We start from the raw sequence: 55,459 nt of genomic DNA on the forward strand, positions 1-55,459 counted from the left end.
GACATTCTCGTGGACAGCATAGTGGGGGAAGGTACTACCTTCCGACTCTTCCTACCTCGCTGCGCTGCTCCGTTAGAGCAGGACGTTACGGATGTCGAGAAACAACACGGCCTAAATACTTCGCCATCCGGCAGAATCCTAGTTGTTGAAGACAATGAGGACGTCGGTCGGTTCGTCACAGCCGCCCTGACAGAGCTTGGTTACGCCCCCACTTACGTTCGGGGCTCCGATCAAGCCCTTGAGGTTCTGGAGTCCGAAGGCGGCGCCTTCAATATGTTGTTATCAGATGTGCTAATGCCGGGAATGAGCGGTATAGAGCTCGCTCACATCGTCCGTAAGAGATTTCCCGAAATTCCCATTCTCCTGGCTAGCGGATATAGCGAAGTTCTGGCTGCGGATGGGCTGCAAAGTTACGCATTTATTCAAAAGCCATACTCATTGGACAAACTCACCGAAATCCTGTCTGAAAATATAAAGAAAATAGCTATTTGATATATTGGGTATATCGAATGAGTGCGGGCACAGCGGGTACCATTAACCCGCATTTCAGGCCGCAAGATAATCCCCGATATGAGCTGTCCGGCCGGATCAATCGTCATCTCATGCGGAGGTCATCACGGAATCGATCCAGCCATCGGGTCAGGCGCCCGAACGTCTCTGAACCTCGGCCCAAAAACTGTGCGAGGTCGCTTTCTGCATGTTCGCGCCTCGCGGACCTGGCCTCCGGTAGCGGCGGGAGGACGTGCGCGAAATATGTCTTGTCGAGCAGGCGGTGCAGGAGCCGCTCGCCCGGAAATGGCTCGCTGTTGTTCAGCGCGCGTGCGGCTTTCAGCAGCGTGCTGATATCATACTGCGTCGGACTGATGTCGGCCACCTGCTTGCGCAGGCCGAGGAGGGGATACACCGCCACGCGCGCCGTACGGATCGAACTTTCCATGGTGAAAATGATGTCGTTGCTGGTCTCGACAAACTGGCCGAGCAGGCCGAGGTTGGTACAGCCTTCGGGAACGACGTGCGGTCGATCGCCTGCCGCGCGCGGCATGAACTGTGCGGTGATGTAGGGCATCAGCGCCAGGCGCACTTTCGTGTTCGCTGCCACGGCCTCCAGTTGCCCGACGATCCCCAGATGATAGCAGAGTTCCGCCAGTATTTCCCTGCCGGTGCAGGCTGGCATCGGCTTCTTCACATGATTGCCTTCCCTGTCCATCAGGAGCGCATAGGCCCAGATCACCAGCACGTCCTCGGGCTGGGTCGGAAAATGCGGCTGGCGGTTGCAGGTGAAGCTCAGCACCCAGTTCGAGTCGGTGAAGGTAATGACGCCGCCCGTCACCGTCCGGCCGGAATAGGGATCGTTGACCGAAAGCGCCTTGAGCTTCTCAACCAGGGGGGAGGGCCTGCAGGTCAGCGTAACCGATTCCCACATCGAGCCATCGACGTTGCCGTAGAATTTTTCCGGTTTGCCGAAGATCGGGGATTTCCGCGCCAGATTGCGCCACAGCGTCCAGTCGCTCTCTTCGCCTGGCTCGTGACGGCCACGCCTGAGCACCGGGGCGGTATCGAGATCGCCGTAAGCGGTGCCTTCCGTCATCGAGCCTGTCAGAGCGAAAACCACATCGTCGGGACCGAGCGCGACGACTGTCTCCTTGCCATCGACGCTGGCACGCATGGCTGTGACGGTCCGTGCCCCGGCATCCGTCGCCATGTCCAGATCGTGGACCCGGGTGTTGAACTGCAACCTGACGCCCTTGTCGCGGAGCAGACGCATCAGCGGTACGACGAAACTGTCGAACTGGTTGTATTTCGGAAAGACCAGCGCCGACATGTCGGCCAGCCCGTCGATGGCATCGAGAAAACGATGCATGTAGAGCTTCATCTCGAGCAGGCTCTGCCAGTTCTCGAAGGCGAACATCGATCGCCAGAGATACCAGAAATTGGTCTCGAAAAAGCTTTTGCTGAAATATTCCTCGATGGTGACGTCGTCGAGGTCCTCCTTGCGCTTGAGCAGCAGTCGGATCAGCTCCCATTGGTGCGATTTCCGCAGACCGAGTGTCGAGAAGTCGCGGATCTGGCCCTGCTTGTGCAGGAGCCTGGATTTCGAAAAATTGGGATCGTTGTCGTTGATCAGCCGGTATTCGTCGAGAACGCTGTAGCCTGCCGGCAGTTCGAGGGCCGGCACGTCCTGAAACAGGTCCCAGAAGTTGTCGTAGTTCCAGTTCATCTCCCGACCGCCGCGGATGATATACCCCTCGTCCGCATCTCCAGCGCCGTCGAGGGAGCCGCCCTCGAGGTCCAGCGCATCGAGCATGGTGATGTCTTCGCCCTTTATGCCGCCATCGCGGATCATGTAGAAGGCGGCCGCGAGCCCGGCGATACCACTGCGACGATCCACGCCTTGCGACCAGCGACCGGCTGGACGGGCACGGGGCGGTTACGCATATAGGGGCCGGTCATGTCCGGCGGTGGGAGCGTGTCACCCGCGCCTTTGTGCCAATAGGCGGCCGTGGCGTCAGCCTCGACCTTAAAGCTTGTTCGCGCAGTCTTCGGGTCGCGAGGTACGGTGTCGTTCATGACGATCTATCCTGCTGCAGAGCCGATCCACAGCCCTTTATCTATACCTGCCGTGATATCCAAGAAGCCCGGCATACGTGATGGCCGTGAACACCGCCTGCTGTGGACCCGCCGGCAATGCACGCGCCGCACGCGGATATACGGTTAGCCATCGCCGACCTCCGTAGCGTTCGGATGCGTACCTGCTTCTATCGGGGTGCCCGCATCGGAGCCTGAACGGCCGGCCGCATCCTGGATGTCGGTGAATCAAACTTGTCGGTTCGAGAATCCGGTTGTAATGCACGCTATCACGAAGCCGCTTGCTCGGAGTCGCTTTCAGTCTGAGCCCAAGCGAGCGGATATTCGATCGGGTATGCGGTCCATAGAGGCCCGCCGGCTCGAAACCGGAGCGGCTTAGTGTGGATCGGCACCGAAAGCGGGCTTTGTCTCCGAACGATGAACTACTCACGAAACTTTCGAAAGGGCGGGTTGTGACGGCGTCTCGATCGGCGCCGATTAAACCCGTATCAGCTTCGGCGCAGATTCAAAGGCTTGGCAGGAATCTGCCGTAACCGGGGCAGATTTCCGGGCGTCAGCCAGCGGCTTGTGCGATGAGACCCGCGAGGCTGGGAACGGGTAGGACGCCCGGGACATGGAAGCGGTTACCGAGGAAGCGGTAATAAGAGACGCCGAGCTTGGCGCATGTTTTCATGAGGTCGAGCATGGTGTCGCGGGCAATCTTTCCCGCTTCGCCGACGGTGCCGCCGGAAATTTTTCGCTTAGTGACAAGTGCGCGGATGTCATTCTGCGAGCCGTTCGTATGGAGGGGGTCTCGGGCCTTTCGAGGACGCTTAACGGTGTGGATTTCCGGTGGCGGAGCCGCCTGAGCAGGCGGTCGAGCATCGATAGCCGGTCGACCTGGTGAAAATCCTGTCGAAGCGAGCATGCAACGCTCTTGCGCGTTTGGGATCGGGTTCTCGTTGGTAAGCCTTGAGATCGGCGTAGAGCCACCAGATCAGGCTTCGCTTGAGATCGACCGCACGGCGATCCCGCTGGCGCCTCGACCTTGAGTTTCACCTCCGAGGTGACAGCCAGCTTCTCCTTGACCGAACCGCGTCGCTCCTTGCCGGCTTTCGCGCGCTTCAACCGAGACGTCGCCTTCTCCATACCTGACGGCTTGGTCTTGAACTCCGGACGCGGCGGATGCCCCTTCAGCCGCGCAATCTCGTCCTCCAGATCCTGATTTTCGGCTCTCAATTCCGCATTCTCAGCGGTCAGACGATCAACCGTTCCTCGAGCCGATCGCACCGCTCAAACCAGCGCCTAAACAACACGACGCAGATCTAATCCGATGGATCGTCCGGTTCATGAACGCCAAGAGTCATCCATAGGATGAATCGCGTCGCCCCGCGTTTGAAAACCCCTCCGCCCGGAAATCTGCTTCGGTTACGAATCTGCTGGGTTCCGTTTTCGAGGCCGACTCAGCGTGAGATGCCAATACCGATTCGGCCCGACGCCTCGCGCGCGCGTCCTATTGTATCAGGCAAGACGGTGATTTCTTGGGACTGACGCGGTAGGTGAGCGCCGAGACTGCCCAACTCAGAACGAACAGCGTGACAATCGCCAACCCCATCGTGCCAATCCGTTGGGAAACGCCATCGATCCAGTTCCGGCCTTCTCCGGAAAAACCAAAGCGATCTGCAAGAAGCCCCGCTGCCTCGGTCCCGCCGACCACGATTGCGATCACCACCGAAAGGAAGGTCATCGTCAGGTTGTAATAGAGCTTGCGGACCGGCTTGACGAAAGCCCAGCCATAGGCACCCACCATAAGGACGCTGTCGGTGGCGTCGACAAGCGACATCCCTGCGGTGAATAGCGCTGGAAAAATCAGGATCGTCCAGAAGGGCGCCCCGTGGGAGGCCTGGGCAGCGGAAATGCCGAGCAGACCGATTTCAGACGCGGTGTCGAAGCCCAGTCCGAACAGGAAGCCGAGAGGGTACATGTGCCAGCTCGCGCCGATCAGCCGGTAGAGCGGATTGAGGACCCGCGACAGCAACCCCCGGCCTGACAGGAGGGCGTCCAGACTGTCATCCAGATGCTCCTCGCCCGCGCGAACGCGTTGGATGGTGCGCCAGATCGCGACGAGGATCGTAAGGTTGATCGCGGCGACGGCGAGCAGGAATGTCGCTGAAATCGCGGTGCCGAAGGTTGCCCCGATTGCTTGCAGCCCGGCGAGCCGATGATGAAGCAGGTTCCCGACCATTGCCAGTCCCACGCAGGCGAGAACCACGACCGTCGAGTGGCCGAGGGAGAAGAAGAGGCCCGTACTCAGCGCGCTCTTGCGCTCCTGCATGAGCTTGCGGGTGACGTTGTCGATGGCGGCGATATGGTCCGCATCGACCGCATGCCGAAGGCCCAAGCTGTACGCCAGCGTGGCGGTACCGATAAGTACCGGCTGATGCCGGAACGTCGCCAGCGCCCAAATCCAGACCAGCAGATTGGCAGCGATCAGGCCACAATACATTGCCACGATGCGGGGGAAGAGAGAGCTTTTCCGATTACCGGAATCCGCATTCTCCCGGGTAGCGTCGCCCTTGTTCGCCATCGCCGTCACCTGAACTCCTTGCTCCCGCAACCCGCAGAACCAGAACAGGGCGTCAAGGCGATATGCCGGTCTGCCTGGCGGTGCTGTCTGTCGATATGCGCCTGATGCAATGGCCGACCCGTTTGTCCTATCCGGGATTCCCCTAAGAGACGCGAGACATCGGATGTGGGATCGCCCGGGCTCATGGCTCGCGCTTTTGACCATTCCCGCCCGAAGCGGACCTGCGTTCTGGGCGTGGGCTGTCCTTGCGGCGGGTGTGGAACGTCGATCGCGGGGCAGTGCACGTTAGGGTATTCTGCGTGACCAATATGTCGGCGCTTGCATGGCTGGGCCTGATTCTGGTGATCGCAGGCGAGAGCCTGGCGTTGCTGACTTGCCGCGACATCAGGAGGATGCTGGCTTTCTCGACGGTATCCGAGTTCGGTTACGTCCTGATGGGATGGGGTACGGGCACCGCCATCGGCGAGAGCGGGGCGATCATGCACCTGTTCTATCAACTGGTCATGCGAGGGCTGGTGTTTCTCAGCGCGGCGCGGCTGGTGCGGCGCGCCGGCTCGTCGCGGACGGCGGACTTGATCGGGAGCTATCAGGCGGCGCCGCTCACATCCTTGCTGTTTGCGTTCGGCATGTTCTCGGTCATGGGCCTTTCGCCCTTCAAAGGCTCCTTCTCCAAGTTCGTCGTGCTTTATGCCGGTATCGAGAGCGGCAGCTGGATCATCGCGGTGGCTGGGACCATCGGCAGCATCATCGCCGCAATCTATTTCCTGTTCGCCGTGCAGACCGTGTGCCTAGCGCGGCCGAAAGCCGGCGATGCCGTTTCGGCCGCGCCGCTGCGTTTTGGTATCGATGGCGTAGCGATGGTCGCGCTGGCGGCCGTCACGATCGTCATGAGCCTCGATCCGGCGCCGTTCCTGGCCGTTTCGGCGCATCTCGCCGGGGTTGCCGACATTTCCCGTTTCCCGGAGTTCGAGTCGGCGTGGAGCCGCGTCATCATCCTGCCGAGCGCGGGGGCCTTCATCGTCTTCGCTGCCGGACGGCTCTCAGCGCGATTGCAGGAGGGCGCAGCGGTGCTTCTGGCGGTGGCGACCCTCGCGCTTGTCGCGATCGGATACCATGCTGGCGATCTCGGTGACTTTTTCGCCCTGCTGTTCGCGGTTGGCGGGCTGGCCGTCGTCGTTTATTCGACGGCTGCGATGCGCGGCTCGGCCGCTCCCGGGCGCTATTATTTCTTCGTGTTCCAGATGCTGGGTGCGCTGATCGGCGTCGCCACTTCGCACCATCTCGGCAATTTCTATCTGTTCTGGGAGCTGATGACCTGGGCGTCCTATCTGCTGGTGGTCCAGGACCAGACCGAGGACGCGCTGAAGGCGGGCGCGCGCTACTTCCTCATCTGTACGTCGGGCGCCTATGTGATGCATTTTGGCATCCTGCTGCTGCACGCCTACGCCGGCACTTTCGATATGGGCCGGATTGCCGCGATGGCCGGGAGCCTCCCGCCGGCCGCCCTGCTGCTAATTGTCATGACCTTCATGGTCGCATTCATCGCCAAGACCGGCCTGTTCCCGCTCCATTTCTGGGTGCCACCGGCCGAGCGCGAGGCGCCATCGGCCATTTCCGCGCCGATGTCTGCGCTGTTGGCTGCGGCCGGCCTATTCGGCGTCATGCGGGTTCTGTTTACGCTTTTCGGCGGCGTGTTGCCGCCGGCCGGCTGGGGGCTGGCCGGTCTCGGAATGCCCGAGTTGACGCTGGTCGTCCTGGGCGGCGTCACCCTGCTGGTCGGCGAAATCGGTGCTTACCGGCAGAGCGATATCAAGCGGATGCTGGCCTATTCGACGATCGCGCAGATGGGCGAGGTCGCAATGATGCTAGGCATCGGCACCTCGCTGGCGCTGGCGGGCGCACTGATGCATGTCGTCAACCACGCGCTGATGAAGTCGGTGCTGTTCTTTTGCGTCGGCGCTCTTGCGCTCCGCACCTGCGCCCGGACGCTCGACGATCTGCGCGGCCTCGGTAAGGCGATGCCGCTGACGGCCTTCCCGATGGCGATCGCGATCCTCGCGATCATGGCCCTGCCGCCCTTTGGCGGCTTCGTCGGCAAGTTCCTGATGATCTATGCGGCCGTGCAGGCGGGCCAGATCCTCGTCGCCGTGGTGATGCTCACCGGCGGCGTGATTGCCGCGATGTATTATGCGCGTATCCTGCGCACCCTCTTTTTCGAGCGCTACCAAGGCCCTCCCGTCGCCGAGGCTCCCGCGGCCATGCAGGCGGTGAGCGCTATCCTTGCCCTGCTGGTGACGATGAACGGTCTCTATCCGGCAGGCGTGCTCGGATTCGTGTCCCCCGTCGCCGACGCCTTGGCAGCTCAGCGCGGCCTCGCGCTGATCGCTCTGCCTCCGCTCGCGATGCACTGGTCGCTGGCGGCGCTGATCGCAGCGATGGGGTCGATCGCGGTGTTCGCGATCGGCCGGCGCTCGGCGATGCGGGCCGGAATGACTGCGGTGGTGACTATGGCGCTCGCGCTGGCCGGCGTGCTATTCGAGGCCGGGCGCTATGATCTCCTATCCTTCTGGTTCGCCGCGCTGATCGCGGGCGTCGGCTTGCTTAATATGGCCTATTCCTCTGGCTATATGGCGCATGAGCATGCGCCGAACCGCTACTTTTTCTTCTTCACGATGATGATCGGCGGGCTGCTCGGCCTAACCGCCGCACGCAATCTGTTCGATTTCTTTGCCTTCTGGGAACTGATGAGCAGCTGGACCCTGTATCTCGTCACAATCCACGAAGAGAGCGACGAGGCGCTGCGCGAAGGCTATAAATATTTTATCTTCAATTTCGTTGGCGCGAGCTTCCTGTTCCTGGGGCTGACGCTGCTGGCGGCGGAGGCGCACAGCTTCGCGCTGGCCGATCTGGCCCATGCCGCCGCATCGATCCCGGCGGCGGCCCTGTGGTCGACGTTGGCGCTGATCTTTCTAGGCCTCCTGATGAAGGCGGCGCAGCTACCGATCCGCATCGACGTCCAGATGCATCCCGTGCCCGCGCCGACCCCGGTGAGCGGCTACATCTCCGCCGTGCTGCTCAAGGCGGGCCCGTGGGGCGTGCTCAAGGTCTTCGTCCTGCTCGGCGCGGCGGCCACCTTCGCGCGGCTGCGCCACGATCTGCCATGGGCGCCGGACCTGATGCGCGTCACATCGATCGTCGCCGCGATCACGATCCTCTACGCCGGCGCCAAGGCGATGGTGGAGACGGGCGTCAAGCGGCTGCTGATATACAGCACGGTCAGCCAGCTCGGCTATGTCCTGCTCGGCCTCTCGCTCGGGACGCCGCTCGGCATCGCGGGCGGCCTGATGCATGCCGTCAACCACATGCTGCTGAAGAACACGCTTTTCCTGGTGGCGGGCAGCATCCTTTGTCAGGCGCCTGTCCGCACGCTGGACGAACTGGGCGGTCTTGGCAGGCGCATGCCGATCACGTTCGGCATCTTCTTCTTCGCCGGCCTGTCCGTATCCGGCATTCCTCCGTTCAACGGCTTTTCGTCGAAGTGGATGATCTATCAGGCCTGCTTCGAGAGCGGCCATTATCTGCTGGGGCTTGCCGCGATGCTCTCCAGCCTGTTTACGCTCGCGGCCATCCTGAAGTTCGCGCACAGTGCCTTCATGGGGCCGCCGACCACGGCGGCGCTGAGGATCGACGAGCCGCCGAAGGTGATGCTCGTCCCAATGTTGCTTCTCGTCGGCGCCAGCGCCGCGATCAGTGCTTTTCCCGGTATCCTGCTCGTGCCCGTATCGCAGGTGCAGGCCGCGCTGGGGCTGGAGGCGGTGCCGGCGACCTGGCTCGGCGGCGTGCCCGGACCGCTGCCATGGCATCCCCTGGCGCTGGCTTTGGCGCTCGGCGGCTCGACGCTGATCGGTTGGGGCTATCGTCGGCTCTCCTCGCCCCGGCGCTCGATCAGCCCGATCTACACGGGCGGCGTGATCGCGCGACCCGGCGAGCGCATGGAGGTGCCGGCCTCCTCGCTCTACGAGACGCCCGCACGCCTGATCCGCGCCGCCCTCCCGGGGCCGAGGCTGGAAGAGGTCCGCGCCGATGACTGAGATTGTCCTGCGCATCCTGTCTGCTGTGCTGATCTTTCCCGGCGGGGTGTTCGCCATCGCGCTCGGGCTTCTGCTCAAGGGTGTGGAGAGACGCCTGGTCGCGCGTCTCCAGCGCCGAATCGGGCCGCCGCTGCTCCAGCCCTTCTACGATCTTGCCAAGCTCATGCAGAAGGAAACGTTCGTTCCGGATCTGGCCGATGCGGGCCTGTTTCTCCTGACCCCGATGATCGGCGTCGCGAGCATGAGCGTGGCGATGGCCCTGCTGCCGATGGCGGGCGTCTACACCCCGTCGGCGGCGCTGGGCGACCTGATCATCCTCTTCTATCTCATCTCGCTTCCGGCGCTGGCGCTGATGCTGTCCGGCTCCGCATCCGGATCGCCGTTCGGCGCGCTGGGCTTCTCGCGCGAGATGGCGATGATGCTCGCCTATGAAGGCCCGATCCTGCTCGTGATCGTTAGCGTGGCGCTGTATGTCGGCCAGGCGACCGGCGGCGGAGTTACCTTCGATCTGGTCACGATCGTCCGCTACCAGATCAATCATGGCCCGCTCCTGCTCGAATGGCGGCTGGCGCCGGCGCTGCTCGCCTATCTGGCCTTCATCCCCGCGAACCTTGGTATGCCGCCGTTCGACATCCCCGAGGCGGAGACCGAACTCGCCGAGGGGCCTCTGCTTGAATATAGCGGTTCGTCGCTTGGCCTGCTCAAGCTCGGCGCCGCGATCAAGGCGGTGGTCGTGACCGCGCTCGGCATCACGCTGTTCTGGCCGAACGGCCCCGCGGGGGTGGCAGGCGTGCTTGTCTTTATCGCCAAACATATGCTGGTTGTCGGCGGATTGGCGCTGCTCAAGGCCGGGGTCGGGCGCATGCGTATCGATCAGGCCGTGCTTTTCTACCTGAAATGGCCGATGCTGCTTGGCGGTGTCGCGCTTGTCGCAGTTCGTGCATAGGAGAACGGCGATGCGTTTTCTCGCCAAGGCCGCGCGGAAGTCGCCGTGGATCTACCGGATCAATGCCGGCTCCTGTAACGGATGCGACGTCGAACTTGCCACCACGGCTTGCATTCCGCGCTACGATATCGAACGACTCGGCTGCCAATATTGCGGCAGCCCCAAACACGCCGACATCATCCTCATCACCGGCCCGGTCACGGTGGGCGTCAAGGACAAGCTGCTGCGCGTCTATGCGCAAGTTCCGGAGCCGAAGGTCACGGTCGCGGTCGGCATCTGCCCGATTTCGGGGGGCGTTTTTCGGGAAAGCTATTCCATCGCCGGGCCGCTCGATCAGTTCGTTCCCGTCGACGTCAACGTTCCCGGCTGCCCGCCGCGCCCGCAAGCGATCATCGAGGGCCTCGCGCTCGCGATTGAGATCTGGGGCGAGCGAGCAGAGGCCGCGGCATGAACGCGCTCAAGCTTCTAATCCAGAACCTGATGAAGGGGCCGGCGACCGATCCCTATCCATTCGGCGAACCGACGACGCCGCCGAGGTTGCGCGGGCGGGTCGCCATTGATGGCGAAGCGTGCGTCGCCTGCAAGATGTGCGAGCATGTTTGTGCGGGCGGCGCGATCAAGTTCGTCGAGGACGAGGAAAACGTCCACTTCGTCGTCTGGCACAATAGCTGCGTCACGTGTGGGCTCTGTGCTTTTTATTGCCCGACCAAGGCGATCACCGTTACCGACAATTGGCACGGCGCCCACCGTCAGGAAGACAAGTACAAGCAGGTCGATCATGCGACGATACCCTATTCCCATTGCACGTCGTGCGGCGCGCGTTTCCTCAAGGCTCGGGATTCATTGATGCAGCTCGCCTACAAGAGTGTCGGCGCACGCGAGGAACAATTGCGCGATCTCTGCCCCGATTGTCGCCGGGCCGAGAGCGTGCGGAAGGCGATTCCATGAGCACGTCATCATCCATCGGCGACGAGGCGGCGTTTCTGCCCAGACTGCGAAGCCTTCTGGGCGAGGTCACGACGACGCCCAGCCGCAACGGCCGGATGGTGGCCTGGGTCAGCCTGGCCGATCCGAAGGCGCTGGTACCGGCGGCCAGCGCGCTCAAGCAGATCGGCGCGCGGCTGAGCGTGATCACCGCCTTCGCACGCGACCCCGCAGGCGCCAGCCCGCTTGCCTACACGTTCGACGTGGCGGGCGACACCGTCACGCTCAGGCTTCGCGTGGAGGCGGATGCGGGCGTTGAGACTATTGTGCCGATCTTCCGCAATGCCGACTGGCTCGAGCGCGAGGTGATGGAATTGTTCGATGTTCGCATCACCGGCCGGCCACACAACCGCCGCTTGTTCCTCGACGAGAGCGTGGATGGGCAGGCGCTGGAACGGCTGCTCCCGCTCTCGATCGTCTCCAATGCGGCGAGCACGGAACTGCTGTTCGACCGCATTGCCGAAGCGGCCAAAGCCGGGCGCGACGATGGAGGCGAGGCATGAGCGAGAGCTTCGACATCCCGATCGGGCCGCTGCACGTCGCACTCGAGGAGCCGATGTATTTCCAGGTGAGCGTTCAAGGTGAGACGCTGACCGGCATGGAGCTGTACGCCGGCCACGTCCATCGCGGGATCGAGTATCTCACGGCGAAGCGCAACATCTACCAGAATCTCGTGCTGCTGGAGCATGTCTGCTCATTGTGCTCGAACAGCCATCCCGAGACGTTCAGCATGACTTTGGAGACGATAGCCGGGATCGAGGTGCCGCCCCGCGCGCACTATCTCCGGATGATCGCCGACGAGATCAAGCGCACCGCATCGCATCTCTTCAACGTCGCGATCATGTCGCACGTCATCGGCTTTGATTCGATGTTCATGCACGTCATGCAGGCGCGCGAGATCATGCAGGACGTCAAGGAGACGATCTTCGGCAACCGCATGAGTATGGCCGCTAACATCATCGGCGGGGTACGCTACGATCTGACTGGGGAACTCACCGCCTTCCTTCTTGCCCAGCTCGACAAGCTGGAGCCGATCCTGCGCGACGAGATTATCCCGGCCTATGCGACCAACCGCACCATCCTCTCGCGAACGAGGGGCATCGGTGTGATCACCCGTGAGGAATGCGTGGATCATGGTCTGGTCGGTCCGGTCGCGCGCGGATCGGGCATCGCCTTCGATGTGCGCGAGGCCGCGCCTTACGCGGCTTATGCCGAACTTGACTTCGCCACACAGACGATGACGGACGGCGATGTCTGGTCGCGGGCGATGGTGCGGCTGCACGAGGCGCTCGTCTCGATAGGCTTGCTGCGCCAGTGCGTAGCCCGGCTGCCGTCCGGGCCGACCAATGCCGGACCGCTGCCGCATATTCCCGCGGGCGAAGCGATCGCAAGGACCGAGGCACCGCGCGGCGAACTGCTCTATTACGTGAAGACCGTCGGCACCGATGTTCCCGAGCGGGTGCGATGCAGGGTCCCAAGCTACATGAACTGGGAAGCGCTCAAGGTGATGATGCGACATGGGCGCGTTGCCGACATTCCCTTGATCATCAACAGTATCGACCCGTGCGTCTCCTGCACCGAGCGTTGACCGGCGGCCTGCGGGGGCCGTCCTGCCATGCATGAACTGTCGATCGCGTCCGCCCTGTTCGATATCGTGAGCGAGCAAGCGAAGCGCTTTCCCGGCGAGCGCGTGATCGGCGTAACCATGAGTATTGGCGGCGTACAGGCATTGGAGCCCGATGCGGTGAGGACATGCTTCACGTTGCTGTCGGAAGGATCGGCCATTGCCGGAGCGGAACTGACGATTGAGCGGCGACCCATCGTCGTCTTCTGTCGGCGCTGCGAGGCGGAACGGGAGGCCGATACCAATTTTGCCTGCGTGACGTGTGGAAACTACGGAGTTCGACTCGTGGGTTCGCAGGCTATGTCGGTCGAGAAGATGACATTGCGTAGCAGGGAAAACACGATGGACGAGAGCCATGGCCGCTGAATCCCAGGCAAGGCGTGAGAATGTCATCATCTATGCCGATCCCGATCGGTGCATGGGGTGTCATTCCTGTGAGATCGCCTGTGCGGTGTCGCACGCGGAAGGGCATGACCTGTTCAGTGCCGTTGCGGCCAGGCTGCCGCTCCAGCCGCGCAACCACGTCGTCAGCGTCGACGGCGTGACCATGCCGTTGCAGTGCCGCCAGTGCGAGGATGCGCCTTGCACGGCGGTCTGTCCTACGGGCGCCTGCCGCCAGACGGACGGGATGGTCGAGATCATCGGTCAGCACTGCATTGGCTGCAAGCTCTGCGCGATGGTCTGCCCGTTTGGTGTCATCACGGTGAAGGCAGAGGTTGCGGCCGATGGAACGGCGCTGACCAACCATGGCATCGCGAAGAAGTGCGATCTTTGCACTGACTGGCGCGCAGAGACCGGGGCCGAGGAGACGGCCTGCGTGCAGTCCTGCCCGACCAAGGCGATCCAACTGGTCGATCTCGATGAGTATCGAAAGGCGCTGCGTGAGGCGCGCGCCCGCGAGCTCGTCGAAGCAACCCGCCACATCCGTCTTTAGAAAACGCGTCCGGAGCATCGATCATGGCCTGCAACAACTGTTCTGATCCGTCCGCAGATGCCTGTGCGAACCACATGCTCGGCGTGACGAAGGCCGCCGGCATCGCGACCGCTTGGGACCGTTATAAGGCGCAGCAGCCGCAATGTGGGTTCGGTAGCACCGGTCTGTGCTGCCGTATCTGTCTTCAGGGCCCATGCCGGATCGATCCGTTCGGCAATGGCCCGCAATATGGTGTCTGCGGTGCCGATCGCGACACGATCGTGGCGCGGCACCTGGTGCGGATGATGGCCGCGGGTACGGCCGCGCACTCGGAGCATGGGCGCCACATCGCACTCGCGCTCTTGCATGTCGGAGAGCACAAGCTGCACGACTATGCGGTCCATGACGACGAGAAGCTGCATGCGGTAGCGGCGCGACTTGGCGTCGCGACCGAGGGGCGCGAGCAGTCTGATATCATCCACGAGCTGGCCGAGGTGACCCTGGGCGACTACCAGAACCAGGATTACGACAAGCCCTGCCACTGGATATCCTCCTCGCTGCCGGCGCCGCGCCTGAAGAAGTTAAGCGACCTCGGTCTGTTGCCACACAATATCGATGCCATGGTTGCCCAGTCCATGTCGCGCACGCACATGGGATGTGACGCGGAACCGGAGAATCTGATCCTTGGCGGACTGCGCGTGGCGCTGGCCGACCTCAACGGCGAAATGCTCGCGACCGAGTTGTCCGACGTGCTGTTCGGTACGCCCAAGCCGGTCGCAAGCGTCGCCAATCTCGGCGTACTCAAACGCAACGCTGTGAACGTCGCGGTCAATGGGCATAATCCGCTGCTCAGCGAGATCATCTGCAACGTCGCGGCCGATCTGCATGACGAGGCAGTGGCGGCGGGCGCGCCCGAAGGCATCAACATCGTCGGCGTCTGCTGCACCGGCAACGAATTGATGATGCGCCACGGCGTACCGCTGGCCACGAATTATCTGTCCCAGGAACTTCCGATCGCGACGGGCGCGCTCGAGGCGATGATCGTGGACGTTCAGTGTGTCATGCCATCGCTGCCGCGGATTGCCGCCTGCTTTCATACCAAGATCATCACCACCGACAATCAGAACAAGATCACCGGCGCGACGCATATCGAGTTCGAGGAGGAGAGAGCGAGCGAGATCGCGCGTCAGATTCTCCGCGTCGCAATCGACAACTTCAAGCGCCGCGATCCCAAGCGCATCGACATCCCGGACGAAAAGCAGGAGGCGATCGTCGGCTTCAGCACGGAAGGGATCGTCGCCGCGCTGGCAACGGTGGATGCCGCGGACCCGCTGAAGCCGATGGTCGACAATATTGTCAGCGGCGCGATCCAGGGCGTCGTGCTCTTCGCGGGCTGCAACAACGCCAAGATCCAGCAGGATCATAATTATCTGACGATGGCGAAATCGTTAGCTAAGCGGAACGTTCTCGTGGTCGCCACCGGCTGCGCATCGGGCGCCTTCGCCAAGGGCGGCATGATGACGAGCGCGGCGACAGACCAATATTGCGGCGAGGGTCTGCGTGGCGTGTTGACGGCGATCGGAGAGGCGGCGGGGCTGGGCGGCCCACTGCCGCCGGTGCTGCACATGGGGGCCTGTGTCGACAACAGCCGTGCCGTCGCGCTGGTAACGGCGCTCGCCAACAAGCTTGGCGTCGACATCTCGGACCTACCGGTTGTCGCCAGCGCGCCCGAAGCGATGTCCGAAAAGGCGATGGCGATCGGCACCTGGTCGGTAGCGATCGGCCTGCCGACCCATCTTGGCACGGTGCCGCCCGTCGTCGGCTCCGACGTGGTGACCGGCCTCATCACCGATGCGGCCAAGGCGCAGCTCGGTGGCTATTTCATCGTCGAGCCCGATCCGGAAAAAGCGGCGGACAGTCTGTTCGATGCCATTCAGGAACGGCGCGCGGGCCTTGGGCTCTCGACTGCGCCGCGCCGCCCGGCATTGTCGCCGACGTACCGCTTCGCCCCGTCGCGGCCCGCACCCGCCCTGCTGCCGTCATGAAGGTCGCGGTCTCCGGCAAGGGTGGAGTGGGCAAGTCGACGATCGTCGGCATGCTGGCCCGCGCCCTGAACGACGATGGCTGGAAGGTGATGGCCATCGATGCGGATCCGGACGCGAACCTGGCCTCGGCGATCGGCATACCCGCTGATCGGATGACGGAGCTGAAGCCGATCTCGGCGATGACGGAACTCGCGCTGGAGCGTACGGGCGCGACGCCCGGTTCGGGCAGTTTCTTCATTCTCAATCCAAAGGTGGATGACATTCCCGATCGCTTCTCGGTCGAGCACGAAGGCATCAAGCTGCTGGCGATGGGAACGGTCGATCATGCCGGAGCGGGCTGTGTGTGTCCGGAGCATGCCCTGGTCCGGACGCTGATGCGGCACATCCTCACCCGTCGCCGCGAGGCTGTACTGCTCGACATGGAAGCCGGTATCGAGCATTTCGGGCGCGGCACGGTCGAGGCCGTTGATCTTCTCGTCATCGTCGTGGAGCCCGGTATGCGCAGTTTCCAGACCGGCGCGCAGATCGAGCGCCTGGCCGCGGAACTGGGCATCAAGCGGGTCTGCTACGTTGCCAACAAGGTGGCGTCTGCCGAAGACGAGGCGTTCGTTCGCACACAGGCGGGCGACAAGGATCTACTGCTGGTGGCGCCATTCGATCAGGACATCCAGGCTGCGGATCAAGCAGGCGAGTCCTGCTACGATCGAAGCGAGGCTTTCCGCGTGCGTGCGCACGGCTTTGCCAAGGAAGTGGTGCGCAGGGTTGTTGGACAAAAGGAAGTGAACGATGTGCTTGGGTAAAATCGTGCTGACGGGCGCAGGAACGGATCGCCAGGAAATCGGTGATGTCGTCGACATCCGCATGGACGACAACGGCGTCAGCGTATCGACGCTGTTCGGCGAGGAGCATCGCTTCGAGGACGTCGCGATCGAGCATATCGCGATGCGGTCCGGGGTGACCGTGTCGCTCGTCGCGCGGGTGGCGGCATGACGATTGGCGAGGACGAACGCGCACTACAGCGCTTCACGGTGATGGTAGAGCATCTGCTCGATCACACCAGGAGCCACGCAATGGAGCTGGAGGGCGGACGGGCGCTATTCGGCCCTGACTCGCCGGCACTGCCCTTGCTCGACAAGGCCCTTGCCGAACTCGGCACCGCTCACGCCTCGCTGGAGGCGCTACTGGGTCATGTCGATGGCGGCCGGACAGCAGGCGATGGTCACCGACTCGCGCATGGCCATGCACATGATCATAGTCACGAACATGGCAATGGCCATACGCACCCGCATTCCTGACGGCTCACCGGAGTCGGTCCCTGTGAGGATTTGCGGTGCCGGTCTCGGCCATGATGCGGCGGTCGCACTGATTGAAGACGGGCGGCTGGTCTTCAGTGTCGAATTGGAGAAGCTTGGCAATCGGGAGCGCTTCGCACGGGCTGTCGATGAGCCGGGCTTCATCGCGGGCATACTGACCGATTTTGGCTATTGCCCCGAGGATATCGACATTCTCTCCGTCGATGGCAGCGATGCCGGGTTGGCCGAAGCATGGGGGCCATATCCCATGCCGGCGATCATCGAACGGCCCGGGCACACCCTAGCCAACATCGCCGCGGCCTGGTCTGCCAGTCCGTTCGCGCAGCGGCGCGAGGCGGCTCATATCCTGGTTTGGGATGGATCGGGCCTGCCCGAACTGCATCATCTCGATCCGGCTACCCAAACGATCCGGCATCTCGGTGCGATCGGCAGGCTTCCCGGGCGAGCCTATGCCGCCGCCGGGCAATATTTCGCAGCCTTCGAAATGGCGGCAGCGGGATCGCAAGAGAGGCTGGACGTCGCCGGGAAGCTGATGGCCTTCGTCGGGCTTGGCACGGCCGATCCCCATCTTGTCGATATGATCGAGCAATGCTGCATCGACGCCTTCCATAGGCCTTCGCCGCATGCGTCGGATGCAGACCGCCTCGAGGGCATGTTCGAAAGCATCGCGATGCGATCGGCCGGAGTGTCCGGAGAAGATATTCTCGCCGCCTTTCACCTGTTCGTGGAGCATAGCCTCACCAGAGGTCTGCGCCGGCTGCTTGGGCCATCTTCGAGACGCAACCTTTGCATAGCTGGCGGCTGCGGTCTCAACATCAAGTGGAACAGCGCCATCCGCGCCTCGGGCCTCTTCCAGCATGTCTGGGTGCCGCCCTTTCCGAACAACAGCGGCGCCGCGATCGGCGCTGCCGCTGCGGCGTTCCTTGAGCATGTGGGCTTCCGCGCCATCGACTGGTCGGTCTATAGCGGACCGTCCTTGCCGGACGCGCAAGGGGCGCTGATGCCGGGTTGGCGATCCCGGCCTTGCGAGGCGCCGGAACTGGCAAGGCTGCTGGCCGAGGGCGCGATCGTCGCGCTTCTGGACGGACGTGCCGAAATCGGGCCACGCGCGCTGGGGCATCGCAGCATCGTCGCGGCGCCTTTTCCCCTGTCGATGCGGGACAGGCTGAACGGCATCAAGCGCCGCGAGCCCTATCGCCCGATTGCGCCCGTCTGCATCCTCGATCGCGCAGCGGAGGTTTTCGATCCGGGAATGGAAGATTCCTACATGTTGTTCGAGCAGCGTGTGCGGCCGGAATGGCGCGGACGCATTCCCGCGGTCGTGCATATCGATGGCACGGCCCGCGTGCAGACGGTAGAACGCACCGCGCCGTCGATGATCGCGCGGCTTCTTATCGCCTATGAGGAACAGACCGGCATTCCCATATTGTGCAACACCAGCGCCAATCGCCCGGGCCGCGGGTTCTTTCCTGACCTCCAGTCTGTGCTGGACTGGGGAGAGGTGGACCATGTCTGGTATGATGGTAGGCTTTTCGAGCGCGACCGTACGCCGGGCGGGCTGGATTCGCATGCGCTCGCCGCCGTCGCCTGATCGCCGGCGCCGAAAGGAGATCAACGATGTGTAGCGTTTGCGGATGCGGACAGGAGCGAATTGCGGGCGAGCCTCACAGCCACCCCCATCTTTCCACGCATGCCGATCATGATCATGCGGTGATCGACGACGACCATGCCGCGCTCCACGCCGCAGGCGTTCCGCATGTCCACTCGCACGATCATGTCGAGATCAAAGCGGGTGTTCTCGATTATGGCGCGGGCCATGCCGGTGTGGCCGTACCCGGCCTGCCGCAGGAGCGGGTGGTGGCGATCGAGCAGGCCGTGCTGGGGCATAATGACGCGCTTGCGGAGCGCAACCGGCAGGCGTTCGCAGCCGACGATCTGCTGGTTCTGAACCTTCTGTCCAGCCCCGGATCGGGCAAGACGACCCTGTTGTGCGAAACCGTTCGCGCGATGCGGGGGCGGGCGCCGGTCGCGGTCATCGAGGGCGATCAGCAGACCAGCTTCGATGCCGATCGCATCCGTGCGGCGGGCGCACCCTCCGTCCAGATCAACACCGGCAAGGGATGCCATCTCGATGCGGCCATGGTGGCGCGCGCGGTCGAGACGCTGGCGCCCGCGCGGGGCAGCATCCTGTTCGTGGAGAATGTCGGCAACCTCGTCTGCCCGGCGGCCTTCGATCTGGGCGAGGCGGCCAAGGTGGTCATCCTCTCCGTCACCGAAGGCGAGGACAAGCCGCTCAAATATCCGGACATGTTCGCGGCCGCCGATCTCCTGCTGCTCAACAAGATCGATCTTTCCCCTCATGTCGATTTCGATGAAGAGCGCTGCCTCGAACTGGCGCATCGGGTCAATCCGTCGCTTCCCGTTCTCCGGCTTTCCGCGCGGACCGGCGATGGCATGGACGCCTGGCTCGATTGGATCGGCGCGCGCCAGCGGGAACGGGCCACGGCATGATCGCGGCTTTGCCTCGGGCCGCTCGTATCGAGGGGGACGCGCAGCCGCTGGTGCTGCCGCTTCCCAAACGGTTTCCCGTCGTGCTCGGCCTTGGTGCCTTCCTGAAAAATACGACCACACTCATCGATGGCGATCAGGCCTATGTCAGCCGGGATGCCGGCCATACCGACAGCGTGGGCAGCATCGTCGCCATGGGGGATCGCATGGAGCGTTTTCTTGAGCAGGCTTCCGGCCCGCCGGCGGCGATCGCGCACGATCTGCATCCTGATTTTCCGTCTACCCGGCTGGCGCTCCGGCTGGCATCGGAAAGGGGTATCCCGGCGTTGCCAGTGCAGCATCATCACGCCCATGTCGCGGCCGTTGCCGCCGAGCATGGGGTGACGGGTGCGCTGCTGGGCCTGGCGTTCGATGGGTTCGGGCTGGGGCCTGCGCGGGAGGCATGGGGCGGCGAACTGCTGCTGTGCGGACGTGGGGACTGCCGGCGGCTGGGCGCGCTGGTGCCGCTGTCCCAGCCGGGCGGGGATATCGCCGCGCGCGAGCCATGGCGCATGGGGGCTGCCGCCCTGCAAGCGGTCGGTCGATCCGGCGACATCGCCTCACGCTGGCCCGATCGTCCCGCTGCGAAGCATTTGTCCGCGATCATGCGCCGGGAGCTCAATAGTCCGCCGACATCATCAGCCGGTCGCCTGTTCGATGCCGCGTGCGGCCTGCTCGACGTCCATCCCGTCGCGGCGTTTGAAGGGCAGGCGCCGATGGCGCTGGAGGCGCTCGTCGCGGCTCCCGAAGTGCTGCCGGGTGGCTGGCGGATCACCGACGGACAACTCGACTTTCGCCCGTTACTCGCCGTTCTGGCGGATCTGGGCGATCCCGCGCGTGGCGCGGACCTGTTCCACGGCACGCTGGCGGCGGGCGTGGCCGACTGGGTGGTGCGGCATGTCGACGAGATGGTCCTCCCGCCGCTCGAAATCGCCTTTTCGGGCGGCTGCTTCTACAATCGGGTGTTTTCGGCGGATCTCGCCGACCGGCTGGGCGAGGCGGGGCTTCGCGTCTTGCGCCCCGAACGGCTGGGCCCGGGTGACGCTGCGATCAGTCTCGGTCAGGCCTATGTTGCGGCGCTTTCGCTGTGATGCGACGCGCGGCGAAAGGAGAATAAGACGATGTGTCTCGCCGTCCCGGCCGAGGTGATGGAGCTTATGCCAGGGGGCATGGCCCGCGTCAGCGTGGGCGGCGCCGAGCAGACGGCGAGCCTGGTCCTCGTGCAGGGAGTGGGGGTGGGAGATTACGTCCTCTTGCACGTTGGTTTCGCGATTAGCCGGATCGACATCGCCGAAGCCCATGCAACCATGGACCGGCTTGCCGAACTGGCTGGCCAATGAATCTCATCGAACAGTTTCGTGATGGCGGGCTGGCCCACGCATTGTGCGACGCGATCGCCGCCGCCTGCCGGCCGGATCGTGATTACAGGTTGATGGAGGTTTGCGGCGGGCACACCCATGTCATCGCGCGCTATAGTCTGGAAGATTTGCTGCCACCGCAGGTCCGGCTGGTGCATGGTCCCGGCTGCCCGGTCTGTGTCCTGCCTGCCGGAAGGATCGACCTCGCCATTGGCCTCGCCCTCGATCGGGGTGTCATCCTGTGTACCTATGGCGACATGATGCGCGTGCCCGGATCCCACCGGGCCACGCTGACCCGCGCGCGGGCGGCGGGCGCGGATATCCGCATGGTTCTCTCGACACTCGATGCGCTCCGGATCGCGCACGAAAATCCGGCGCGGGAGGTGGTGTTCCTCGGCATCGGTTTCGAGACGACCGCGCCCGCGACGGCGGTGGCCCTGAAGGTGGCAAGGAGCGAAGCGCTGGCGAACTTCAGCGTGCTCAACAACCATCTGCTGACGGCACCCGCTTTGCGGGCGGTGCTGGGTGAGGGCGATGAGACGACGCTCGACGGGTTGATCGCGCCAGGTCATGTCTCGACGATTATCGGAACCCGGCTCTACGACGAGTTCGCCGAACGCGGGCAGGGTGTATATGTCGCGGGTTTCGAGCCGCTCGATCTGCTGGAGGCGGTGCTGCTGCTGATACGGCAGATCAACGATCGGGCGCCTCGGGTAGACAATGGCTATTCGCGCGCCTTGACGGCCGAAGGCAACCCGCGCGCACTCGCCGCTATGGCGGAGACGATGCCTGAGCGCCGGGGGTTCGAATGGCGTGGTCTGGGTATATTGGCGGACAGCGCCACGCAGATCGGCGAGGATTTTGCCGCCTTCGACGCCGAGCGCCGCTTCGATCTTTGCTACGAACCGGTGCCCGATCCGAAATCCTGCATCTGCGCCGACATTGTGCGCGGGGCGCGGCGGCCCGAAGCCTGTAAATTGTTCGGCACCGTTTGCACGCCGGATGATCCGATCGGCCCCTGCATGGTCTCCAGCGAAGGCGCTTGCGCGGCGCAGTGGCGATTTGGCCGTCATCGTCTGGCCCCGACCGCGGGCGCTGTCGCCGCATGAGCGAGCCGATCACCAGCAAGCGGGGCAACTTCGCAGCCCGATCGCTCGATCTGGAAGCGGGGCGGGTCGATATGAACCACGGCGGTGGCGGGCGCGCCATGGCCCAACTCGTCGCCGAACTGTTCCAGGCCGAATTTAACAACCCTTTCCTTGCGCAGGGCAACGACGCCGCCCTGCTGCCGTCAGCCGCGGGTCAATTGGTGATGACGACAGATGCCTATGTGGTGTCGCCTCTCTTCTTCCCCGGCGGCGATATTGGCTCGCTCGCAGTGCATGGCACGATCAACGACATCGCGATGGTCGGCGCACGGCCGCTTTATCTCTCCGCAGCTTTTGTCATCGAGGAAGGTCTGCCGCTGGCCGATCTTGCCCGCATCGTCGCGAGCATGGCCAGGGCCAGCCGCGAAGCGGGCGTGCCCGTGGTGACCGGAGACACGAAAGTCGTCGAACGGGGCAAGGCCGATGGGCTTTTCATCACGACGACCGGGGTCGGAACCGTGCCCGAAGGCATAATATTTTCCGGCGACCGCATCCGCTCCGGCGATGCGATTCTTCTTTCGGGTTCGATCGGAGATCATGGCGTCGCGATCATGTCGGCGCGGGAGGGGCTTTCGTTCAATGCTCCGATCGAGAGCGACAGCGCCGCGCTGCACGACCTCGTCACCGCCATGATCGCAGCGGTGCCGGAGATCCGCTGCCTGCGCGATCCCACGAGGGGCGGCCTCGCGGCGACGCTCAACGAACTGGCGACCCAATCGGAATTGGGGTTCGTGATCGAGGAGACGGCGATCCCGATCAATCCCGTCGTGCGCGGAGCATGCGAAATCCTCGGCCTTGACCCCCTCGGCATCGCCAACGAAGGCAAGCTGATCGCATTCTGTCCACCAGAACATGCGGCGATGCTGCTTTCCGTCATGCAGGCACACCCGCTGGGACGGGATGCGGCGATCATCGGTACGGCCGGTCAAGATCCTAGAAACTTCGTGCGGCTGCGCACGTCACTTGGAACGGAGAGGGTCGTCGATTGGCTGTTTGGGAGCCAGCTTCCGCGCATCTGCTGAGCGGTTTCCGGTCTCCGGGAACATGCCGGTGGCATCCAGCTGCATTCAGCGTCGAACTATCTTCACGCGACCATTTCGCCGGAATTCGCGGGTCAATTATGCGCAAAGATACGAAGTTCCATTCGCGACAAGCTGGCGATCGTGAGCATGTGACAATCTAAGCCGGCATCTGGTCCTGATGGCCTGTCAAATCGTAACCCGATCCGCGTGAAGGAGTGTGCATTGGACGATCATCACGCCCATCGAACCGGGTGGTGCTCGAACGCGCGAAATGCCGTGGCGGAAGCACAGGATCCCGTGTGCGGGATGCGCGTCGATCCCGATACGGCGAAGCATCAAGCCGACTATCGCGGCATCGACTATCATTTCTGCAGTGCCGGCTGCCGGACGAAGTTCATGGCCGATCCGGAACGGTACCTGCGCCCGCCCGAGGCGGGGGCGCCGACCTCGCCGCAGACAGGTCCGGTGTCGGAATGGACATGCCCGATGCACCCCGAGATCCGACGGGCGGGACCGGGCACCTGCCCGCTGTGCGGGATGGCGCTGGAGCCGGCGGAGCCGGGCGCGGAAGAGGGGCCGAACCCCGAGCTCACCGACTTCACCCGCCGCCTGTGGATCAGCGGCTTGCTGGCCGTGTCGCTGCTGGTGATATCGATGGGTGGGGAAATGATGGGCTTGCGTCTCGTTTCCCCGGCCTGGTCCGCCTGGGTGCAGCTCGCGCTCACCGCACCGATCGTGCTCTGGGCGGCGCGCCCCTTTTTCGAACGCGGATGGGCGTCGCTGCGGTCGCGCCACTACAACATGTTCACGCTGGTCTCGATCGGCGTCGGTGCCGCATTCCTCTACAGTCTTTTGGCGACGGTGGCGCCCGGCCTCTTCCCGTCGACCTTCCGCGATCATGGCGGCATGGTGCCCGTCTATTACGAGGCGGCAGGCGTCGTCGTGGCCCTGGTGCTTCTCGGACAGGTGCTCGAGCTGCGCGCCCGGGCAGCGACGGGGCGCGCTATCCGGGCGCTGCTCGATCTTGCACCGAAGTTGGCGCGGCGGATCGGCGCCGATGGTGTGGAACAGGAATTGCCGGTGGCCGCTATCGCGCGGGGGGACAGGCTGCGCGTGCGCCCGGGCGAGGCAATTCCGGTCGATGGCGAGGTCGTCGACGGTCGCTCACAGGTCGATGAAGCGATGCTGACCGGCGAGCCTGTGCCTGTGCTCAAGAGACCCGGTGACGCGGTAACCGGCGGCACGGTGAACGGCACGGGAAGCCTGGTCATGGAGGCGCGCGCGGTCGGATCGGAGACCATGCTCGCGCGCATCGTTGCGATGGTCGCGCAGGCGCAGCGCAGCCGCGCGCCGATCCAGGCCGTGGCGGATCGTATTTCCGGGTGGTTCGTGCCGCTCGTGGTCCTGGTGGCTCTTGCTACCTTCATCATCTGGGCCCTCGCGGGACCGGAGCCGCGCTTCGGCCATGCCCTTTTGAACGGTATCGCCGTGCTCATCATTGCCTGTCCCTGCGCACTGGGGCTGGCGACGCCGATGTCGATCATGGTCGGAACGGGGCGTGGTGCCCAGGCGGGCGTGCTGGTCAAGAATGCCGAGGCCCTCCAGACGCTCGACGCTGTCGATACGCTCGTCATCGACAAGACCGGCACGTTGACTGAGGGCAAGCCCAGGCTGATCGCGGTGGAACCCGCGGGCGCATTCGATGCGGACACGTTGCTCGCGCTGGCTGCGGCACTCGAGACGCGGTCAGAGCATCCGCTCGGGTTGGCCATCGTCGCGGGCGCACACGAGCGTGGTCTCTCGCTCGATACGGTCGAGAATTTCGAATCGCATACGGGCATGGGGATCAGTGGCAGGGTTGGCGACCATTTGGTCGCGATCGGGAATGCCGCGCAGATGCGCCATGCAGGTGCGGATATGGTGGCGCTCGAAGGAGCCGCGGGGCGGCGTCAGGCCGCCGGCGCGGGCGTGGTTCTCGTCGCTATCGACGGCAGCGCTGCCGGGCTGCTCGCGGTCGCCGATCCGATCAAGGCCTCGGCCCATGATGCCGTTCAGGCGCTTCATGCCGAGGGTTTGCGCATCGTCATGCTGACCGGCGACAGCCAGGCCACGGCGGATGTGGTCGCCAGCACGATCGGGGGAATCGGCGAGGTTCATGCTGACCTCAAACCTGAGGACAAAGCGCGCATCGTCGGCGACCTCAAGACGGCCGGCGCGCGGGTCGCGATGGCCGGAGATGGCGTCAACGACGCGCCCGCGCTCGCCGCGGCCGATGTCGGCATCGCGATGGGGACGGGCGCCGACGTTGCGATCGAAAGCGCCGGGCTGACCCTGACCAGCGGAGATCTCGCGGCGATGGTCCGCGCCCGCCGGCTCGCCCGTTCGACCATGGCCAACATCCGTCAGAACCTGTTCTTCTCCCTCCTGTTCAACGGCATCGGCGTACCGATTGCAGCGGGCGTCCTTTATCCGGTCGCCGGCATCCTGCTTTCGCCGATGTTCGCCGGTGCCGCCATGGCCCTGTCTTCCGTCACCGTGGTCGGCAACGCATTGCGGTTGAACGGGGTGCGGCTTGACAGGGCACGCCGCGACCATCGGTCCGGACGTGCTGGATGGTAGTGGGTCGATCCCGCGTCAGTCCGATGAACCCTCTCCTTTGATCTGTGGGAGGTCGTAAAAATGTCGCGGGTATAGCCTTCGTGTTCCTCTGGCAGTCATCGAGTGACCGCAGAACTGCTGGGCTAATACGCTCACAAGCCCGGAGGGCATAAAGAAACGGATGGCCGACGTACGGCTTCAGCTTTGGCCATTAATGCCCGGGCGATCGACCAAAGGCCAGTCGGATCGCTACCATCATCAGCGCCACATTGAGACGGCACGATGCGGGCCTGATCGATAACAACATACCGCGGCGGTATGTTTCTAAACGAAGACAATGTTGGCGGCGAAAGTTCCAGAAGCGCATCTGCGCGGTGCCGGCACTGGTTCGGCACAACAGGACGCAAGCCATGTTCACGCTGAAGACCGCCTCTCTTTCCCTCGTCGCCACGGTGAGCCTACTGGCCGCGCCGGCTTCCGCCGAAACGGGCGGCATCCCGAACTTCCGATCGATCGAGTTCGGTCCCGACCCCGCCGGGATGGTGGACGACGTGCGCGCCAACCTGGCCGCCCGGCTTCCGGCAGGTAGCTCAATTGCCGATGCACGTGCACTTCTGCGCGGCGCGGGTGCGCATTGCCGGGCGCCGAAGGCGAGCGGCGGAATGCGCTGTCGCTACAGCGACATCCAAATCCAGGACGATATCATGCAGGATGTCAGCTGGACGGTGAACGTCGGGACGGTGGACGACAAGGTCCTCTCCTTCACTGTCACGCGCGACCCGGCCTCCGACTAATCGCACGATCATTCTCCCATGGGCGCCGCGGAACCCCGCTCCCTGATTTCGTGGCCGTTCCCCGTGGCGAGCCGCAGGCCGTTCCCTGACAAGGGAACGGCCTGCTGTGACGGACTTGTCGATGCCTTCTTCTCGCTGAAGACGCTCGCGGCCGCTTTTCTGGCGTATTACATCTCGCTCCGGATTGGACTGGCGCGGCCTTACTGGTCGGTGATCACCTGCTACATCGTCGCCCAGCCGCTGGCCGGCGCGCTGCTTTCAAAGGGCCTGTTCCGCCTGATCGGAACCGTCGTCGGTGCCGGCATGGCGATCGTCCTGGTGCCAAACCTCGTCAACACGCCCGAACTGCTGACCCTGGCGCTCGCGCTCTGGCTCGGTGCCTGCACTTATGTCGCAGCGCTGGACCGGACTCCGCGCTCCTACATCTCGCTGCTGGCCGGCTACAGCGCGGTGATCGTCGGCTTTCCGTCCGTCGACACGCCCGGCGCGATCTTCATCGTCGCCCTGTCTCGCGTGCAGGAGATCGGTATCGGGATCGTCTGCGTCTCCCTGGTGCATGCGCTGCTGTTTCCCCGCCCCGTCTGGAGACAGGTGCGCGAACGCCTGGACCTGATCCTCGCGGATGCCGAAGCCTGGTCGCTCGACGCGCTGGCCATGCCGGTTGAGCCGGATGCAGTACTTCGGCAGGACCGACGTCGGCTGGCGAATGATCTTCACGATCTTCATTTGTTGTCGGTCCATCTCCCCTACGACATGGCCAGCACCGTCATAGAGCCTGCCAGCTTGCGCAGCGTCGAGATGCAGCTCGGCAGGCTTCTGCCGCTCGCCGGCGCGGTCGAGGATCGTATCGAGGCGCTGCGGCAACGGGATGCCTATACCTCGCCGCTTACCGATCTGGTGGAGGACGTGCGCGACTGGATCGTGCGCGAGGCGCCGGGGGACGGGCACCCGCTGATCGAGCGGGCCCGTGCACTGGAACCTGCGCTGAAGGCGCCGGAAGACTGGGTGCAACTGGTGCGTCTCAGCCTGCTGGACAGACTGGCCGATCTGATCGAGACCCATGCCACCGCACGTCGGCTGCGCAACCGGCTTGTCCGTGGCGCTTCTTCGGAGGGTTCGGATGCATCCATCCGCCCCGGCGACACGGGGCGGCGGGTCCTCCATCGCGATCATAGGATGGCCTTGCGCGCCGCATCGGCGACGACGCTGACCGTCCTCGCCGGCTGTGCCTTCTGGATCGTCACCGCTTGGCCCGATGGCGCCACCGCAGTCGTGAGTTCTGCAATCATCTGCGCACTGTTCAGTCATCTGGACGCACCGCTGGGTGTCGCACGGCGCGTCTTTTACGGAACGATCGGAGCGGCCATCGCCGCAGGCTTCTGTGCCTTCGTCCTGATGCCGCGCGCCACCGATTTCGTGACGCTTTGCCTGGTTCTGTCGCCCTTCCTCTTCCTGCTCGGCTGGCTGCTCGCCCGGCCTGACAGGGCACCATACGGGATCGGCGCCGTGCTGGCCTTTCCGGGATTGGCAGGCCTGAACGCGGACTATGGCGGCATGTTCGGCACATTCGCGAACCAGGCGATCGCGCAGGTCCTCGGCTCGCTTGCGGCCTGCCTGATGCTGGGCGCGGTGCGCGCTACCGACGCAAAAGGAACTGCACAAAGGCTGGCACGGGCGGGCTGGCGAGAACTCGTCCGCAAGACGGAGATGCGATCGGAACCCGATACGCCGGCTTGGATCAGCCGTACGCTGGATCGCATGGTACTGCTCAGCCCGCACCTTCCTGATCTGGTCGAAGGCATGTCGGAGGAACGGAACCGGCTGCGCGACCTGCGGATCGGTATGGCGCTTGACGATCTCCAGCGTGCCGGGGCGAACATCGGCGAGCGGCAGGCACGCTACATCGACCTGTTGAAAAGTCGGTTGCGTGACTGCTTCGTGTCCGCGCAATGGATCGGTGTGCTGAAGGCCGATCCTGCTTTGCAGCGTACGCTCAACCAAACGCTTGCAAACGCTAATCTCCTGCCACCGACGCCTGGCAAGCGTAGCCTGCTGCTGGCGCTCGTAGGTCTTTCGCGTAACCTGTCGCCTTCGGATTAATCTTCGTTATACCGATGGGGATCTATGACAATTGATATCCGGCAACTGCGATACTTTCTGGCCGTTGCGGTAGAGCGCAGCTTCACGCAGGGGGCCCGGCTCCTGAATATGGCGCAGGCGCCGCTCAGCAAGCGTATCCAAGAACTGGAAGACGAATTGTCCGCTCAGCTGTTCGATCGCGACAGCCGTCCCATTGCGCTGACGCCCGCCGGCAGGCTGCTGCAGGAGGAAGCGCTTCGCGTCGTGCGGGGGCTGGATCAACTCCAGGCGACGATGCGACGTTTCATCGCCGCCGAGCGTCCGCGCTTTGTCATCGGGCTCGTGCCCTCCACCCTCTATGGCCGCCTGCCCGAGATCATCGCGCGGCTTCGCGAGGAGACCAGCGGGATCGACATCGTCCTTGCCGAAATGGACAGCCTCGATCAGGTGGCAGCCTTGAAGGACGGGCGCATCGACGTCGGCTTCGACCGGATCATCGTGGAGGATCCGCTCGTCGTCCACATGGTCCTGCGCGAGGAGCCGCTGGTCGCCGCGCTGCCCCACGGGCACGAATTCCTCCTGCGGGGCGGCAGCGTGGGGCTGGCCGAAATCGCAACCCTGCCGCTGATCGTCTATCCCGGAACACCGCGCCCCAGTTATGCCGACCTGACCTTGTCTTTCTTTCAGAACCGCGACCTGATGCCGACGGGCATCATCGAGGTGAGGGAATTGCAGACGGCGCTGGTGATGGTGGCGTCGGGCGCCGGCGCCTGCCTCATTCCGGAATCGGTCCAGCGCCTCGCGAGATCCGATATCGGTTATGTCACGATCGACGAACCGGTGACGGCTCCCTTCCTCCTCCGCCGCCGAATAGGGGAAATCCCGGATACCCTCCAGAAACTGGTTCGCCTCTACGATTGAGGTGTCGGTACGGGCAGTTCACGCCTTTCCTTCTGCAACATACCTCTCCGGTATGATGTCAGAGGAAGACGATGTTGGCCTGCGTGCCGGCGGCGGCGCATTGCCGGCCGTAAGCCGGCCGTAAGCCGGCCGATGCCGGACCACATTTGGGCTAGTCCAGGAGGAGGATGACATCATGATCTTCGCGAGTACCAACCCCTATACCGGCGAGGTCGTGAAGACATTCCCGGTTGCCACCGACGAGGACATCACATCGGCGGTCAGCAGGGCCGATGCGACTTTTCAGGCGTGGCGCGGGACCAGCTTCGTCGAGCGCGCCAGGGTGATGCAGGCGGCCGCCGACATTCTGCGCCGCGACATCGATAGCTATGCGCCTATCCTGACCCTTGAGATGGGCAAGCTCATCGCGGAGGCGAAGGCGGAGGTCGAACTGTCGGCCGCGATCTTCGAATATTATGCGAAGAACGCCGAGACCCTGCTCAGGCCGGAAAAGCTTCCGGTCGCCACGCCGGCGGAGGGCGAGGCGATCCTCGTTTGCGAACCGCTGGGCGTGCTGCTCGCGATCGAGCCGTGGAATTTCCCTTATTACCAGATCGCCCGCATCATTGCCCCGCAGCTGTCGGCCGGCAACACGATGCTGCTCAAGCACGCCGCGAACGTACCCCAGAGCGCGCAGGCGTTCGAGAAGCTCATGGCGGAGGCGGGGTTGCCCGACGGAGCCTTCATCAATCTGTTCGCGGACCATGAGAAGGTCGAATTGATCCTGAGCGATCGTCGCGTCCACGGCGTAGCGCTCACGGGATCCGAAGCTGCCGGCGCCGCTGTCGCCGCGACCGCGGGCAAGGCGCTCAAGAAATCGACCATGGAACTGGGCGGATCGGATGCGTTCGTCGTGCTGAAAGACGCCGACCTCGAGAAGACCGTCAAATGGGCGGTGTTCGGCCGGCACTGGAATGGCGGTCAGGTCTGCGTCTCGTCGAAGCGGATGATCGTCGCCGACGAAATCTATGACGACTTCCTCAAGCGCTATACGGAGGGTGTCGCCGGGCTGCGGATGGGCGACCCGTTCGATCCGGACACGACGCTTGCCCCGCTCTCATCGCAGAAGGCGGCGGACGATATCAAGGCCATGGTGCGCAAGGCCGTCGAGCATGGCGCGACCGCGACCGAGGTGGGGTCGCAGGCACCGAACCAGGGGGCGTTCGTCCGGCCGACGATCCTGACCGATGTCGGTGAAGACAATCCCGCCCGTTACTGGGAGTTCTTCGGACCAGTTTCGATGATCTTCCGCGCCAGGGATGAAAATGACGCCGTGCGCATCGCCAATGACTCGCCTTATGGGCTCGGTGGCTCGGTGTTCACGTCCGACACGGCGCACGGCGTGGAGGTTGCGAGAAAAATCTCCACCGGCATGGTGTTCGTGAACCACCCAACAATGGTCAAGGCCGACCTGCCGTTCGGTGGCGTCCGCAATTCGGGCTACGGTCGCGAACTGCTCGGGCTCGGGATCAAGGAGTTCGTCAATCACAAGCTGATCAATGTGGTCGACATTGACGCCGCCTTCTGACGGCCAGCACAAGGATCCTATCATGCAGAAGACCATGAAGGCGGCCGTCGTCCGTGAGTTCGGCAAGCCGCTCGTCATCGAGGAGGTCGCGATCCGAATGCCCGGCCCCGGACAGATTCTCGTCAAGATCGCAGCAACCGGCGTATGTCATACCGATCTTCATGCGGTCGATGGCGACTGGCCCGTCAAGCCCAATCCGCCCTTCATTCCCGGGCATGAAGGCGTCGGCCACGTCGTCGCGGTCGGCTCCGGCGTCACCCATGTCAAGGAGGGCGATCGCGTCGGCGTGCCGTGGCTATACACCGCGTGCGGGCATTGCGTGCACTGCCTTGGCGGCTGGGAAACGCTCTGCGAAAGTCAGGAGAATACAGGCTATTCGGTGAACGGCAGCTTCGCCGAATATGTGATCGCCGACCCCAACTATGTCGGCCACATTCCCGATGGCGTCGGCTTCGTCGAGATTGCGCCGATCCTGTGCGCCGGCGTCACCGTCTACAAGGGGTTGAAGGTCACGGACACTAAGCCCGGCGACTGGGTCGCCATATCCGGCATCGGTGGCCTGGGTCATATGGCCGTGCAATATGCCAGGGCCATGGGCCGCAACGTCGTCGCGGTCGATATCGATGACGCCAAGCTGGCCCTGGCGCAGGAACTGGGCGCGACCCTGACGGTTAATGCGCTGCACAATGATCCGGCGGCGTTCATCAAGAAGGAAATCGGCGGCGCGCAGGGCGTGCTGGTCACTGCGGTATCACCCAAGGCTTTCCAGCAGGCGCTCGGCATGGTGCGGCGCGGCGGCACCGTCTCGCTCAATGGCCTGCCCCCCGGCGATTTCCCCCTGTCGATCTTCGACACGGTGTTGAACGGGATCACGGTGCGCGGCTCGATCGTTGGGACGCGGCTCGACCTCCAGGAATCGCTCGATTTCGCAGCGCATGGCAAGGTCAGGGCGACCGTGTCGACGGATACGCTCGACAACATCAACGACGTTTTCGGCAGGATGCATCGCGGGGAGATCGAGGGGCGGATCGTCCTTGATTTCGAAGGCAGCGCGTCCGTCCGTCAGCCTCAGGAGGCGCGAGAGATGGCACGCGCATAGTGCGCGCGGCCGCAGCATAGTGCAGACCGGGGTAATATCCGGCGTAGCGCTGCGTCATTTCGTCCTTCCCAATCACAAACGGGCTTGCCTCGGCCGCCACGATCCTCTGCAAGGGCAGACATGGATCGTGACGGTACAGGCAGCGCGCCGGAAGGCGAAGTGGGCATAGTGTCCGGCGCTCGGCTCGGAGGTCTGAGCCAGTATCTTGCCCGCTGGCGCAAGGGACTGGCCAAGGAACGTCCGATCGAGGGCGATGTCGGCTTTCAGGCGCAGGTGCTGGCGGCGGAGCTGAGCCTGCTCATCGACAGCGCCGCCAACTACGCCATCTACATGCTCGATGCCGATGGCAACGTCGTCATCTGGAACAAGGGTGCGGAGCGAATCAAGGGCTGGACCGAGGAAGAGGTGATCGGTCGGCACTGCTCGATCTTCTATCCCGAGGAGGAGGCGTCAGCCGGGAAATGCGCAGACGATCTGGCCCGCGCGGCCGCCGTCGGTCGAATCGAGGAAGAAGGCTGGCGCGTCCGCAAGGACGGGTCCGAATTTCTCGCCAGCGTGACGATCACGGCCTTCCGCGACGAAGAGGGGGCGGTGATCGGCTTCGGCAAGGTCCTGCGCGACATCACCGACGAGCGGGCTGCCGAGCGCTCGACCGAGGCGCGCGAGGCGCAGCTGAGCTCGATTCTGGCGACGGTGCCCGACGCGATGGTCGTCATCGACGATCGCGGCATCGTGCAATCGTTCAGCAGCGCGGCCGAGCGCATGTTCGGCTATGCGGAACGCGAGGTGCTCGGGCAGAACGTCCGCATGCTGATGCCGTCACCCGATCTCGAACGGCATGACGATTATCTCAGGCGCTATCTCGCGACCGGCGAGAAAAAGATCATCGGCAAGGCCCGGCGCGTCATCGGGCTGCGCAAGGACGGCTCGACCTTCCCGCACGAGCTCGCGATCGGCGAGGCAAGCGGGGGCGGCAGGCGCCTATTCACCGGCTTCATCCGCGATCTCACCGAGCGCGAATTCACGCAGTCACAGCTTAGCGACCTTCAGGCGGAGCTGATCCACGTCTCTCGCGTCAGCGCGATGGGGGCCATGGCCTCGACGCTCGCACACGAGCTGAACCAGCCGATCACCGCGGTCGCCAATTATGTCGAGGCAAGCCGCGACCTGCTTGTCGATGCGGACCCTGAAGCGATTGCGATGGTGCGCGAGGCGCTCGGCGATGCCGCGGCCGAGGCGATGCGGGCCGGGCAGATCGTCCGGCGACTGCGCGACTTCGTTGCCCGCGGCGAGGTCGAGAAACGGATCGAGGACTTGCCGAGCCTGATCGAGGAGGCTTGCACGCTCGGCTTGGTGGGTGCCGCCGAGAAGGGGGTCACGGTTGCCCTGGAGATCGACCCTGCGGCCTCGCCGGTGTTGGTCGACCGCGTGCAGATCCAGCAGGTGCTGATCAATCTGCTGCGCAACGCAGTCGAGGCGATGGTCGACAGCCCGGTGCGACAGCTTCGGATCTCGTCCGGGCTCAAATCCGCGCAGATGGTGCGGGTCACCGTCACCGATACCGGTCCCGGCCTTGCCCCCGAAATCGCAAACGAACTCTTCCGCGCGTTCCAGAGCACCAAGCAGGAAGGGATGGGGCTCGGCCTCTCGATCTGCCGAACCATTGTCGAGGCGCATGGCGGCCGCATCTGGGCGGACTCGCAGGCGGCGGCGGGGACGACGTTCCATTTCACCCTCATGCTTGCCGGAGGAGAAGACACCCTTGACGGATAGACGCACGATCCACCTGGTCGACGACGAGGAGGCAATCCGCAAATCGACTGGTTTCATGCTGCGCACCTCCGGCTTTGCGGTCGAGACCTACGCGTCGGGAGTCGCCTTCCTTAAAGTTATGCAAGGGGCCGAGCCTGGCTGCATCCTGCTCGACGTTCGCATGCCCGAGATGGACGGGCTGGAGGTGCAGGACGTGCTGCGCGAACGCGGCGTCACATGGCCGGTGATCGTTCTAACTGGGCACGGCGACGTCTCGATCGCCATCCGCGCGATGAAGGGGGGCGCCGTCGATTTCATCGAGAAGCCGTTCGAAAAGCTGGCTCTGCTAGCCGCCATCTCCAACGCCATGGCGCGGCTCGACAAGGCCGACAAGCGGCTTGATCAGGCCGCCGAAGCCGAGCTGCGCATCGCCGCACTCACCGATCGCGAGCGTGACGTGCTCCAGGAGCTCGCACGGGGACATCCCAACAAGACGATCGCCTATGATCTCGATATCAGCCCGCGCACCGTCGAAGTGCATCGTGCCAACCTCATGAGCAAGCTTGGCGTGCGCAGCTTCGCGGATGTACTTCGGCTCGCTTTCGCGGCCGGGCTGCCGCGCGATCCGTAGCTCTACGTAAAGACGCTCCGCCTGCAATCCGACAAGGTGTTGCAAATCCTTCGCTTTCGAGGGACGGTATAGAGCGGGGAACATGATCGATAAGACCGACGCGGTCAGCGCGGTACGCACCAAGCTCCTTCTGGTGGAGGACGATGCTGGCGTGCGGCGCTCGCTGCAGTTGCTGTTGCGGGGCCGCGGTTATGACGTGCGGGCCTATGCCACCGGCAGGCAGATGCTCGCGGATCCGCGGTCGATCGAAGCCGCCTGCCTGATCACCGATTATCGCATGGATGAGATGGACGGCCTCGACGTGTTGCGCGGCCTGCGCGACCAGGGCTGGCACCAGCCGGCAATCCTGATAACCGCGCATCACGCAGCCGATCTCGTTCGCGCGGCACGTGAGGCCGGGTTCGATACAATACTGGAAAAGCCGCTCCAGGATCATGTTCTGGTTGAGAACGTCGCGCGCACGACACGCCCAAGTTGAGGGCGAACTTTACCCGGACACAAGAGGCGTTCAGAGCGGAAACGGGTCAGCATGCGCCCGGCGGATGGCCTCGGTCGGTCCTTCCCAACAGATTAAGTGCGCGAAGCGGAACCGCGTCGCCAATCATCAGAAAGTCGAATGAGCATAGAGCGCTGCGCTCTGAATGAGCGTGACCAGTGCAAGGCCGAGGGTACCGATCAGGACACGGGGATTGACGCCGCGTGGCTGACGATCGGATCGACCGGATGCTGCAAAATTCATAGCGATGATCTCCCTTCCGGCTCACATCTCGCCGGTTGGAGCGTTGCTTGAAATACGGGTCTATACGGATGGCCGGGTGGTTCGCATTCCACCGAGGCTGTGTGGAAACGTGCTGATGTGGTAGTGTTTTCGACGTCATCGGGAGGCGTCGTATGGGTCGTTTCATCGAGGGGTGTGACCGCCGGGAGCAGGTTTTTCTGCCGGCCTGCATCGACGATTACGTGGCCGAGGATAATCCGGTCCGGGTGGTCGATCTGTTCGTCGACGAGCTGGATATGACATCGCTGGGCTTTGCCGACGCGGCCTCCACGGGGCGGCCGGGCTACCATCCGGCGACGATGCTCAAGCTCTACATCTACGGCTATCTCAACCAGGTGCAGTCGAGCCGGCGCCTGGAACGCGAGGCCGGGCGCAACGTCGAGCTGATGTGGCTGACGGGCAAGCTGGCACCCGACTTCAAGACTATCGCCGACTTCCGCCATGATCACGGCGTCGCCATCCAGGCCGCGTGCCGTCGCTTCGTCCTGCTCTGCCGCAATCTCGGGCTCATCGCGGGCGGCACGGTGGCGGTGGATGGCAGCCGCATGCGCGCCGTGAACGCCCGTGACCGCAACTTCACGCCGGTCACGATCCGGCGCCGGATGGAGCAGGTCGACGCCAGCATCGCTCGCTATTTGGGCATGCTCGACACCGCCGATCGGCAGGAAGGCGACGCCGCCGCGTTGCGGACGGCGCGGTTGACGACGAGGCTTGACGAACTGCGCCGCCAGATGCGCGACCTCGAGGCGATGGAACGGGCGGTCGCGGCGTCGCCCGACCGGCAGATCTCGCTCACCGATCCGGATGCTCGCGCCATGGCGTCGGCCGGCACCGGTACGGGCATGGTCGGCTACAATCTCCAGGCGGCAGTCGATGCCGGCAGTCACATCATCGTCGCGCATGAGATCATCAACCTTAGCCACGACCGTACCTCGTTGGCGAAGATGGGGCGACAGGCTCGCGCAGCGACCGGCACCGACACGCTTACCGTGCTGGCCGACCGCGGCTATTTCTCGGGGCCGGAGGTGCTCGCCTGCGAGGAAAGCGGGATTGTGCCGATCCTACCCAAGCCGCTCACCTCGGGCGCCAAGGCGGACGGGCGCTGGGGCAAGCAGGACTTCGTCTATCAGCCCGAAACCGACACTTATCGCTGCCCGGCCGGCGAAACGATGACGCGACGCTTCTCGAACATCGAGCACGGGATGACGCTTCACGCCTATGCGACGCCGGCCTGCCGCTCGCGCTGCGCGGTGAAGGCCAACTGCACCGCCAGCCTCGAACGCCGTATCAAGCGCTGGGAACATGAAGAGGTCATCGAAGCGATGCAGGCCCGGCTCGACCGCATGCCCGGCGCCATGCGGGTCCGGCGACGAACCGTCGAACATGTCTTCGGCACGCTCAAGGACTGGATGGGCCGAAGTCATTTCAAGACGCGAAGGCTCGAAAATGTCGGGACCGAGATCGGCCTCCACATCCTCGCCTACAACATCAAACGAGCCATCGCGCTCCTCGGTGTGCCGAACCTCATGGCAGCGATGCAGGGCTGAACCACCGCGCCGCCAAACCGCGCTGCCTCGATCTCCAACAAGCAGTTTTCACACAGCCTCCACCATTGACTGCCGGTGGCACTTTGGTGCTGTCGAATTGAGGGATGATGAGACCGGAACGATTAAAGATCCGGTGGCCACACGCCCCGGAATTGTCTGCGTCCCCGCTGCTGAGCAAAGTCCGAGGCGTTTCCCGGCGAGCCGAAGCGCTCGCTCATCAGCCGATCACTAAGCGGTTGGCGGAGGCAGGAACAACGCGACCGATAGGACAAGCTGAAAGGCGGAGTGAGGAATGGCGCATTACCATGTCATGCAACTCGACGCGGTCGGAACACCACTCCGTTGCGTGATCCGAGCGGTTCCGGAGCCTGGACCCGGCGAGGTGCTGATCCGTGTCGCCGCATGCGGGGTCTGCCGTACCGATCTTCACGTGGTCGACGGTGAGGTGGCCGCGACGCTGCCGATCGTACCCGGCCATGAAATCGTCGGCCGCATCGAGGCGCTTGGCACCGGCGTTGCGGAGCTCGCGATCGGCGACCGCGTCGGCGTGCCGTGGCTCGGCGGAACCTGTGGCACCTGCCGTTATTGTCGCGCCGGTCAAGAGAATCTCTGCGACTACCCGGTGTTCACCGGCGCTACGCGCGACGGCGGCTACGCCACACACGTGATCGCGGATGCGCGTTTCTGCCTGGCGATCCCCGCAATGTTCGGCGATGTTGAAGCGGCGCCCTTGCTGTGCGCCGGACTGATCGGTCACCGCTCGCTCGTCATGGCCGGTGAGGGCCGGCGCATCGGCCTCTACGGCTTCGGGGCGTCGGCGCATATCGTGGCGCAGGTCGCACGTTGGCAGGGGCGCGAGACGTTCGCCTTCACTCGCCCCGGCGACACGGCCGCGCAGGACTTCGCGCGCTCGCTCGGATGCGCCTGGGCGGGCGGATCCGATGAAGCCGCGCCCGTGCCACTGGATGCGGCAATAATCTTCGCGGCGGTCGGCGCGCTGGTGCCGGCCGCCCTCAAGGCGGTGCACAAGGGTGGCCGCGTCGTGTGCGCCGGGATCCACATGAGCGACATCCCGTCTTTCCCTTACGATGATTTGTGGGGAGAACGGTCGATCCTGTCGGTCGCGAACCTCACCCGGGCCGACGGCCGCGCCTTCCTCGATCTCGCCGCGCGAGCCGGCGTAAGAACGACGACGACGACCTTCCCCCTCGATGAGGCGAACGAGGCACTGGCGCGGCTGCGCGCCGGCCAGCTCGAGGGAGCGGCCGTGCTCGTTCCGTCCTACGCCGCCTAGTTCGGGCATTGGATGACGAGCAAGGATCGAATCGGTTGCGGTCGGCTGTGCAGCAAAGTTATGAACGCGGAGCCGTCTCGCAGACATCATTGCGATCCAATTTGTTGATCTGCTGAGCCTGCGACAGCGCCTTCACCGACCCGCCCGAGGTGCTGAGCGTTGAGGAAGTTGGGCGGCTGCCCGTAGCGCTGCCAGCATCAAATACCTGTCGGCGCGAGGTGTCGCTTATGACGCGGGCTGCGTGTGTTTTGGTGGTCTCGCAGCTTAAGGATGATGATATCGCCATTCGTCTGATCGCACCTCGGCGGTCTTTACGAGTCGCGCGCATGCCCTGCGAGCAACCGACCAAGGATATTCCGAAGCAACTATCACGATCCGTTAAACCGCCGTTGACCATCTCGTACCAGACCGGCCCGGGCGTTAGGGGGGGGCGCCCGCAGGACGTCAGGACGTTTCCGGGGAGGGGGCGGATTCGTCCATTCCAACGCTTATCCGACCCGCTCTAGGTGGTGTGGACACTTACCGCAGCCACAGGGCGATGGCAGCGAGTGTGATGACGGCGCGGTAGTTTCGGGCCGTTTTCTCAAAGCGGGTGGCGACGCGCCTGAACTGCTTGAGCTTGGAAAAGCAGCATTCGACGAGATGGCGTTGAGCGTAGAGATGTTTGTCGAGCGGATGCTTGAACGTGCGGGAGGGGTTGTTCGGGATGACGGCCGTAGCGCCCTTGTCGGCGATGGTCTGGCGTAGGGCGTCGCTGTCGTAGGCGGTGTCGGCCATGACGATTTTGGCTGGCAGTCCGTCGACGAGGCCGGCCGCTTGCGGCGCATCTCCCTTTTGTCCTGCGGTCAGCGTGAACCGCACGGGACAGCCAAGTCCCCGGACGGCCATGTGGATCTTGGTGCTCAGGCCGCCGCGTGAACGGCCAATGGCCTGATCTTCAGACCCCCTTTTTTCGCCCCGGCAGCGTGCTGATGGGCGCGAACGACGGTGCTGTCGATGATCAGATATTCGAAGTCCGGGTCATCCGACATGGCCTCGAAGATCCGCCACCATACACCCTTCGCACTCCACCGGCTGAAGCGGCGAAACGCGCTGTTCCAGTCGCCGAACACCTCGGGGAGATCGCGCCAGGGCGACCCCGTCCGCACAATCCACAACACCGCCTCGACGAACATCCGGTTGTCGCGACCGGTCGACCCCTTCTGATCAGGCCGCCCGATGATCAGCGGAGCCATCCGCTCCCAGGCGCTGTCGCTCAACACCAGCCGATCCATCACACCCAATGCCGCCTCCTAAAAGCAGCCTTGAATCATGCTTCAACGCAAATGGGAATCCTTAGAGTCCACACCACCTAAGGGGGCTTATGCCGCAGCTGGCATCGCTTCCGGCTGCGACTGAACAGTCGGAGACGGGCCATGGACAATCGCGACGATGACACCGTCGCGCGTGCACAGCGCGCGCGAGAAGGCAGTCCCTTTCTGAGCAACGCTGAAGCCGCCCATTATATCGGGCTGCACTGGCGGACACTCGAAACCATGCGGGGGAATGGGCGCGGGCCGCGCTTCCGGCGGCATGGTCGTTTCATCCGCTATCATATCGATGACCTCGATAGCTGGTCGCGTGACAGCGGCGGGGCACGAGCTCCCAAGGGCGGGTCTGATGTGTAAAGATCCGCTGTTGCCGCTGCCTCGCTGGCAGCCACGGTTGGCGCGTGAGCGCCGCGCCGACCGCCTTCGACGCCGTCCGATGCTCGCATGGGTTGGCTTCGGTCTCGCGACGCTCGGCCTGTCCGCCGCGCAGGATCGGCTCGCTGGGCCAACACCCTGGCTGGTGTGGAATGTGTCCAGCAGTGCGATGCTCGGCCTTTGGCGGATCCATCCCGGTATGGGGGTCGCGGTCGGCGACATGGCGCTGGTGCGGACGCCAGACGGCGTGCGCCAGTTCGCGGCCAACCGTCATTATGTTCCTGCGGGCGTGCCGCTGCTCAAGCGTGTGGCGGCCACCGATGGTGCCCTACGAGCTTCCGGCAGCACCCGAGCAGAGCCGGTCGTTCCAGGCGCCCACCACCTACGACCGCTCCTGGCGAAACTGGCCATTTGTTTCAGAAAAGTTGGCGATGGAAAGCTATTCCAAAAATAGCCGTTCAACCGACGGCTCCGCACGGCCAATGCTATACAGGCCTGGAAGAGTCCATCTGCGCGGCTCGCGCCAACGCCTGCGTGTCGACATATTCCCGGATGCGGGTCAGCTTGCCGTCTCGAACCGTGATAGAGAAGATCCAGTCATCTTCGAACGGCTTGCCGGTGGCTTTGACCTTGCCCTCGGCATAGCCGACCACCAGCACCCGGTCTGCCTGCGCGATGAACTCCCGGGGTTCCGAGAGCGACATCTCCATGGTTTGTGATTCTGTGTTCAACAGGTCCGTCAGCCCGGCACGCCCACGGTGCGTTCCGGCCAGTGGCCAATCCTCGCCAGGGATGATCCACTCGATGTCATCGGCGACCAGCGCCAGCATCGCCTCCCTGTCACCGCCGAAGGCAGCGGCAAAGAAGGCCTTCACGATCTGGACGTTTTGTTCGGTGCTCATGGCAATATCTCCATTCCGTGCGTCGTATTCCCGCCGGCGGCAACGGCGCGGCGTCAGTCGATCTTGGCCAGATCCTTGAAGATCAGCCGGCCCCAGCTGTTGCCCCGCGCCTGGACGAGCAGTCCGCCCTCGGACAGCCCGCCAAGCTAAATCGGCGCGAAGCCGAGCTGTTCGGCGAGCGCACCGATCTGCGTCGCGGCGTCTTCGTTGTCGCTCGCCAGGAACACGACCCTCCGCCCGCCGTTCAAGGCCGGATCCTGGGCGAGTTTCGCGGCGCCCAGATGGTTGAAGCCCTTGACCAGCTTCGCCCCGGAGAAAGCCTGCGCGATGAACGCCGAGGAAGGTTTTCCTCCCAGATCCTCGGGGGGCACGCCATAGGCATTGGTCACGTCGATGATCGTCTTGCCCTGCCAATTGGAGAGCGCCTTCGCGACGCTTGGATGCGCCTCGAAACGGACGGCCAGGAAGATGACATCCGCCTTGACCGCTTCCGCCAGCGTCGTGGGAACGATCCCGGATCCGATCGCCGCCGCCTCGGATGCAAAGCTTTCCGGATCGCGCGTGGTCGCTACTGATACTGCAATGCCCTTTCGGGCGAACGCGTCGGCAAGCGCCTTGCCGATGCTGCCGAAGCCGATAATTGCGTAGTTCATATCTTGTCCTTTGATATCGCCATCCCACGGGCGCTCCAATGGCGGAGCGCTCGTGGGCATGTTGACGTCAGATTTGGGCCAAGCCGCCGTCGACGGCGAGCTCGCTACCGGTCATGAAGCTGCTGTCGTCCGACGCAAGGAAGGCAGCCGCCGATCCGAGCTCTGCCGGATCGCCCATGCGCTGGAAGCCGGTCATCGCGCCGTAGACCTTCAGGCCCTCCTCACCGAGCGCTTCCGTCGCGAGTTCGGTCGCTATCGCCCCGGGCGACAAGACGTTTACGCGGATGTCGGTGCCCTTCAGGTCCTCGACCCAAGTGCGGGCAAGGTTGCGGACCGCCGCCTTGCTGGAGCTGTAGGTGGTCATCGCTGGAGCGCCCGTGGTGCCGGCGCTCGATCCGGTCAGAATGATCGAACCGCCCTTGCCCATAAGCGGCAGCGCCTTCTGAACCGAGAAGATTGTACCTTTCACATTTACGTCGAAGGTTTCGTCGATGTGCGCGGCGGTGATCTCGCCAAGCTTGACCATGCTTCCCGTTCCGGCGTTGGCGAACACGATGTCGAGCGTTCCGCGCTCCGCCTTCACCGCTGCGTACAGCCGGTCGAGGTCGGCCTCGATTGCGATCGAACCCTGCACGGCGCGGGCATTGGGCCCGAGCTCGGCCACAGCGGCGTCGAGCGCCTCCTGCCGACGGCCGAAGATGAAGACGAAGGCGCCTTCCTCAACGAAACGCTTTGCCGCGGCGAGGCCGATGCCGGTTGCGCCGCCGGTGATCACCGCGGTCTTTCCATTCAGTCTTGTCATGTGTGCGTCTTTCGATCGAGTTGCGCGGAGGCTGGAGAACTCCCGGCCCCAGGGCGCTCAACATGGGTCTGCGCGAGGCGAGCGTTGAGAGGGGGAATGCGCACATCGGTGGTGCAAAATTCGTCCTGCTTTTCGTTTGCGAGGCGTACCTCACGGTGCAAGATGCGCCATGATCGACTGGGATGACGTTCGCTACTTTCTGGCCGTCGCGCGCGCAGGCTCCCTGCGGGCGGGTGCCGAAGGCCTCGGAGTCTACCATTCGACCGTGTTGCGGCGGATCGCCCAGCTTGAGGATCGCCTCGGGGCGGAGATGTTCGAAAAGCTGCCCTCGGGCTACCGCCTGACGGCCGCGGGCGAGGAGGTGCTCGAGCTCGCGAATCAAATGGAGGCATCGTCGCACCAGCTGGAGACGCGCGTCTTCGGCCGCGATCAGAGCGTGCGCGGGCTGCTGCGCGTGACGTTGGCGCCGACCCTCGCAACCCATCTGCTCATGCCCGACTTCACCGATTTCGCGCGTCAGCACCCGGATATCGAGATGGACATCCTGTCGTCCGGCGAACTGGCAAACCTGACCAACCGGGAGGCCGACGTGGCGATCCGCGTGGTCTATGATCGCAAAAACCTGCCGCTCAATCTCCATGCCCTCAAAGGGCCTGAGGTGTTCGGCGGCGTCTACATGGCCCGCGATCACCTGGCTGCATGGCGTGCGGGTGCGGCCGATCCTGTCCGGTGGATCGTCATCAGCACGCATGGCATTCCGGATTGGGCCGGTCCCGGTGAGATTCGCACGACGGAAATCCCGTTCAGGACGACGGACGCCGAGGCGCAGATCGTTGCTGTCCGGCAGGGACTTGGGATCACGACATTGCCATGCTTCGCCGGAGATGCCGATCCCATGTTGGTGAGGGTGCCGGGCACCGACCTACACCTCTACGGAGCGCTCTGGCTTCTCACCCATGGAGAGACCCGCAAGACGAAGCGCGTGCGGCTGTTCACGGAGTTCGTATCGCGCAGGCTTGCCGCCTACGCGCCGCTTCTCGCGGGGCTGTCGCTGTCGCAAGACTGATGCGCGGCGAATCCGGTGGCGATGTCGTCATCGGGACGCGAAGGCCGCTATGGGAATGTCGCTGCCTTCTCGGAGGCCCGCGCCAGGGCTTGCGTGTCGACATACTCCCGGATGTTCGCCACTTTGCCGTCTCGAACGGTGATGGCGAAGACGAAATTGTCCTCGAACGCCCTGTTCGTGGCTTTGATCTTGCCCGTGGCGAAGCCGATCATGAGAACCCGGTCGCGCTGCGCGACGAATTCGGGCGGGGACGGGAAGGACGTTTCCACTTCCTCGGCCGCTTTCTGCAGAAATTCGTCAAGCCCCGCATGCCCGCGATGCACGCCTGCCAGCGGCCAGCCCTCGCCCGGAATAATCCATTCGATATCCTCGGCCGCCAACGCCAGCAGATCCTGCCGGTTGCCGCCCATTGCCGCGAAGAAGGCCCTCACGACCCCAACATTATCTTCGGGGCTCATCGAAAAACTCTCCTTTTCTCTTTATGTCGGATAACGTGCAGCCGACGTCTCAGCCGATCTCGACGTTCAAGGCGATGTCCCAGGAGCCCGCGCCGTTCTTCGCCAGGCCGATCATCATCAGCCCGAGCGCCTCGAGCGTCTGGGCCATGTGCAAGCCCCCCACGTCGAGGGGACGCAGCCCGAGACTTTCGAGGAACGTAGAGACGCGCGCTTTCGCCTCCGCATCGTCGGCCGCGATGAACGCGTCGAGACGTCCACCCTTGGCAAGCGCGTGACCGAAGATCGTGTTGAACGCCTTCACGACATGTGCGCCGGCGGGGAGGCCCTTGGCGGTCTCCTGCGCACCGGAACTGCCGTAGGGCGTGACGAGGCCCGAAAGGTCGGGGGCGACCGGATTGGTGATGTCGATGATCACCTTGCCATCGAGCGCTTCCCCAAAGTCGGCCACCACGGCCGCCGCACTGCCGTACGGCACGGCGAGGACGACGATGTCACCTGCTGGCGCGGCGCCGTACGTCCCTGTGGCCGCTCCGGACGCGAGCTGATCGGCCAGCTTCTTCGCGTTGGCGGTGTCGCGACCGACCACCTCGACCGTGTGTCCAGCGTTGGCGACACGGCCGGCGATCGCTGCGGCCATGGTTCCCGAGCCGATGATGCTGATAGTGCTCATATCCTGTTTCCTCGTGAGTTGGGCATTGCGGTAGTTTCTGAGCGGGGACTCCCGCCTGGTTGATTCCCGTGCGTGCCGATTGCTACCCCGCCGCCTGACCCCTCGCAGCCTCGACCGACGCCACGACGGTGGGATAATTGTCCCGGAGGAATTCGACCGTTGTCATCGGCTTGCGGCCGATCAGACGCTCCAGGTCGCCAGTGAGTTCGCCCCACTCGCCGAGGTTGGCGCCATGGACCCATTCGAGGGCGAACCGAGCGACCGGTTCGGGCAGACCCTCCGCGACGTAATTGGCAATATATTCCTCGTCGGTCACGGGGATGAGAGGCACCGGAGTGCCGCGGGTGTCGGAAAGGATTTGGGCGACGTCCGCGTAGGAGACCGCCGGATCGCCGGTCAGCGAATAGATCCTGTTGTCGTGGCCCTCTTCCGTGAGCACCACCGCCTGAGCCTCGCCGATATCTTCACGCGACGCCGGCGCCTGCTTGCCGTCACCGGCCGGAACGCGAAGACCTTTCTCGTAGACGTTGTCGCCAAATTGAAACTGGAAGGTTTCGAGGAACGCTGGCTGTCGAACGATCGTGTAGATGAGGCCGGACGCCATCAAGGTATGTTCGGCGAAGATATCGGGACCCGTGGTCTGGGACAGGTTGAAGTCCGATCCCTCGCGGCGGATGATCGCCGTGTAGGCGATGTGTCTGACGCCGGCCTGCCGGGCCGCGGTGATCACATTGTAATGCTGCGTGTTGCGGTCGGTAAAAGGCGCGCAGGAGATGAGCATGACCTTCTCGACGCCTGCGAAGGCGTTCAACAGCGAGTCATAGTCAGAATAGTCGCCCTTGCGTATCTCGATGCCTTGAGCGGCAAGGTCGGCGGCCTTTTCCGGGTCGCGGGCCAATCCTACGAGATCGCTGGCAGGCTGCCGCTTCAGGAGGTGCTGCAGCGTTTTGCGACCTAGGTGACCGCTGGCGGCGGTGACAAGTATCTTACCCATGATGGTCCTCTTCGCTTGATCGTTTCGTGGTGGCGTTCAGCCCGGAAGGCTGAGGCCGATCGAGAAGTCGGTGTGCTTGACCGAGTGGGCCATGAGGCCCAGCGACAGCAGGCAGGCATGCTCCAACGTCCGCGCCATGAGCAGCGGCCCGGTATCCAACGGGCGCAGTCCGAGGCTCTCGATAAACGCCGAGATGCGGGCCTTCGCCTGCGCGTCGTCTCCGGCGAGGAACACGTCCAACTGTTGGCCCTCGACCGAACCGGCAGCCAGGATGTGGGAGAACAAAGTGTTGAACGCCTTGACGACCTGCGCATCGGCAGGGGCGACCTTGGCGATTTCCTGCGCGCCGAAACTGTCCTCGGCGGTCACAAAGCTCGTGTAATCGGCGGCGACCGGGTTGGTGATGTCGACGAGAATCTTGCCTGCCAGCGCGTCGCCGTATTGCTTCACCACGTCGAGGACTGCCGAATAGGGAACCGCAAGGATGACCATGTCCCCGGCCGGGGCGCCGCCGAACGTTCCTGTCCTCGCGTCGGCTCCGAACTGCTCGGCTAGCCCCTGTGCCTTCGCGGCGTCGCGACTGATCACCTCGACGGTGTGTCCGGCTTTGGCGGCAAGGCCCCCGATAGCCGCGGCCATGCCGCCTGTGCCGACGATGCTGATAGCGCTCATGTTCGTGTTCTTTGCCGCCTGCCGGACAGCACTGCCGTTGCCATTCGAACGAAAGCGCTATATCTAACTGGATCAGTGACCCGAATATCTGGGCCACCGATCCATTTGTCAAGGCAACCTATGCGCGCCGACGCGAGAAAAAATTATAGCCACATATTGTCGGTCGCGCGTGACGTGGTCACCGAGCACGGCATCGATGCGTCCATGCGCGATATCGCCCGTCGGGCCGACGTCGGGCTGGCCACGCTGCTTCGTCATTTCCCGACGCGGGAAGCCTTGTTCGAGGCGTTGCTGTGTACGAACCTGGACTCGCTTACGCAGAAGGCAGACGAACTCGAAACGTCGAATTCGCCGGGCGAAGCGCTCGTGGCCTGGTTCCGGGAATGGGTGACATTCGCTCAAAGCTACAGGGGAGTCGTCACACTGATGGCGGCCGCTCATACGAACCCTGCCTCCGCTCTCTATGTTTCATGCGCAGCGGTGCATTCAGCGAGCGCGCGTCTACTGGTTCGTGCTCAGTCCGAAGGAACAGCGCGCGCCGATATGAACGGGGATGATTTGTTCGCCCTGATGACGGCGCTCGGATGGGCGATCGACCAACCCTCGTTCGCGCCGCGCGCCGATCGCCTCTTTCACATTATCGCGGGCGCCATCCTAATAAACCAGTCGAGCAACGAGGATGCTGCTCCTGCCGGAAGCTGACATTCGCCGCAGTTCTCGGGAACGGCCGTTATGTCCGTGCGCCGTGTCAAGGCGGCGCTTTCCAGTGGGTGAGAATCCCACCCGGCAATATGCTCCAACCGGAAGCAACCGGGGCAGGCATGGAGGTGACGAAGTGTCTGAAGCCCCCGGATGACGGTCACGTAGGTGACCGTGCGAGTGTGCAGGCCGCAACGTGAGTGAACGCTGAGCAATCCTCGAAAAGGTCGTTGTGTGGGCCGACCCAGCCGGACTTCTGGGGAAGGCTGATACGGATGGGGGAGTTTGAGCGCGAGCCGATCGAGCTTCCAGATCACCAGTGTATCGCCCTTCCGCGCCATTCCCAGCGCCTCCGTCAGCCCCGGTCGGTTGATGCTGGCCCCGCTCCCTTGTCGGTTGCGATATTCGCTTCCATACCCTCTCGCTATCGCGCAGCACTCTCGCATGATGCCGTCGCCGTAGGCCGTGACCGTCTCCGGCGAGAACGGCGAGGAGGCGTCAGCGTGTGTGACCAGTAGCAGACACAGCAAAATCGCGATGAGCCGCACGACTTTAATCCCGTTCTGGAGCCGAAACATAGCCTAATCAGGGGTCCGGTGAGAGAATGGTCGGAATCGTACGCTAAGCCCAGCGAGGGCCGATCCCGGCGGGGGAAACGGCAGTGAGTGGTGGATTAGAGACAGGCCGGTGTCGGGCGTTTTAGATGCCTATGCAGACGTCAAAGCAGACGTTGAACCTTCGCCAGCACCCAGTCCAAATCGACAGGGGGCCGCGTATCGACCTCAACGACCGGACCTAAGCCCATCGGTCGGTCATATTCGTCGAGCATCTCAGGCGGCATCTCTTTCAGAGGATGCGCGGCATGGCGACCGCTGGTGGCTGCACGTTCACGAAACCGCTTGGCTGTTTCGGCCCGGCCGCAATCGCAGTGGACCTCAACGATCAACGCGCCAAGACCAGTCAGTTTAGCCCGCTCATAGTCGCTGTGCGGCCGAAAGTTGGCTTCCAGTACCGCTTGCGGAGCGTGGCTTGCCAAGGACCAGATCAGTTCCATCGACGCCCCACCGATCCGCCGAGATGCTGCAAGATCGCCGCCACCATCCCCGAAAACGTCAGTCAGCGTTTCCTTGATAAAATCCTTCGAGAAGATCGGGAATCCGAGCCGCTGCGCCAAGGGTACTGCAAGGGTCGTCTTACCTGCGCCCGGCGCACCGGAAACGATCACAATCTTACGCTGAATGTCCGACATGCAGGGGTCATATCAAAGGCCGGGAATGACCGCCATTGGGGCGCTAGCGGTAGGATGAGACTTCAATCAGATTCCCATCGGGATCGCGGACGTAGACAGATTCGATTGGACTGCGCGCACCGGCCTTGGTGACCGGCCCAGTGATGATCTCGACGTCGTGGGTCTTGAAGTGATGGGCTACTGCGGCGGGATCAGCCATCGTAAGAAAACAAAGATCTTCGCTCCCGACCTCCGGCGAACGAGCCGTGAACCAGCTATCCTGCGATGCCCCGATCGGCCGTAAATTGATCTTGTTTGCACCGAACATCATGCTGGTGCGAATTTCTCCCGAAGCTGCGCGCTGGTCGACGCGAGCCATCCCGAGAATCTGCTCGTACCAATTTGCGGAAAGCTCGACATCGCCGACATTGATGACAATGTGATCGATGGCTTCGATGATGAGCATTGGGGAATCCTTTTCCAGCGGCGATGGCGCCGTTCGTCTAAGAGCGCGTTTGAGAAGGGTTTCCAAAGCGGCTTTTGCGTGATTCATAGGGGGTCGGACCCACGATGCGAGCCGACGCCCAATGCCGAAGAGGAAGCCGCCGACGAGGCGGCGCTACGATACCGACCTGACCGATGCACAATGGGAGCTGATCGCGCCGCTGATCCCGGATGCGCGGGCCGGAGGCCGGCCGCGCAAGGCGAGCTCGCGCGAGCTGGTCAATGCCATCCTCTATTTCCTGCGGGCGGGAGCAGCGTGGAGGCTGCTGCCGCATGATCTGCCGCCTTGGCAGACGGTCTACTATTATCTGCGCCGCTGGCAGGAGGAGGGCGTGTGGCATCACGTCCATCATGCGCTCGTGCTGGCCGACCGCGAACGATGCGGTCGGGAAGCTTCACCGTCGGCGGCGATCCTCGACAGCCAATCGGTGCGCACCGCCGATCAAAAGGGGGCGACAAAGGCTATGACGCGGGCAAAAAGGTCACGGGGCGCAAGCGCCACATCCTGACCGACACGGATGGCAGGCTCCTCACCGTTCGCGTCCACGCCGCAGACGTCCAGGATCGCGACGGCGGCAAATTGCCGCTCAAAGGCTCGCGCCAGCGCTACCCCTTCGTCACCCGCGTCTTCGCCGATGGCGGCTACGCAGGCCGCCTGGTGCACTGGGCCGCCAACAGGACCCACATCACCCTCGAGATCATCCGCCGCGGCGCCCACGCTCAAGGCTTCGAGGTGCTGCCGCGCCGGTGGGTCGTCGAGCGCACCTTCGCGTGGATCTTCAAAAACCGGCGCCTCGTCCGCGACTACGAGCAGCTCACCGCCGTCGCCGAAATCTCCGACGCCCACGAAGGGCTGAAGGCAGCCATTACCCGGGTCGTCGGTGCCACCTGGCAGCGCTGCCGCGTCCACTTCATGCGCAACGCGCTGGCGCACGTGCCCAAGGGCCAGAACACCATGGTAGCGGCCGCCATCCGACAGGTCTTCCTCCAGCCGGATCATGCCGCCGCAACTCAGACCTGGCGCCACGTCGCCGACCAGCTCCGCGCCCGCTGGCCCAAGCTTGGCACCTGCATGGACAACGCCGAGCACGACGTGCTCGCCTACATGACCTTCCCCGAGCAGCACCGGGTGAAGCTGCACAGCACCAACCCGCTCGAACGGCTCAACAAGGAGGTGAAGCGCCGCGCCGATGTGGTGGGCATCTTCCCCAACGAGGACAGCATCACCCGCCTCATCGGCGCCGTGCTCCTCGAGCAGAACGACGAATACCAGCTTCAGAACCGCTACATGCAGATCGAGGGCATGGTTGCTCTCGCCACACCACAGATCGAGGAGGCGACCCAGCTACAACTTACACCCAAAGCCGCCTGATCGATGCGGCCCGGTGCCACACCTGAAATTACACCACGTTGACGGACACGACCCTATTCCGGCGCACGCGTCATGCTGGAAACAAGTTCGCGCGGCAAACGCGGCTGTGTGAGTGGGGCGCTGTAACGACAAGGCTTGGCCTGGGACATAGCTGCCTTCCATCCTGTCGCTATACGGCGACCGCTTTGGCTCGAAGCGGACAAACAATAGATGGGGAGACCAACGCCAGTGCGAACGGACGCCCTTGATATCGCGCAACAGAATTTAGCTTGTGGGCTCACCTGGAAACTTGGCCGCAATCTATACGATTAATCATCACCGATCGTCATAATTGTGAAGATAATGGGGCGAGGAAGATGGATGTCCGCAAGCAGCACGAATACCCCCATCCTGACTATTTATTCGGCTTTGGCGCTATACTTGAAAGGTATTTATGAATGGCTCATGCATAAGTCTATTTCATCAGCCCGGCTGCGCGTAGTGCCTCTTCGATAACCTGTCCGACCCCTCCCTTTGCCGGCGACTTCCCGGCCTCAATGCGATGCCCATAGAGCTGACGGACTTCGGCGCGAGCGGGCGGATTTAGTGACCCGTATGTTTCGCCATGCGTTTCCGAACCCAGGGTCCGTCTCTGTGTCGCGTCACTGTCGCAGATACCCCAAAACCGCGCGATCCGGGCTGTCGATGAGATGCCGACGTCGAGCATGTAAGGCGCTGCGATGCCATAAGAGCCGTCACCCTTGGTCTTGAGCGGCGTGCCGTGGCCCATGCCCGAAACGATATAGTCCTCGAGCACCGGTAGACCATCGGCCGTGTGCCAGGATCGATGCGTTACCCCATCGACCTGTTCGACCGTCGATGGTCGGTCGGGCAACCCGTGAATTCCACGCCATTGCGCAAGCACGGCTTCGGCGTTGCCAACAGCAACCGTCCTATCGGCATCGCCATGCCAGACGGAGAGCTTCGGCCACGGCCCCTGATGGGCGGACGCACCACGAAGCGCATTCTGGAGGCCAGCCTTTGTCGGCAGACCGTGCGCGCGCATCCGGTCGAACGCTTGGACCATTCCGTCTGCTACCCCGTGCGGCAACCCTGCGATGATCGCGCCACCCGCGAAGACCTCTGGATAGGTCGCCAGCATCGTCGAAGCCATCGCGCCTCCAGCAGACAGGCCGGTGACGTAGATGCGAGCAGGATCGATCGCATGGCGGTCCTGGACGGCTGCGATCATCTGCCGAATCGACAGTGCTTCCCCTGCGTCGCGTCGCGTGTCGCCGACCTCGAACCAGTTGAAGCACCCGTTGGCATTGTTGCTGCGTTGCTGCTCAGGGTACAGCAAGGCGAACCCCTGTTCGTCGGCGAGCCGCGACCAACCCGAGGCGCGATCATAACCGGCTGCCGACTGCGTGCATCCATGAAGCACGACGACCAAGGGAGCGTTCGCCGGCAGACCGACGGGAATATAAATGAAGCTTCGCAGTGCGCCGGGATTAGACCCGAAATCCCGCATCGCCAGAAGCGGTCCCGAGCCAGAATAAGCGGATGAATGCGCGGTCGCCGCGGAAAGCCGCGCGATCGTGTCAGATATGCTCCGCATCTCATCAATCTCCGGTGCAGACGCCGACCTGAGGTCCGATGACCGCAAGCGCCGACCTGAGGTCCGATGACCGCAAGCCTAATGCTGCACTGCACAATGCATGAGAGGGTAAAAGGATGCCGCTGATCCTCAAATGAATTATCGACCGGTCGCGAACCCGAACGAAACAAATCGCACTGTGCCCCGCTGGCTCTATACGCGGCTCAAGGCGCACCGGGTCGAAAGTATCGGCCCGGTGACCAAGCGTCGGGAAAGCGGTGGATCTTAGTTTTTTGCAGGTTTTTGGTCTTCGTGCACGCCGTCCTCGTCGCCTTCGGTCGGCACGCCGCCCTCGTCCTCGCCACCATCCTCTCCTGGTGGCATGTCCGTTCCTCCTTCCTTGGAGCCAGTCATTTTCTCAATTTTGTGCGGGTCGTCATGTTTTGGCGTGTTGGTCATGCAATTATCTCCATCCATCAAGGCTGCTATCGGGGCGTTAGTTCTCCGGTGTTATTCCTTGGGAAGCCCTTGGGTACGTCCCTGCATTTCGTCTTCGCTATATGGGGACTGCCCACCGATCTGATCGCCGGTCGACCCATTACCGGATTCTCCGTCCACCGGGTCGTTGGGCTCCGTTGTGGCTTTTTCGGCATCTTTGCGCCACGCGGTGGTGTTGCCGACTTTTCTGCCGGCCGTGGAAATCGGTGTGCTTGATCTGGCATCAATGGGATCCCTGTTGCGGAAAGAGTGTGACGGTGGGAGAGTTGATGTCCCGCCGTACAAACTGCATTGAGCTTGGACGGATATTCCGTTGCAGGTTTGCGATACACCTGTGCGATCGCTGGGCCGGTAGTGCGCTCTGGACGCACCACCCACTCCCGGCACCGCTGTTCGAGATAGGCATGGCCGCTACCCGGCATAGATTAGCTTCGCGTTGAGGGCGGTCGGTCTGTCAGCTCGGAGCCGGCGCGCTAACCTGTTGTTGAATATCATCGTGGCGGTGCCACGGCTCGCTTGCGCGGACGGGACAATCGAGTTCCTCTTCGGCCGCCAAGGCTGCGTCGGCATAGCGTTCCGCAAGCTCGAGATGCACTGACTGGACAGACGGATCCAGCGCCGATGCGGCTCGCTGGCGCTCCTCCGCTTCGCGTTGAAGGAGGTAGTCGACGTCTAGCTGATTCAGCATGCCGGATTCCTTTCGTTCGCAAAAGAGCGTGCCGCTACGCGGTGACGGGGTACCTGCTTCCTCTTGAGGCTGACGGCGCCGTGGCGAACGAGACCAAATCCCGCCGAAGATCCGCCATTTCGCCAGCAGCGTCTGCTACCGGGAGACTGCGTTGTTTTTGCGGACTGGCCTTATCAATGATCAAGCGAACGGATGTATTTACGGTTTTGTGCTAATCGAGATCAGTTAAGATCGGCTTCGAAGCTCGTAGCAATGCGACCCAAGATGTTGAGCGATTCCGCCATCGTAGCGGATTGCCCGTTCGAATCTTTACCGACCTCCACTTTTGTATCCACCGCGGTCTGGACTATCGAAAGTGCGTCCTGGAGCGTGATCGCGCGCGCGTCGACGAGCGTGTGAAGCATGCTTTCAGCAAGCATCAACGCTGCTTGGCCGTGTGCGTCAGGTCCTTTGGGAAGCGAAGGCCTACTCTCGCCGATGGGGATGATATCTGCCATACTGCTCGCCTTGGTTTCAGGCGGGAGTGATCTGCTCTCGGTCGCCGGTGCCTGGATGTGAATACCGTCGATCCGGGATACCTAGCAGCTTGGTGCCGCCCCCTCTTATCACAAGTTAATCTCGCCCAGCCGTTATCCGGCTATTCTGTACATTGCATGCCCGGGGATTTTCGATGGCTAACGCTTTTGTAGAGAAGCTCAAGGGGTATGCGCCGCTATCGAACGAGGAGGTCAAGCTCCTTGAAGAGGTCTCTCGTCATGGGCGTCGCTATGCGTCCGGCCAGGACATGATCCGGGAAGGTGACAAGCCTGGCGTCGTCTTTGTCGTCCTCGAGGGATGGGCATGCCGCTATAAAATTCTCCCAGGTGGCAGCCGCCAGATCATCTCGTTTCTGATGCCAGGTGACTTCTGCGACATGCATGTGGCCGTGCTCGATGAGATGGACCACAGCATCGCCACCCTCACGGAGGCTACGATCGTTACCATTCCGCGCGCGACGATCGAGCATTTGACCAGCGTGAGCCCGACGCTCGTCAAGGCATTCTGGTGGACGCAGCTTGTGGACGAGGGCGTCTTGCGGGCAACGATTGTGAGCATGGGGCGCCGGACCAGCCTTGAGCGGGTCGCACATCTCCTGTGCGAACTCAGCTTCAGGATGCGCAATATCGGCATTGCCAACGAAGAGCATATCGAGATGCCGTTCAGCCAGATTGTACTTGCCGATGCGGTAGGGCTGACCCCGGTGCACGTTAATCGGGTCGTGGGTAAGCTCAGGCGCGCCGGCGCACTCACGGTGACGCCGGCGACGCTTATCGTCGCGAACTTGTCGCGTCTTGCCGAGATCGCAGGTTTCGATGACAACTATCTGCACCGTCGGATCTCGTATGCAGCTGGAACCGCTAGCCTAAAGTCGATCGCCGAGCGGTTAACTAATTGATCCATGTTGCACAACTTCGCTTCGAGATGTGCGACAGTCTCACATCCACCACAACGTATATGTAGTCGCGGAGCGGTTCGCGCTTTCAGGGGAACGGACCATGTCCGACGCGTCCACGGCTAACCGCGAAGCGACCATCGCAAGCGTAATCTCCGAGCTGCAGAAGGCCTTTGGGGATCGGGCCTGCGAGGTCGCGGAGCGACAGGTCGAGGCAGCTACGCAGGACGCGCTAGATATCTGGACCTTGATTCTGGCTAGGCTTCGGTCGGATCGAGACCACCCGGGATGATCGCGATCGAAATTTCGACCTCGCCATCATCGGCAACCACGTCGACACGGCGGTCTTGTGGATTGTTCGCCGCCATTCCCCCTAATTCGTCGGCCAGCGCGATCGCGCATCTCACGACGGGAGCAAGGTCCGCCGATGATGGTCCTACCGGCTCACGGCGGCCGTCTCTGTTTTCAACGACAATATGCCACGGCATATCAAATCACTCGTGCTGCACCGAACCATCAATCTACGGACTTCAAAGGTTGCCCATTGAGATCGAACCTCAGACTCGATGCTATTGACCTTAAGATCGTCAGCGACGGCATCATTGCATCGGGGGTCTCGCTTAGCTCGAGACCGACCTCCTCGCGCACGTCCGCCGCGGACTCTGCGAAACCGATCGCATCGGCAACCGTGATGACCGAGCGCTCGATCAGGCCGTGGAGCAGGGTCTCAACGAGCAGCATGGCTGCCTGCCCATGGGGATCGGGGGTCGGACGCTTGTTTGCCGTCTCCACACCATGGTTATCATTCTCAGATTCCGACACAAAGGTCACTCCGCACAGGCGAGAGCGACGCGCTTCTCTCAGTCGTCGGAGCCTATGGAAATGGCCGACGATGGATCGAGCATAGGGCAATTTCGATGAGCCTTCATCATCCAAATCAACTTTGGATAATAATAACCGACAATATGAAAAAATATGGCGACATGGCATAGCGATTCATGGCCAATCGCTTCACCGATAAGCTGAGCGCCTTGGCATCGTTCAGCGCCGAAGATTTCGCCGCCCTGACGGAGGCGACTGCCTATGCGCGTCCTGTGTCGGCCAAGACGGATTTGATCCGCGAGGGTGATCGGCCAGGTCCCGTCTTCGTGATCCTCGAAGGCTGGGCGTATCGCTACAAGATTCTCCGCGATGGCACGCGGCAAATCCTCGCGTTTCTGATGCCCGGAGATTCCTGCGACCTTCATGCGGGGCTGCTCGCGGAAATGGATCACAGTATCCAGACGATCGTGCCCTCGGTCGTTGCCACGATCGAGCGCGCCGAGATGGACGCGCTGCTGGATGAGCATCCGGCCAT

The 55,459-nt window shown here is 63.3% G+C and carries 56 protein-coding genes and 3 pseudogenes (2 of these 59 running past the window's edge); 39 read left to right on the top strand and 20 right to left on the bottom strand.

From position 1 onward, the window contains the following. On the top strand, nt 1–492 hold the 3' portion of the coding sequence (locus PBT88_RS09905; protein ID WP_270079008.1) for an ATP-binding protein. 1,728 nt of this gene lie to the left of the window's left edge; the window shows 492 of its 2,220 coding nt (coding positions 1,729–2,220); the start codon falls outside the window, past its left edge; its stop codon occupies nt 490–492. Nucleotides 493–595: 103 nt separating this feature from the next. Here PBT88_RS09905 and PBT88_RS09910 read toward each other — a convergent pair whose 3' ends face one another. The 3 genes from PBT88_RS09910 to PBT88_RS09920 all read right to left on the bottom strand — a co-directional run bounded on the left by PBT88_RS09910 (nt 596) and on the right by PBT88_RS09920 (nt 5,152). Further along, nucleotides 596–2,389, bottom strand: coding sequence for an oleate hydratase (locus tag PBT88_RS09910; RefSeq protein ID WP_270079009.1), 1,794 nt, complete (start codon nt 2,387–2,389; stop codon nt 596–598). Between the two features lie 750 nt (nt 2,390–3,139). Next, the gene (locus PBT88_RS09915) at nt 3,140–3,493 is read right to left on the bottom strand and encodes a hypothetical protein (RefSeq protein WP_270079010.1); all 354 of its coding nucleotides are present in this window, start codon (nt 3,491–3,493) and stop codon (nt 3,140–3,142) included. 585 nt (nt 3,494–4,078) lie between these two features. Further along, nucleotides 4,079–5,152 (bottom strand): HoxN/HupN/NixA family nickel/cobalt transporter, encoded by a 1,074-nt coding sequence (locus tag PBT88_RS09920; RefSeq protein WP_270079011.1) that lies wholly within the window; start codon nt 5,150–5,152, stop codon nt 4,079–4,081. A gap of 308 nt (nt 5,153–5,460) precedes the next feature. On the opposite strand from PBT88_RS09920, the gene PBT88_RS09925 reads away from it, so the two are divergent. The 29 genes from PBT88_RS09925 (at nt 5,461) to PBT88_RS10065 (ending at nt 38,203) form a co-directional block, all read left to right on the top strand. Beyond that, nucleotides 5,461–9,243 (top strand): proton-conducting transporter transmembrane domain-containing protein, encoded by a 3,783-nt coding sequence (locus PBT88_RS09925; RefSeq protein ID WP_270079226.1) that lies wholly within the window; start codon nt 5,461–5,463, stop codon nt 9,241–9,243. Further along, a complete protein-coding gene (locus PBT88_RS09930) occupies nt 9,236–10,189 on the top strand; it encodes a respiratory chain complex I subunit 1 family protein (protein WP_270079012.1) in 954 nt (317 codons plus the stop codon). The genes PBT88_RS09925 and PBT88_RS09930 overlap by 8 nt, the downstream gene beginning before the upstream one ends. 10 nt (nt 10,190–10,199) lie before the next feature. Beyond that, nucleotides 10,200–10,640 (top strand): NADH-quinone oxidoreductase subunit B family protein, encoded by a 441-nt coding sequence (locus tag PBT88_RS09935; protein WP_270079013.1) that lies wholly within the window; start codon nt 10,200–10,202, stop codon nt 10,638–10,640. Further along, nucleotides 10,637–11,137: a 4Fe-4S dicluster domain-containing protein gene (locus tag PBT88_RS09940; RefSeq protein ID WP_270079014.1), complete on the top strand. Its 501-nt coding sequence runs from the start codon at nt 10,637–10,639 to the stop codon at nt 11,135–11,137. Before PBT88_RS09935 ends, PBT88_RS09940 begins: the two co-directional genes overlap by 4 nt. Next, entirely contained in the window at nt 11,098–11,676 is a 579-nt protein-coding gene (locus PBT88_RS09945) for an NADH-quinone oxidoreductase subunit C (protein WP_270079015.1), read from the top strand. The genes PBT88_RS09940 and PBT88_RS09945 overlap by 40 nt, the downstream gene beginning before the upstream one ends. Then, entirely contained in the window at nt 11,673–12,761 is a 1,089-nt protein-coding gene (locus PBT88_RS09950; RefSeq protein WP_270079016.1) for a hydrogenase large subunit, read from the top strand. Before PBT88_RS09945 ends, PBT88_RS09950 begins: the two co-directional genes overlap by 4 nt. Before the next feature lie 27 nt (nt 12,762–12,788). Further along, entirely contained in the window at nt 12,789–13,163 is a 375-nt protein-coding gene (locus tag PBT88_RS09955) for a hydrogenase maturation nickel metallochaperone HypA/HybF (protein ID WP_270079017.1), read from the top strand. Continuing rightward, the gene (locus PBT88_RS09960) at nt 13,153–13,731 is read left to right on the top strand and encodes a 4Fe-4S dicluster domain-containing protein (protein WP_270079018.1); all 579 of its coding nucleotides are present in this window, start codon (nt 13,153–13,155) and stop codon (nt 13,729–13,731) included. The genes PBT88_RS09955 and PBT88_RS09960 overlap by 11 nt, the downstream gene beginning before the upstream one ends. A 74-nt stretch (nt 13,732–13,805) precedes the next feature. Continuing rightward, nucleotides 13,806–15,755 (top strand): anaerobic carbon-monoxide dehydrogenase catalytic subunit, encoded by a 1,950-nt coding sequence (cooS, locus tag PBT88_RS09965; RefSeq protein ID WP_270079019.1) that lies wholly within the window; start codon nt 13,806–13,808, stop codon nt 15,753–15,755. Beyond that, the gene (locus tag PBT88_RS09970) at nt 15,752–16,555 is read left to right on the top strand and encodes an ATP-binding protein (protein WP_270079020.1); all 804 of its coding nucleotides are present in this window, start codon (nt 15,752–15,754) and stop codon (nt 16,553–16,555) included. Before cooS ends, PBT88_RS09970 begins: the two co-directional genes overlap by 4 nt. Next, nucleotides 16,542–16,745 (top strand): CooT family nickel-binding protein, encoded by a 204-nt coding sequence (locus PBT88_RS09975; protein ID WP_270079021.1) that lies wholly within the window; start codon nt 16,542–16,544, stop codon nt 16,743–16,745. Before PBT88_RS09970 ends, PBT88_RS09975 begins: the two co-directional genes overlap by 14 nt. Further along, nucleotides 16,742–17,050, top strand: coding sequence for a hypothetical protein (locus PBT88_RS09980; protein ID WP_270079022.1), 309 nt, complete (start codon nt 16,742–16,744; stop codon nt 17,048–17,050). Before PBT88_RS09975 ends, PBT88_RS09980 begins: the two co-directional genes overlap by 4 nt. Nucleotides 17,051–17,072: 22 nt before the next feature. Continuing rightward, nucleotides 17,073–18,659 (top strand): carbamoyltransferase N-terminal domain-containing protein, encoded by a 1,587-nt coding sequence (locus PBT88_RS09985; RefSeq protein WP_270079023.1) that lies wholly within the window; start codon nt 17,073–17,075, stop codon nt 18,657–18,659. A gap of 119 nt (nt 18,660–18,778) precedes the next feature. Continuing rightward, nucleotides 18,779–19,579, top strand: a complete 801-nt coding sequence (gene hypB, locus PBT88_RS09990; RefSeq protein WP_270079024.1) for a hydrogenase nickel incorporation protein HypB — start codon at nt 18,779–18,781, stop codon at nt 19,577–19,579. A gap of 8 nt (nt 19,580–19,587) precedes the next feature. Then, nucleotides 19,588–20,706 carry a Kae1-like domain-containing protein gene (locus PBT88_RS09995; protein ID WP_270079025.1) on the top strand — a complete coding sequence of 373 codons (1,119 nt, stop codon included), beginning with the start codon at nt 19,588–19,590 and terminating at the stop codon, nt 20,704–20,706. Between the two features lie 78 nt (nt 20,707–20,784). Then, on the top strand, nt 20,785–20,955 hold the full coding sequence (locus PBT88_RS10000; protein ID WP_270079026.1) for a HypC/HybG/HupF family hydrogenase formation chaperone: 171 nt from the start codon (nt 20,785–20,787) through the stop codon (nt 20,953–20,955). Further along, nucleotides 20,952–22,082 carry a hydrogenase formation protein HypD gene (gene hypD, locus PBT88_RS10005; RefSeq protein ID WP_270079027.1) on the top strand — a complete coding sequence of 377 codons (1,131 nt, stop codon included), beginning with the start codon at nt 20,952–20,954 and terminating at the stop codon, nt 22,080–22,082. The genes PBT88_RS10000 and hypD overlap by 4 nt, the downstream gene beginning before the upstream one ends. Beyond that, entirely contained in the window at nt 22,079–23,143 is a 1,065-nt protein-coding gene (gene hypE, locus PBT88_RS10010; protein ID WP_270079028.1) for a hydrogenase expression/formation protein HypE, read from the top strand. Before hypD ends, hypE begins: the two co-directional genes overlap by 4 nt. 222 nt (nt 23,144–23,365) lie before the next feature. Continuing rightward, the gene (locus PBT88_RS10015; RefSeq protein WP_407696541.1) at nt 23,366–25,762 is read left to right on the top strand and encodes a heavy metal translocating P-type ATPase; all 2,397 of its coding nucleotides are present in this window, start codon (nt 23,366–23,368) and stop codon (nt 25,760–25,762) included. A 389-nt stretch (nt 25,763–26,151) separates the two neighbouring features. Continuing rightward, nucleotides 26,152–26,535: a hypothetical protein gene (locus tag PBT88_RS10020; protein ID WP_270079029.1), complete on the top strand. Its 384-nt coding sequence runs from the start codon at nt 26,152–26,154 to the stop codon at nt 26,533–26,535. An 18-nt stretch (nt 26,536–26,553) separates the two neighbouring features. After that, nucleotides 26,554–28,635, top strand: coding sequence for an FUSC family protein (locus tag PBT88_RS10025; protein WP_270075338.1), 2,082 nt, complete (start codon nt 26,554–26,556; stop codon nt 28,633–28,635). Between the two features lie 24 nt (nt 28,636–28,659). Further along, on the top strand, nt 28,660–29,535 hold the full coding sequence (locus tag PBT88_RS10030) for a LysR family transcriptional regulator (protein ID WP_270079030.1): 876 nt from the start codon (nt 28,660–28,662) through the stop codon (nt 29,533–29,535). 175 nt (nt 29,536–29,710) lie between these two features. Then, nucleotides 29,711–31,102: an NAD-dependent succinate-semialdehyde dehydrogenase gene (locus PBT88_RS10035; protein WP_270075340.1), complete on the top strand. Its 1,392-nt coding sequence runs from the start codon at nt 29,711–29,713 to the stop codon at nt 31,100–31,102. A gap of 22 nt (nt 31,103–31,124) precedes the next feature. Further along, nucleotides 31,125–32,201: an alcohol dehydrogenase AdhP gene (adhP, locus tag PBT88_RS10040; RefSeq protein WP_270079031.1), complete on the top strand. Its 1,077-nt coding sequence runs from the start codon at nt 31,125–31,127 to the stop codon at nt 32,199–32,201. A gap of 120 nt (nt 32,202–32,321) precedes the next feature. After that, nucleotides 32,322–33,974: a PAS domain-containing sensor histidine kinase gene (locus PBT88_RS10045; protein ID WP_270079032.1), complete on the top strand. Its 1,653-nt coding sequence runs from the start codon at nt 32,322–32,324 to the stop codon at nt 33,972–33,974. Next, a complete protein-coding gene (locus PBT88_RS10050) occupies nt 33,964–34,584 on the top strand; it encodes a response regulator transcription factor (protein ID WP_270079033.1) in 621 nt (206 codons plus the stop codon). The genes PBT88_RS10045 and PBT88_RS10050 overlap by 11 nt, the downstream gene beginning before the upstream one ends. Nucleotides 34,585–34,666: 82 nt before the next feature. Continuing rightward, complete coding sequence (locus tag PBT88_RS10055) at nt 34,667–35,062, top strand: response regulator transcription factor (RefSeq protein ID WP_270078916.1); 396 nt, start codon at nt 34,667–34,669, stop codon at nt 35,060–35,062. Nucleotides 35,063–35,475: 413 nt separating this feature from the next. After that, entirely contained in the window at nt 35,476–36,909 is a 1,434-nt protein-coding gene (locus PBT88_RS10060) for an IS1182 family transposase (RefSeq protein ID WP_270079034.1), read from the top strand. Between the two features lie 292 nt (nt 36,910–37,201). After that, on the top strand, nt 37,202–38,203 hold the full coding sequence (locus PBT88_RS10065; RefSeq protein ID WP_270079035.1) for a zinc-dependent alcohol dehydrogenase family protein: 1,002 nt from the start codon (nt 37,202–37,204) through the stop codon (nt 38,201–38,203). 519 nt (nt 38,204–38,722) lie between these two features. On the opposite strand, the gene PBT88_RS10070 is transcribed toward PBT88_RS10065, so the two are convergent. Continuing rightward, nucleotides 38,723–39,486 (bottom strand): IS5 family transposase gene (locus PBT88_RS10070; protein WP_407696530.1). Its coding sequence is split into 2 segments (ribosomal slippage): nt 38,723–39,148 and nt 39,151–39,486, totalling 762 coding nucleotides; the frame shifts between segments, so codons are not numbered across the junction. A gap of 132 nt (nt 39,487–39,618) precedes the next feature. On the opposite strand from PBT88_RS10070, the gene PBT88_RS10075 reads away from it, so the two are divergent. Together PBT88_RS10075 and PBT88_RS10080 are read left to right on the top strand one after the other, a co-directional pair. Then, on the top strand, nt 39,619–39,870 hold the full coding sequence (locus PBT88_RS10075; protein ID WP_270079036.1) for a helix-turn-helix domain-containing protein: 252 nt from the start codon (nt 39,619–39,621) through the stop codon (nt 39,868–39,870). A gap of 79 nt (nt 39,871–39,949) precedes the next feature. Next, complete coding sequence (locus PBT88_RS10080; protein ID WP_270079037.1) at nt 39,950–40,342, top strand: S24/S26 family peptidase; 393 nt, start codon at nt 39,950–39,952, stop codon at nt 40,340–40,342. 31 nt (nt 40,343–40,373) lie between these two features. Here PBT88_RS10080 and PBT88_RS10085 read toward each other — a convergent pair whose 3' ends face one another. From PBT88_RS10085 to PBT88_RS10095, 3 genes are all read right to left on the bottom strand, one after another. Beyond that, nucleotides 40,374–40,790, bottom strand: coding sequence for a nuclear transport factor 2 family protein (locus PBT88_RS10085; RefSeq protein ID WP_270079038.1), 417 nt, complete (start codon nt 40,788–40,790; stop codon nt 40,374–40,376). A gap of 146 nt (nt 40,791–40,936) precedes the next feature. After that, nucleotides 40,937–41,443: an NADPH-dependent F420 reductase gene (locus tag PBT88_RS10090; RefSeq protein WP_270079039.1), complete on the bottom strand. Its 507-nt coding sequence runs from the start codon at nt 41,441–41,443 to the stop codon at nt 40,937–40,939. A gap of 67 nt (nt 41,444–41,510) precedes the next feature. Next, entirely contained in the window at nt 41,511–42,245 is a 735-nt protein-coding gene (locus PBT88_RS10095) for an SDR family NAD(P)-dependent oxidoreductase (protein ID WP_270079040.1), read from the bottom strand. Nucleotides 42,246–42,414: 169 nt separating this feature from the next. On the opposite strand from PBT88_RS10095, the gene PBT88_RS10100 reads away from it, so the two are divergent. Continuing rightward, a complete protein-coding gene (locus PBT88_RS10100; RefSeq protein ID WP_270079041.1) occupies nt 42,415–43,311 on the top strand; it encodes a LysR family transcriptional regulator in 897 nt (298 codons plus the stop codon). 47 nt (nt 43,312–43,358) lie between these two features. Here PBT88_RS10100 and PBT88_RS10105 read toward each other — a convergent pair whose 3' ends face one another. From PBT88_RS10105 to PBT88_RS10120, 4 genes are all read right to left on the bottom strand, one after another. After that, complete coding sequence (locus tag PBT88_RS10105) at nt 43,359–43,769, bottom strand: nuclear transport factor 2 family protein (protein WP_270079042.1); 411 nt, start codon at nt 43,767–43,769, stop codon at nt 43,359–43,361. Between the two features lie 49 nt (nt 43,770–43,818). Beyond that, nucleotides 43,819–44,439, bottom strand: a complete 621-nt coding sequence (locus PBT88_RS10110) for an NADPH-dependent F420 reductase (RefSeq protein WP_270079043.1) — start codon at nt 44,437–44,439, stop codon at nt 43,819–43,821. 82 nt (nt 44,440–44,521) lie between these two features. Then, the gene (locus tag PBT88_RS10115; RefSeq protein ID WP_270079044.1) at nt 44,522–45,433 is read right to left on the bottom strand and encodes an SDR family oxidoreductase; all 912 of its coding nucleotides are present in this window, start codon (nt 45,431–45,433) and stop codon (nt 44,522–44,524) included. 36 nt (nt 45,434–45,469) lie between these two features. Then, complete coding sequence (locus PBT88_RS10120; protein ID WP_270079045.1) at nt 45,470–46,105, bottom strand: NADPH-dependent F420 reductase; 636 nt, start codon at nt 46,103–46,105, stop codon at nt 45,470–45,472. Between the two features lie 120 nt (nt 46,106–46,225). Here PBT88_RS10120 and PBT88_RS10125 point away from each other — a divergent pair, with 120 nt between their 5' ends. After that, a complete protein-coding gene (locus PBT88_RS10125) occupies nt 46,226–46,807 on the top strand; it encodes a TetR/AcrR family transcriptional regulator (RefSeq protein ID WP_270079046.1) in 582 nt (193 codons plus the stop codon). Between the two features lie 290 nt (nt 46,808–47,097). On the opposite strand, the pseudogene PBT88_RS21210 reads toward PBT88_RS10125, so the two are convergent. From PBT88_RS21210 to PBT88_RS10140, 3 genes and pseudogenes are all read right to left on the bottom strand, one after another. Then, nucleotides 47,098–47,190 (bottom strand): annotated as a pseudogene (locus PBT88_RS21210) (recombinase family protein); the annotation flags it as partial. A 332-nt stretch (nt 47,191–47,522) separates the two neighbouring features. Beyond that, nucleotides 47,523–48,053 carry an AAA family ATPase gene (locus tag PBT88_RS10135; protein ID WP_270079047.1) on the bottom strand — a complete coding sequence of 177 codons (531 nt, stop codon included), beginning with the start codon at nt 48,051–48,053 and terminating at the stop codon, nt 47,523–47,525. A 43-nt stretch (nt 48,054–48,096) separates the two neighbouring features. Then, a complete protein-coding gene (locus PBT88_RS10140) occupies nt 48,097–48,498 on the bottom strand; it encodes a VOC family protein (RefSeq protein ID WP_270079048.1) in 402 nt (133 codons plus the stop codon). A gap of 121 nt (nt 48,499–48,619) precedes the next feature. Here PBT88_RS10140 and PBT88_RS21215 point away from each other — a divergent pair, with 121 nt between their 5' ends. The 3 genes and pseudogenes from PBT88_RS21215 to PBT88_RS10150 form a co-directional block, all read left to right on the top strand. After that, nucleotides 48,620–49,045, top strand: coding sequence for an IS5 family transposase (locus tag PBT88_RS21215; RefSeq protein ID WP_407696543.1), 426 nt, complete (start codon nt 48,620–48,622; stop codon nt 49,043–49,045). Beyond that, nucleotides 48,961–49,308, top strand: a pseudogene (locus PBT88_RS21220) (transposase); the annotation flags it as partial. The gene PBT88_RS21215 and the pseudogene PBT88_RS21220, both read left to right, overlap by 85 nt. A gap of 60 nt (nt 49,309–49,368) precedes the next feature. After that, nucleotides 49,369–49,908, top strand: a pseudogene (locus tag PBT88_RS10150) (transposase); the annotation flags it as partial. A 454-nt stretch (nt 49,909–50,362) separates the two neighbouring features. On the opposite strand, the gene PBT88_RS10155 reads toward PBT88_RS10150, so the two are convergent. The 4 genes from PBT88_RS10155 to PBT88_RS10170 form a co-directional block, all read right to left on the bottom strand. Continuing rightward, on the bottom strand, nt 50,363–51,505 hold the full coding sequence (locus PBT88_RS10155) for an extracellular catalytic domain type 1 short-chain-length polyhydroxyalkanoate depolymerase (RefSeq protein ID WP_270079049.1): 1,143 nt from the start codon (nt 51,503–51,505) through the stop codon (nt 50,363–50,365). A gap of 264 nt (nt 51,506–51,769) precedes the next feature. Further along, nucleotides 51,770–51,943 carry a hypothetical protein gene (locus PBT88_RS10160; protein ID WP_270079050.1) on the bottom strand — a complete coding sequence of 58 codons (174 nt, stop codon included), beginning with the start codon at nt 51,941–51,943 and terminating at the stop codon, nt 51,770–51,772. 493 nt (nt 51,944–52,436) lie between these two features. Beyond that, nucleotides 52,437–52,670: a hypothetical protein gene (locus PBT88_RS10165; protein ID WP_270079051.1), complete on the bottom strand. Its 234-nt coding sequence runs from the start codon at nt 52,668–52,670 to the stop codon at nt 52,437–52,439. A 221-nt stretch (nt 52,671–52,891) separates the two neighbouring features. Further along, a complete protein-coding gene (locus PBT88_RS10170) occupies nt 52,892–53,167 on the bottom strand; it encodes a hypothetical protein (protein WP_270079052.1) in 276 nt (91 codons plus the stop codon). Between the two features lie 173 nt (nt 53,168–53,340). On the opposite strand from PBT88_RS10170, the gene PBT88_RS10175 reads away from it, so the two are divergent. Next, nucleotides 53,341–54,105: a Crp/Fnr family transcriptional regulator gene (locus tag PBT88_RS10175; protein WP_270079053.1), complete on the top strand. Its 765-nt coding sequence runs from the start codon at nt 53,341–53,343 to the stop codon at nt 54,103–54,105. A 254-nt stretch (nt 54,106–54,359) separates the two neighbouring features. On the opposite strand, the gene PBT88_RS10180 is transcribed toward PBT88_RS10175, so the two are convergent. Both PBT88_RS10180 and PBT88_RS10185 read right to left on the bottom strand, forming a co-directional pair. Next, the gene (locus PBT88_RS10180) at nt 54,360–54,590 is read right to left on the bottom strand and encodes a hypothetical protein (protein WP_270079054.1); all 231 of its coding nucleotides are present in this window, start codon (nt 54,588–54,590) and stop codon (nt 54,360–54,362) included. A gap of 28 nt (nt 54,591–54,618) precedes the next feature. Then, complete coding sequence (locus tag PBT88_RS10185; RefSeq protein ID WP_270079055.1) at nt 54,619–54,843, bottom strand: hypothetical protein; 225 nt, start codon at nt 54,841–54,843, stop codon at nt 54,619–54,621. A 257-nt stretch (nt 54,844–55,100) separates the two neighbouring features. On the opposite strand from PBT88_RS10185, the gene PBT88_RS10190 reads away from it, so the two are divergent. Continuing rightward, on the top strand, nt 55,101–55,459 hold the start of the coding sequence (locus tag PBT88_RS10190; protein WP_270079056.1) for a Crp/Fnr family transcriptional regulator. The gene runs 361 nt beyond the window's last position; only the first 359 of its 720 coding nucleotides appear in the window; its start codon is at nt 55,101–55,103; its stop codon lies off the right edge, out of view.

The organism is Sphingomonas abietis, from assembly GCF_027625475.1.
Taxonomy (GTDB): domain Bacteria; phylum Pseudomonadota; class Alphaproteobacteria; order Sphingomonadales; family Sphingomonadaceae; genus Solisphingomonas; species Solisphingomonas abietis.

Excerpts from the sequence above, each read along its gene's own strand:
- PBT88_RS09915 (WP_270079010.1), bottom strand. The coding sequence starts at position 3,493 with ATGCTCGCTTCGACAGGATTTTCACCAGGTCGACCGGCTATCGATGCT.
- PBT88_RS09920 (WP_270079011.1), bottom strand. The coding sequence starts at position 5,152 with ATGGCGAACAAGGGCGACGCTACCCGGGAGAATGCGGATTCCGGTAAT.
- PBT88_RS09925 (WP_270079226.1), top strand. The coding sequence starts at position 5,461 with ATGTCGGCGCTTGCATGGCTGGGCCTGATTCTGGTGATCGCAGGCGAG.
- PBT88_RS09930 (WP_270079012.1), top strand. The coding sequence starts at position 9,236 with ATGACTGAGATTGTCCTGCGCATCCTGTCTGCTGTGCTGATCTTTCCC.
- PBT88_RS09935 (WP_270079013.1), top strand. The coding sequence starts at position 10,200 with ATGCGTTTTCTCGCCAAGGCCGCGCGGAAGTCGCCGTGGATCTACCGG.
- PBT88_RS09940 (WP_270079014.1), top strand. The coding sequence starts at position 10,637 with ATGAACGCGCTCAAGCTTCTAATCCAGAACCTGATGAAGGGGCCGGCG.
- PBT88_RS09950 (WP_270079016.1), top strand. The coding sequence starts at position 11,673 with ATGAGCGAGAGCTTCGACATCCCGATCGGGCCGCTGCACGTCGCACTC.
- PBT88_RS09955 (WP_270079017.1), top strand. The coding sequence starts at position 12,789 with ATGCATGAACTGTCGATCGCGTCCGCCCTGTTCGATATCGTGAGCGAG.
- PBT88_RS09960 (WP_270079018.1), top strand. The coding sequence starts at position 13,153 with ATGGCCGCTGAATCCCAGGCAAGGCGTGAGAATGTCATCATCTATGCC.
- cooS (WP_270079019.1), top strand. The coding sequence starts at position 13,806 with ATGCTCGGCGTGACGAAGGCCGCCGGCATCGCGACCGCTTGGGACCGT.
- PBT88_RS09970 (WP_270079020.1), top strand. The coding sequence starts at position 15,752 with ATGAAGGTCGCGGTCTCCGGCAAGGGTGGAGTGGGCAAGTCGACGATC.
- PBT88_RS09975 (WP_270079021.1), top strand. The coding sequence starts at position 16,542 with ATGTGCTTGGGTAAAATCGTGCTGACGGGCGCAGGAACGGATCGCCAG.
- PBT88_RS09980 (WP_270079022.1), top strand. The coding sequence starts at position 16,742 with ATGACGATTGGCGAGGACGAACGCGCACTACAGCGCTTCACGGTGATG.
- PBT88_RS10000 (WP_270079026.1), top strand. The coding sequence starts at position 20,785 with ATGGCCCGCGTCAGCGTGGGCGGCGCCGAGCAGACGGCGAGCCTGGTC.
- hypD (WP_270079027.1), top strand. The coding sequence starts at position 20,952 with ATGAATCTCATCGAACAGTTTCGTGATGGCGGGCTGGCCCACGCATTG.
- hypE (WP_270079028.1), top strand. The coding sequence starts at position 22,079 with ATGAGCGAGCCGATCACCAGCAAGCGGGGCAACTTCGCAGCCCGATCG.
- PBT88_RS10020 (WP_270079029.1), top strand. The coding sequence starts at position 26,152 with ATGTTCACGCTGAAGACCGCCTCTCTTTCCCTCGTCGCCACGGTGAGC.
- PBT88_RS10025 (WP_270075338.1), top strand. The coding sequence starts at position 26,554 with ATGGGCGCCGCGGAACCCCGCTCCCTGATTTCGTGGCCGTTCCCCGTG.
- PBT88_RS10030 (WP_270079030.1), top strand. The coding sequence starts at position 28,660 with ATGACAATTGATATCCGGCAACTGCGATACTTTCTGGCCGTTGCGGTA.
- PBT88_RS10035 (WP_270075340.1), top strand. The coding sequence starts at position 29,711 with ATGATCTTCGCGAGTACCAACCCCTATACCGGCGAGGTCGTGAAGACA.
- adhP (WP_270079031.1), top strand. The coding sequence starts at position 31,125 with ATGCAGAAGACCATGAAGGCGGCCGTCGTCCGTGAGTTCGGCAAGCCG.
- PBT88_RS10045 (WP_270079032.1), top strand. The coding sequence starts at position 32,322 with ATGGATCGTGACGGTACAGGCAGCGCGCCGGAAGGCGAAGTGGGCATA.
- PBT88_RS10055 (WP_270078916.1), top strand. The coding sequence starts at position 34,667 with ATGATCGATAAGACCGACGCGGTCAGCGCGGTACGCACCAAGCTCCTT.
- PBT88_RS10060 (WP_270079034.1), top strand. The coding sequence starts at position 35,476 with ATGGGTCGTTTCATCGAGGGGTGTGACCGCCGGGAGCAGGTTTTTCTG.
- PBT88_RS10065 (WP_270079035.1), top strand. The coding sequence starts at position 37,202 with ATGGCGCATTACCATGTCATGCAACTCGACGCGGTCGGAACACCACTC.
- PBT88_RS10075 (WP_270079036.1), top strand. The coding sequence starts at position 39,619 with ATGGACAATCGCGACGATGACACCGTCGCGCGTGCACAGCGCGCGCGA.
- PBT88_RS10080 (WP_270079037.1), top strand. The coding sequence starts at position 39,950 with ATGCTCGCATGGGTTGGCTTCGGTCTCGCGACGCTCGGCCTGTCCGCC.
- PBT88_RS10085 (WP_270079038.1), bottom strand. The coding sequence starts at position 40,790 with ATGAGCACCGAACAAAACGTCCAGATCGTGAAGGCCTTCTTTGCCGCT.
- PBT88_RS10090 (WP_270079039.1), bottom strand. The coding sequence starts at position 41,443 with ATGAACTACGCAATTATCGGCTTCGGCAGCATCGGCAAGGCGCTTGCC.
- PBT88_RS10095 (WP_270079040.1), bottom strand. The coding sequence starts at position 42,245 with ATGACAAGACTGAATGGAAAGACCGCGGTGATCACCGGCGGCGCAACC.
- PBT88_RS10100 (WP_270079041.1), top strand. The coding sequence starts at position 42,415 with ATGATCGACTGGGATGACGTTCGCTACTTTCTGGCCGTCGCGCGCGCA.
- PBT88_RS10105 (WP_270079042.1), bottom strand. The coding sequence starts at position 43,769 with ATGAGCCCCGAAGATAATGTTGGGGTCGTGAGGGCCTTCTTCGCGGCA.
- PBT88_RS10110 (WP_270079043.1), bottom strand. The coding sequence starts at position 44,439 with ATGAGCACTATCAGCATCATCGGCTCGGGAACCATGGCCGCAGCGATC.
- PBT88_RS10115 (WP_270079044.1), bottom strand. The coding sequence starts at position 45,433 with ATGGGTAAGATACTTGTCACCGCCGCCAGCGGTCACCTAGGTCGCAAA.
- PBT88_RS10120 (WP_270079045.1), bottom strand. The coding sequence starts at position 46,105 with ATGAGCGCTATCAGCATCGTCGGCACAGGCGGCATGGCCGCGGCTATC.
- PBT88_RS10125 (WP_270079046.1), top strand. The coding sequence starts at position 46,226 with ATGCGCGCCGACGCGAGAAAAAATTATAGCCACATATTGTCGGTCGCG.
- PBT88_RS10135 (WP_270079047.1), bottom strand. The coding sequence starts at position 48,053 with ATGTCGGACATTCAGCGTAAGATTGTGATCGTTTCCGGTGCGCCGGGC.
- PBT88_RS10140 (WP_270079048.1), bottom strand. The coding sequence starts at position 48,498 with ATGCTCATCATCGAAGCCATCGATCACATTGTCATCAATGTCGGCGAT.
- PBT88_RS21215 (WP_407696543.1), top strand. The coding sequence starts at position 48,620 with ATGCCGAAGAGGAAGCCGCCGACGAGGCGGCGCTACGATACCGACCTG.
- PBT88_RS10155 (WP_270079049.1), bottom strand. The coding sequence starts at position 51,505 with ATGCGGAGCATATCTGACACGATCGCGCGGCTTTCCGCGGCGACCGCG.
- PBT88_RS10160 (WP_270079050.1), bottom strand. The coding sequence starts at position 51,943 with ATGACCAACACGCCAAAACATGACGACCCGCACAAAATTGAGAAAATG.
- PBT88_RS10165 (WP_270079051.1), bottom strand. The coding sequence starts at position 52,670 with ATGCTGAATCAGCTAGACGTCGACTACCTCCTTCAACGCGAAGCGGAG.
- PBT88_RS10170 (WP_270079052.1), bottom strand. The coding sequence starts at position 53,167 with ATGGCAGATATCATCCCCATCGGCGAGAGTAGGCCTTCGCTTCCCAAA.
- PBT88_RS10175 (WP_270079053.1), top strand. The coding sequence starts at position 53,341 with ATGGCTAACGCTTTTGTAGAGAAGCTCAAGGGGTATGCGCCGCTATCG.
- PBT88_RS10180 (WP_270079054.1), bottom strand. The coding sequence starts at position 54,590 with ATGCCGTGGCATATTGTCGTTGAAAACAGAGACGGCCGCCGTGAGCCG.
- PBT88_RS10185 (WP_270079055.1), bottom strand. The coding sequence starts at position 54,843 with ATGCTGCTCGTTGAGACCCTGCTCCACGGCCTGATCGAGCGCTCGGTC.